Raw genomic sequence first — 56,018 nt, 5'->3', positions numbered from 1 at the left:
CACCAACACCGCGCCCAGCCGCCCGGCCCTCTCCCTGCCGGGCGCCCACCACGGCCTGATCGGCCTGCGCCAGCGAGCCGAACTCCTCGGCGGAACGGTCACGTCCAGGCACCTGCGGGACGGGGGCTACGAACTGCGACTGGAGCTCCCGATGGACGGGACACCATGAGCGGCCCGGGGCCGGCCGGCGGCACGCACCACCGGGACGATCCCGAGTACGCCCGCGAACGAACCCGAACCCGGCCCGGGGCACCCGGTCATGCGCTACGCAACACTGACGGACTGACCCCGCACTCCGCTCCGCCCCGTCAAGCGGAACGTTTCATCCAGTCGATCGAATCGCTCCGGCCACCCCGAGCGATCCGAACGGTCCGAACGGTCCGAACGGTCCGTCCTGTCCACCCACTCCGCCCTGTCTCCCCGATCCGTCCGCAGCGCGAGAACGCCCGCCCGCAGTGCCGTCACGATGAGATGCGTACGGTTCTTCGCGCACAGCTTCTCCCGGAGGCTGCGCATATGGGATGCCACCGTGCGGGGTGAGATCGACAGCCGCCGGGACATGTCCGCGTCCGACATACCGTGGGCCGCCAGAAGAAGGATCTCCAGTTCCCGGGCGCTGAGTCGGCCGGAGCTGTCCACTGCCATGGGTGCCTGCCTTGTTCGGAGGGGGTCGGGGACCCGTGTGTCGTCCAGGTGGTGCGGCTGTGACTCTTCCGTGACACCCGGGACCCGGCCATCGACCATTCGACCGATACCCGGCAGTAGTCATCGGCCGATCGGCCCCGGTCCTTCCGCGCGCGGCGGACCTTTGGCCGGGAACGCGCCAACCGCCCGATTCGGTAAGGCTGTTCGTGCCGACGTTCGTGCGGTCGTTCGTGCCGCCGTTCGTTCGACCGGCTTCCGCGGACTGCCGGACCGGCCACGTGATCCATGGCATGCTCGGCCGCGTGAGCAGCGCCCCCACACGCGTGATGATCGCCGACGACCAGGATCTGGTCCGCGCCGGCTTCCGTCTCATCCTCGACGCCCAGGAGGGCATCGAGGTGGTCGGAGAGGCCGCCGACGGGCTCGCGTGCGTCGAGCTGGCGCGCGCGTTGCGGCCGGATGTGTGCCTGGTGGACGTCCGTATGCCGAAGCTGGACGGGCTGGAGGTGACCCGGCTGCTGTCCGGCCCCGGGGCGACGCATCCGACCCAGGTCGTGGTGGTCACCAGTTTCGACCAGGACGACTACCTCAACATCGCGCTGCGCAACGGCGCTTGCGGCTTCCTCCTGAAGGACGCCGCGCCCGCGTTGCTGATCGAGGCGGTGCGGGCGGCGGCGCGCGGGGACGCGCTGGTGTCGCCCGGGGTGACGGTCCGGCTGCTGAAGCAGCTGGAGGAGCGGGCGTCGGTCCCGGCGGACGGCACGGGTGTGCCCGAATCGGCGCTCAGCGCACGGGAGTTGGATGTGGCCCGGCTGGTCGCGGTGGGCCGCACCAATCAGGAGATCAGCGACGAGCTGTGTCTGTCCCTGTCCACCGTGAAGACGCACCTGGGCCATATCCACCACAAGCTGGGGGTGCGCAACCGTGTCGAGGTGGCGGCGTGGGCGTGGGCCAACGGAGCGGTACGGAGCGGGCGTTGACGGAGATTCCGTGAACACCGCGTAGTCGATCTGTGTCGCTGCCCACAGATCGATCCACCGCCCGCCAGTGAAGCATGTCCATGCCTAGCCTGGGCTGCCATGACAACCTCGTCACTCGCGGCACTCTCGGCACGAGCGACCGAGCCGCATCTCGGCCCCCCTCGGTTACCCGCGCGGCAGCTGAGCCACCGCGCCCTGTACCCGGCGCTGGGCGTGCTGTGGCTGCTCGACATGGCCATCATCGGGTCCCAGCAGCGCGGCCCCGTGGACTGGCTGCCCCTGTTCACCGGCCCCGTCGCCCTGGCCCTGGTGCTCGTGCCGGAGCCGAGGCTGAGCACCGAGTGGCGTACGGGTTTCTGCGCGGCCGTCTCGACGTCGGTGACGCTGGGCACCTCCCTGATGGGGTGGGCCATGCCCGAGTGGGGGCTGCTGGAGACGGCGTGCATGCTGGTCCTGCTCGCCCGCACCTGCCGCGACGTCACCCGGCCCGGCGTAGCCCTCGCCCTCGCGGCCGCGATGGGCGCCAGCATCATCGACGAGCCCCTGCGCACCGGGGGTACGGGCATCACCCTCACCTACCCCTTCCTGCTGACGTTCGCGGTCGGCGGGGCCGTCGGTGCGGGCTGCTATCTGCGCACCCTGGACGCCCGGCGCCGTCGTACGATCGCCTCCGTCCGGCTCGCCGAGCGCATCCAACTCGCCCGGGAACTGCACGACTTCGTCGCCCACCATGTGACGGGCATCATCGCGCAGGCCCACGCCGCCGGGGTGATCCACGAGAGCGCGCCCCAGCAGATCGGCCCCATCCTGGGCAACATCGCCGAGGCGGGGCAGCGGACCATGGACTCGATGCGCCGGCTGATCCGGGTGCTGCGCGAGGACGGCGAGCAGACCTCCATCGAGCGCCCCGAGGAGCCGTACGCCGAACTCACCAAGCTGGTCTCGGCGTTCGGCGACCAGGGGGACGGTTCGACCGCCCAGCTGGAGATCACCGGAGCGGCCCGGCGGAGCGTTCTGTTGCCCGAGGTGGGCTCGGCGGTCCATCGCGTGGTGCAGGAGGCGCTGACCAACGTACGGCGGCACGCTCCGGGCACCCAGGCGACGGTGCGCGTCCATCGCACCCGGGACGACCTGCTCCGGGTCGACGTGTACAACACCGGGCCCGAGCGGCGGGTCTCCCGCCCCACGGGTGGCCGCGGCGGCTATGGCCTGATCGGGCTGCGCGAGCGGGCGGAGGCGGTCGGCGGCTCCCTGGCGGCGGGCCCCGACGACGACGGTGGCTGGTGGCTCATCGCCCATTTCCCGGTCGTCGCGCGAGCCGCGCTCCAGAGCACCGAGGAATCCGCCGACGCGGGCCCGGCGTCCCGTCGGCCGTCCGGCCGTCACGCCAAGCCGAACGCGCATACGGAGCCGGAGCCGGACATGAGTTGGGACGCGGGTTAGGACGCGGGCCGGGGCGACCCGGGGGCGTGAATTAGGCAATTCTGCGAATCGCGCCGGACCGCCCCACCCTCTAATCTCGGAGAGCCAAAGGCGCCGGGACGGCCTTCTCACGTCCCGCAGAGCGGTGAATCGGCCCGGACCGGGCCCTTCCGAGGGCCCGTTCCACCGCTTTCCCGTCCAGCTTTCCCGTCCGCCGCGTTCCCGTTCCACCGCTTTACCGTCTCACCGCTTTACCGTCCGCCGCGTTCCCGTTGCTCCGCCATCCCGTCCGCAGCTTTCCCGTCCGCAGCTTCCCGTCCGCCACGTCGCCGTCCGACGGACCGGTCCCCATCGCCGAGGAGGCGCAGGAGAGTATGAGTACGGCCGTAGTGGTGGGCAGTGGTCCGAACGGTCTCGCGGCCGCCGTGTTCCTCGCCCGCGAAGGCGTCGAGGTCACCGTCCTGGAGGCCGCCGACAGCATCGGCGGCGGCACCCGCACCAGCGAACTGACCCCGGGCCTCCTGCACGACCACTGTTCCGCCACGCATCCCATGGCCGTCGGCTCGCCGTTCCTGCGGGGTCTCGACCTCGCCCGCCACGGTCTCACCTGGTGCCTGCCGGACATCGACTGCGTGCATCCGCTGGACTCCGGGGAGGCCGGGGTCCTGCACCGGTCGGTGGCGGAGACCGCCGACGGGCTCGGTGGGGAGGACGGCCGCAGATGGCGGCGGGTGTTCGGGCCGCTCGCGGAGGGCTACGACGCGCTCGCCGAGGACCTCATGCGGCCCCTCGCGCATCTCCCGCGCCATCCCCTGCGGCTGGCCGCCTTCGGCCCGCAGGCCCTGCTGCCCACCGCCGCGGTGGCCCGGCTGTGGCGGTCGGAGAGCGCCCGGGCGCTCTTCGCCGGGGTGGCCGCGCACGCGTTCCGCCCGTTCGACCGGCCGGCGAGCGCCGCGGTCGGCCTGACGATCATCGCCGCCGGTCACCGGCACGGCTGGCCGGTGGCCGCGGGCGGTTCCCGGGCGATCGCCGACGCGCTCGCGGCCCAGCTCACGGAGTTCGGCGGCCGGATCGAGACCGGTGCACGGGTGCGTTCCCGTGCCGATCTGCCCCCGGCCGACCTGGTCCTGTTCGACCTCGCGCCCCGCGCGGTCGCCGACATCCTGGGCGACCTGCTGCCCGGGCGGGTGGCCCGCGCCTATCGCCGCTACCGTCACGGCCCCGGCGCCTTCAAGGTCGACTTCGCCGTCCAGGACGGAGTGCCCTGGGCGAACGAGGCGGCGCGCCGGGCCGGCACCGTCCATCTCGGCGGGACCTACGCGGAGGTCGCCGCCACCGAGCGGGCGATCCACACCGGGCGTATGCCGGAACGGCCGTTCGTCCTCGTCGGACAGCAGTACCTGGCCGACCCACGGCGGTCGAAGGGCGACGTCCACCCGGTCTGGACGTACGCGCACGTCCCGCACGGCTACGACGGCGACGCCACGGAGGCGGTCGTCGCGCAGATCGAACGGTTCGCCCCCGGATTCCGCGAACGGATCCTGGACATGGCCGTCCGCCCGCCGGCCGGCTTCGAGGAGTACAACCCGAACTACGTGGGCGGTGACATCGTCGCCGGGGCGAACACCGCCTTCCAGCTCGTCATGCGCCCCCGCGCCGCGCTCGACCCCTACAGCACCGGCGTGCCGGGCATGTACATCTGCTCGGCGGCCACGCCACCGGGAGCCGGCGCCCACGGCATGTGCGGGGCGAACGCCGCCGCCTCGGCACTGCGCGGACTTCGCCGATAATCCCCTTCCCGAAAAGGCCCGGACCGTGCGGTTCGGGCCTTTTCCGTGCCGCCCGCACCCTGTGAAACCCACCACTCTCGAATTCGGCAATTTTCTGGATGTGAGGGCCCTGCGGCCGCCCGTAGTGTTCTTTCTCGAAGGGCACGGAAAAAGGTTCTCCGAAGCCCTCGGAACGAAAGGGAAAAGCGAATGAGCAGCATTGCGAAGGCGATGGACCGCATGGACCTCCCCGTGGAGGGTGTCATCCTCGCGTCCGCTCGTCCGACCCTCGGTACCCCGCGCATCGGCCGGATCGCGAACGCCAACAACGCGTTCAACGCGCTGGGCGGACTGGCGGACCTGGCCCAGGCGGCGGGCGGTGTCGCCCAGGTGGTCGGCGCCGCAAGCGCGGTGGAGGCCAACCAGGCCGCCGCGGACGCCAACCAGGCCGTCGCGAACGCCGCGAACGCCCAGGCCGCGGCCGCCGGCGGCGTCTGATCCACTCCGGACGGCCTGGCTCCCCGCGGCTGTCCGTAGCTGATCGACGCAGCACATGAAAACTGCCGGGCCAGAGGTGTGTTCTGGCCCGGCAGTGTGTCTTGAGGCAAATAAATCGCAACCAGAGGCTACCACGAAAGAGGGGCCCGTGAAATTCAGCGGAAAAATTCCTTCCGTCATTCCGGAAAGGATCACCTCTGCGGTGTTCGGACCGGCTCCGGTCGCCAGGGATCGCGCCATCGGCATGTCCGAGCGACTGGCCGCCGTGTCCAGCCTGCAGTCCTCCCTGGAGTACCTGACCCAGCGCAAGGACATCGAGAAGGGCGGCATGAACGACTGGGAGGTCGCCCGGCAGTACCTGGCCGGCGCCGGTCCCCTGACGCGCCGTCTGGTCGACGGCGTCAGCGGGGTGCGGACCACGACCGCCCTGCACATCGCCCGCTCCGCCGTGGCTCTCGGCATGCTGCTGCCCGGCGACTCCCGCTGGCGGGGCGCGGGCAACGTCTTCCTCGGCGCGTCGTCCGCCGTGCTCTCCCCACGCCACCACTACGGCGGCGACGGCTCCGACCAGGTCGCCACCCTGGTGCAACTGGCCACCGGCGCGGCCCGGTTGGCGCCCTCACCGGCGGCCAAGGACGCACTGCTGTGGTACGCCGCCCTCCAGGCAAACATGGCGTACGCGGTGTCCGGCTGGGTCAAGCTCTTCGGCAGGCCCTGGCGCGACGCCACCGCGCTCGGCGGTGTGATGCGCACCCGTACGTACGGGCACGAGGGCATGTTCCGGTGGACGCGGGAGCACCCGAGGACCGCCAAGGTGCTGACGCACAGCGTGCTGGCACTGGAGTGTCTCTTCCCGCTCGCGTACGCCAAGGGCGGCAGACTGACCCGCTCCATGATCACGAGCGCGGCGGCGTTCCACGTGGCCAACGGCTACTTCATGGGCCTCGGCAGGTTCGTGACCGCCTTCCCCGCGTTCCACCCCCTGGTCGCCTACACCAGCGCCCCCCGGTCCCACGCCGCCGTCGCCGGCCGCGACGACCGTGCCCTGACGGCCGCCGTCGCCGCGCTCGCCGCCGGTACCGCCGCCGCCGGCGTCACCGCCGTACGACGCCGACTGCGCACCACCGAGGGCTGGCACACCTCCCGCACCCTGACCACACGGCACGGGAACCGGCTCCAGTACGAGGAGTACGCGCCCGGCGACCCCGGACAGCCCGTCGTCGTGCTGGCGAGCGGACTGCTGTCGACCAGCGAGCACTACGCCTGGATCGCCGAACGCCTCTGCTACGAGACCCGGTACGGGGTCGTCGCCTACGCCCGCGCCGGATACGCCGGCAGCCGGCGCCGGGCCACCACCGCCTTCCGGCTGTCGGAGTCCGTCCACGACCTCGTCGACCTCGTGAACGGCGCCGTCGCCCCGCACCGCAGGGTGATCCTCGTCGGCCACTCCATCGGCGGCGAACTGGCCCGCCGTGCGGCCCGCCATCTCGGCGACCGTCTCCAGGGCATCGTCTACCTCGACTCCTCCCACCCCGGCCAGTTCAGCGGCGGCCTGGGCGCGGTCGAGAAGGGCCTGGCCGGCAATCTCACCTCGGTCGGCCGGGCGCTGCGGCTGGGCACCGGCATGCTCCTCACCCGCCCGGCATGGATCAGTGAACTGCCGTACGCCTACCGGAAGAAGGTCTTCGCGCAGTACACGGACGCCCGCATGTGGGAGGCCGCGCGCCGCGAATGGAAGGCCGTACGGGCCGACTTCGCGTCCTTCACCGGCGCGCTCGCCCGGATCGAGGGCGTGCCCGCGCTGGTGGTCTCCGCCCAGCGGACCGTGGACCGCAACCCCGAACAGCTGCTGCTCCACCGGGAGCTGGCCGAGGCCCATGTCGGCGCGCGCACCGAGAGCGTCGTCATCGAGGGCGCCACCCACGAGAGCATGCTGATCACCAGCCGTTACGCGCACCAGGTGACGGACCGGATCGTCGCGTTCTTCGACGCCCCCGACACCCCCGGCGGCCGTGACCGCCACTCCCCCGCGCCTCCCACGGCCTCCGCGTCCCCGGTGTCCCACGCATCGTCCGCGCCGTCCGCGTCCCGATCCGCCCGCCCCGTCTCCCGGAAGGAGGCCGCCCGATGACCTCCCGCCTCACCCGTCTCTCCCTGCCGCGGCTGCGGCTGAAGAACGCGCTCACCGGTGAGGGCGCCCCCTGGCGGATCGCCGGAGCCGCCGTGCTCCTGCTGACGCTCGCCGGCCAGCACCCGCACCACGACTTCGGCCGCGTCCGGAGCCGGGACCACTTCTCCCTGCTGCCGAACTGGCGGTTCTTCGCCCCGCTCCCGGCCATGTTCGACTACCACTTCCTGTACCGCACCGTGGCCGCCGACGGCACCGCCTCGACCTGGCGCGACTCCAGCGGCATCGAGGACCGCAAGCCCCTGCACCTGGTCTGGTTCCCGACCCGCCGTGCCGACAAGTCCGTCTTCGACGCGTGCCAGGAGATCCTGCCCCGCCTCGAACAGGGCTTCGCTGCCGCCGCCCACACCCCCGGCTACCGCCTGATCACCGAGCACGTCCGCACCCGTATCGCGGCCGAGGACACCCCGACCGACGACGTCAGGGGCTTCCAGTTCGCCCTGGCCTCCGGCACCGGCTACGACCTGCGTCAGGGCCCCCAACTCATGTTCGTCTCCCCGTTCGTACCGCTCGACCCGCACGCGCCGAGCACCCCGCTCACACCGTCCGAACCGTCCGAACGCTCCGAACCGTCCGAGCGGGCCACCCCGTCCGCCTCCGCCAAGACCGAAGTGAGGGCCTGACCATGAGCCTCGACAACCCCTTCTTCCTCAGCGGCCTCGCGCTCGTCGGGTTCGGCTTCATCAGGGCGGCCCTGCTGTACGTCCAGGTCGTACGCGAGCGCAAGCAGGACGGGAGTGACACCGAATGAAGCCCGCCGGCACGCGGCCCCCGACCAGGCCGCGGGCCGTGCACCGGGCGGTTCCGCAGCTCCATCTCCATCTGCTGTGGGGCAAGGGCGCCAAACCGTGGCAGGCGCTCGGCCGGCACCGGGGACTGATCGTGCTGGGCATCCTGCTGGGCCTGGTGGGCGCAGCGACCTCGCTGGCCCAGCCCGCGATCATCGGCGAACTGGTCGCCGCCGTGGAGGAACGACGGCCGATCACCGGCCCCATCCTGATCGGCGCGGCCCTCTTCATCGCCGACGCCGTCTTCGGCGCCCTGCACTCGTACGTGATCGGGCTGGCCGGGGAGAACATCGTCTACGACATCCGCAGCAATCTCGCCGCCCGGCTGCTGCGCTCCCGGTTCCGGGCGTACAGCGGCTGGAAGCAGGGCGATGTGTTCGCCCGGATGGTCAGCGACACGCTCCTCGCCCGCACCACGATGACGCACGCCATCGACAGCATCATCCAGAACGGTTTCCTGGTCGTCGGCGGTATCGCGCTGATGGCATGGGTCGACGAGGTGCTGCTCCTCGCCACGGTGGGCTGTCTCGGCATCACCAGCGTCATCTCGCTCTGGCTGGCCCGCGCGGTACGGAAGGTGTCGATCACCAACCAGACCGACACCGGCAACTTCGGCTCCGCGCTGATGCGGGTGCTGGGCGCGATGCCGACCGTGAAGGCGTCCCGGGCCGAGGGCCGGGAGGCGGAGGGCATCGCGGACATCGCGAAACAGGCCCGCAAGTCCGGGATCAAGGTGACGGTGCTGTCGTCGCTCCTCGACCCCACCATGAGCATCGGCACCCAGCTCGCCCTGACCGTCGTCATCGCCCTGGGCGCGGCCCGCACCGCGACCGGCGAGATGACCGCCGCCGACCTGACGGCGTTCATCCTCTACCTGTTCTATCTGGTGGCCCCGCTGCTGACGCTGTTCACGTCCATCGCGCAGTTCCAGGTCGGCCGGGCGTCGATCGACCGTCTGGCGGAGCTGGGCAGGATCGAGGTGGAGGGCGACCGGCGGACGGAGCCCCGGACCGAGCGCAAGCGCGGCAGCCGCGCCCCCGGGGGCGGTTACGGCAGCGGTCTCGCCTTCGACAAGGTGACCTTCGCCTACCCGGGCAGCGACAAGGTCGTCCTCGACGACGTCTCCTTCAAGGTCCCCGCCACCGGTCTCACCGCCGTCGTCGGCCCGTCCGGCGCCGGCAAGAGCACCGTCTTCCAGCTCATCGAGCGGCTCTTCGACCCGGTGTCCGGGGCGATCCGTATCGACGGCACGGACATCACCGACCTGCCGCTGAACCAACTCCGGTCCGTCGTCGGGTACGTCGACCAGGACCACACCCTGCTGCGCGGCACCGTCCGGGAGAACCTCACCTACAGCGCGCCGGACGCCGGTGACAAGGACATCGCCGAGGCGCTGCGCATGGCCAACCTGACCGAGGTGATCGCCGCGCTGCCGCTCGGCCTCGACACCGAACTCGGTGACCGGGGCGCCGGTCTGTCGGGCGGTCAGCGGCAACGCCTCGCCATCGCCCGTACATTGCTGCAGGCGCCCCGGTTCCTGCTGCTGGACGAGGCCACCGCCAACCTCGACACCGAGTCGGAGAACGCGCTGCGCGACAGCATCGCCATGATCTCCGACTTCTGCGCGGTCATCGCCATCGCCCACCGGCTGTCCACCGTCACCGAGGCCCAGCAGATCGTCGTACTCGACCGGGGCGAGGTGCACGCCGTCGGCACCCACGACGAACTCCACCGGCACAGCGACCTCTACCGCCGGCTCGCCCGGCTCCAGGCGCTCAGCGACGTGGCGTCCTGACCCAAGAACCCCACAGGAGAACAGAGTTCGGGAGAACAGACCCACCGACAGGAGAACCTGATGAACGACTTCCTGCTGATCCCTTTCGTGGTGGCCCTCGGCATCGTCGGCTTCCTGATCACCACCCGGGCCGTCAGCACCCCCGCCGTCATCGGCGCCGCGCTCGTGGTGCTGCTCGGCGCCTGCTCACAGGCCAGAAGGAACGCCCATCCGAGGACCACCCCACCCAAGAAACGGAGCCAACACCGATGAACACACCCACGAAGTCCGCCCCGTCCGCCCCGTCCGTCCCTCCCACCCCTCCCACCCCTCCCACCCCTCCCACCACGAGCGAGATCATCGACGACATCGGCTACGGCCGGCAGTTCGACGACTGGTACCACCGCCTCTTCCCCGACGACGCGTCCGTCACCGCCGAGGTCGAACGCCTGGTCTCGCTCCACCCCGACCCGGCCTCGGGCACCGTCGAGTTCGGCGTCGGCAACGGACGGATCGCGCTCCCGCTGTCGCGCCGCGTCGGCCGGATCACCGGCGTCGACTCCTCCCCCGAGATGCTCGGCCTGCTGCGCCGGAACCTGACCGACGACACCCCCGTCGAGCCCGTACACGCCGACATCCGCACCTACACCGCCGACCGCACCGTGGGGCTCGTCTACGCCATCTGCGCCACCCTGTCGATGCTCCTGACCCCCGAGGAGCAGCGGCAGGCCGTACAGCGCGCCGCCGACCTGCTGACTCCCGGCGGCCGGCTCGTCGTGGAGACCCACAACAAGCCGGCCGTCCTCGCCCTGCACGAAGGCCGCGCCCGCGCCACGTACTTCACGCCCTACCCGGAGCCCGGCACCGGCCTGCAGAGCCACTCCCTCCTCCTGCCCGAGGGGTCGCTGTGGCACCTCTCCCACGTCTGGTACGAGTCCGACGGCACGACCCGCGTCGGCACCGAGGTCTCCCGCCTGACCACCCCGGAGGAGCTCGACACCTACGCCCGCACCGCCGGCCTCCACCCCGAACACCGCTTCGGCGACTGGCCCACCGACACGCCCCCGTACGCCCCGACCTCCCCCCTGGCCATCTGCACGTACGTCAAGCCTTGAGGCCCGGGGACAGTGAGGGGGCCGGGCCGGGACATCTCCCCGGCCCGGCCCCCTCACCACTTCTCCCGCCTCGCCTCCGGCCCGGCGTCGCCTGTGTCACAGAGCGATCAGACCCGCGGCTGTCTCCTTGAACCCACAGGCATCGACATAGAACGACCGCAGCCGCTCCTCGAAGTCGACGTGAAGCCATTCACACCGCGCGGCACGGGCTTCGCGGGCCGCGGTGGCGACCAACTCCGCGCCGACACCCCGCGTCCGGCGATGCCGTGCGACCACCGTGTCCAGGACGAACGCATGGACTCCCCCGTCCCAGGCGACGTTCACGAAGCCGATCAGAGCGCCGTCCTCCCACGCGCACACCCAGCCGAGGCTGTGCCGCTCCAGCCGTGCCCGCCACTCGGTCCGGCCGACCGGGTGGCCGAAGCCGTCGGCGTGCAGCGCGTTGAGAGAGGCGTTGTCGAAGTCGCCCCGCCACTCGTACTCGATCGTCACGCCTCGATCGTAGTGACCACCGCCGAATGATCACTGACGGATTGAAAACCCATCACCAGGCCATGCCCATGGTCATGGCCATATTGCCCCCGAGGAGCCCGTCCAGGACTTCGAGGCCGAGCGGCCCGGAGGCGCCCGCCCCGGTGCCGTGCGTCTCGTCCAGGGAGCAACAGAGTTGAACGCGTTCAAAAAGAAGAGCTACCCTGATGCCGAGCGGAGCCGAGGGGGTTCGATGAAGGTAGTGCTGCCCGGAGGAACCGGACAGGTGGGCGTGATTCTCGACCGTGCGCTGACAGCGGCCGGCCATGAGGTCACCGTGCTCACCCGGCGCCCCACGCGGGCGCACGACATCGGCTGGGACGGGGCCACGCTCGGACGTTGGGCCTCGGCGATCGACGGCTGCGATGTCGTGATCAACCTGGCCGGGCGCAGCGTCTCCTGCCGTTACACCCCGGAGAACATGCGGGCCATGATGGACTCCCGGGTGGATTCGGCCCGGGTGGTCGGCGAGGCGATCGCCGCCGCCGCACGGCCGCCGCGCGTCTGGCTGCAGATGAGTACGGCGACGATCTACGCCCACGGCTTCGACACGGCACATGACGAGAAGACCGGGGTGATCGGCGGCTCGGAGGCCGGGGTGCCGGACTACTGGGCGTACAGCGTCGAGATCGCGAAGAACTGGGAGCGGGCACAGGCCGAGGCCCCGACTCCCGCGACCCGCAAGGTGGCGTTGCGGACGGCGATGGTCATGAGCCCGGACCGGGGCGGTGTGTTCGACATACTGTCGCGGCTGACACGACTCGGGCTCGGCGGTCCGGTGGCCGGCGGCACGCAGTACGTCTCCTGGATCGGCGACGAGGACTTCGTACGAGCGGTCGACTTCCTGATCGCCCGGGACGACATCGAGGGGCCGGTGAACCTCGCCTCGCCCAGCCCCGTTCCGCACCGCGACTTCATGCGGTCGCTGCGCAAAGCCTGGGGCGTCCCGGTGGGGCTTCCGGCGACACGCTGGATGGCCGAGCTGGGGGCCTTCGCACTGCGCTCGGACACGGAACTGCTCTTCAAGAGCCGCCGAGTGATCCCGGGCAGGCTGCGCGCGGCCGGATTCGACTTCGCCCATCCCGACTGGGAACGCACCGCCGCCTCCCTCGTCCAGCGGGCCAAGCCGGTTCGTACGGCATCGGGCCGGACCCGTGAATCGAGCAGCCGCACCGCGTAGCCGACCTCTCGCCAGGAAGCGAAGCGGTTCCGGCTCGGCAACAACCGATCGCCGTACGGCTAACGGCAATCGCCGTACGGCTCACGGCTCACGGCTCACGGCACCTTCGTCTCCAGGACATTCACCCGGGGCAGGGAACGGTGCCGGTGGTGCGCGTCGGCCACCTCCGCCAACGAGGGGCGCCCCACCGCGCGATAGGCCATCACAAGGAGTTCGTTGGCGAGTGCTTCGCGGGCCGGGTCACCACCCGACGCCCAGTGCAGGTCCCGGCCCAGGACCAGCGCTTCCGCCGGATCGCCCGCCGCGCACCGGCGCCGGGCCTCCCGCACGCCCGCGTCCAGCGCGTCGCTGTCCTCGAACAGGTCATACATGTACGTCGCGAACTTGTACTCGTCGGCCCGGCCATGGGCAGGACGGTCCAGCGCCGTCTCCCCCACCGCCAGGGCGCCCGCACCGTCCAGCGTGGTCAGCCGGCCGGGGTCCACGGGCGGGACGACCGCGTCGTAGGCCATGGAGTAGGCGATGCCCACCTCGGGCCGGCCCCCGGTCTCCACCCCGGTCAGTGCCTCGCGCAGCAGGCCCAGGCGGGACTTGCGCGCGGACACCTCCTCGTCCTGCACATCGTCGTCCAGGTCGCGCCAGTGGCGTTCGAGGATCGCGCGCAGCGCCTCCAGCGGTGTCGCCGCGGTCGTGTCGATCCCGTCGCCGTCGTTGTTGTAGTAGGAGGCGACTCCACGGCAGGTGCGGCCGTCGTCGAACCACAGACCGTGGTGGAGACCGTCGGAACCGGCGTGCATGAAGGTCAGGAACTCGGGCGGGTCGCGGTAGTAACGGCCGTGCACCCGTACGTCGATGCCGTCACGCGGCCGCAGACCGGCGTCGGCGAAGAGGTCCATGATGCCGGCCGGGGACACGTCGAGCTCCCGGAGGGCTTGCTGTTCCACGGGGCCGAGGGACTCCAGGAAGTCCGAGAACCGGAAGATCGAATCAGGCAGTTCGAATCCCCAGTCCCGAAGGAACCGCTCCTCGACACGGGCCCGGCCTGCCGAGTTCCCGCTCTTCTTCCCGACCATCCGAAGTCCCCCAGTTCCTCTGCGTACGGCGCGACGGCGCGACGCCGACCTTCCACGACGCCGCTCTTCCGCGACGACGATCTTCCGCGACATCACGATGCCGCACCCACGCCCGTACTTCCAACTGCGGCCCCCTCCCCCGGCGCCAGGCCCATGAAGCCTCAACACGACCTGCCGCTGACCGGCTCGTCCGTTCGGTGCCGGGAACGGACCGAGGGCTGGACGCCGGTGTTCTTCCAGCCGGAGAGGCGAACGAGGTATGGGGCCCCGCGCCGGCCGAAGCTCGGCGGTGCGGGACCCCGCCCACGCCACCGGTACCCAGCGGGTACCTAGCCGTCGATGTCGAGCGCTGTTCCGTACAACCGGTCCACCTTCAACCGGATGACCACTCGGCGCTCGGCGACCATCTGCTCCAGGAACGCGGCTTCGTCCTCGGGCTCGGCGGCCCGCGAGAGGATGCCGAGCAGTTCCCGCCCCACCGCGTCACCGGGGACCGTCGTGATCTCGGAGACCTCGGCCTCGCCTTCGGCGACAGCGAACGACCACACATCGCCGCCCTGCACATGCAGCGCCGCACGCGGGTTGCGCCCCAGATGGCCGACCTTGATCCGGTCGGCGATCGTCGAGAACCGCACGATGCGGGCGTCGGCGTCCCAGCTGTACAGCATGGTGGTCAGGTGCGGGTGGCCACTGCGCTTGACGGTGGCGAGCGTACCGAACTGCTGCCGGCCGAGCAGGTCGGAGAGGGCTGCGTCCGACAGGGGGCGAGGAGCGGGTCCTTGAGTCATGACGTGATCAACGCCCTTGGCCGCCCAGCAATTTCATGGGGCGTGGTCCGGGCCACCGTGGTTTCAGAGAGGCGCGTTCGCGAGGGAGGGCCGCTCAGGCCGCACGTGCCCTGATCGACGATGTAGACGTGGAAGGGGCTGACCAGAGTCTCCGAACGCCTAGGCGCTTTCGCCACAACAGCTCGCCCTGCGCTCGACGAAGCGACGCTCCCCGTGAACGCCGACGATGCCTGAACCCGATGTCCGAACACACCGTGGGCAAGGCTCTCGTGGTGATCCTGTAGGTGTGCAGGTCATGGATATGAGGCGGGCGAGTCGGCTCACGTGAGGAGTTCCGCGAGCAGGGCCATCTCGGAGGGTGGGTCGATCACCGGCTGGATGAGGAGTTCGTCGACGCCGGCCTGTTCCAGGGTGGTGATGCGGGCGAGGAGGTCGTCGCGGGTGCCGACCAGGGCCAGGGCGTTCATCAGCGAGGGCAGAACCAGGTCCCGGTCCTGTGGTGCGATGCGTCCGAGGTAGTTGGCGTAGAGCTTGGTGTGCCGGTCCGGCGCGGTGGCGGTGGTACCTCGCCGGTCGAGGAGCCGCCGCACCGCCTCGCGTTCCTCGGAACCGAGTTGGTCCACGAGGGCGGATGTGTCGGCGGCCGTGTCGGCGGCGAAGGCCAGCAGCGACAGGACGAGGTGACCCGTCGCGTCCCGGGCCGCGTCGCCGTGGGGGTCCTCGTCCTCGTCGAGCAGGTGGAGCGAGGTGACCACATACGAGTCTGCCCGGCGGCCCGTGTGGGAGTCGGGGTCGCGGGGTGTGCCCTGGTCGGCGTTGCGGCGGGTGTCGTGCAGCGCGCGCCAGGCGGTGGGGTCCAGCAGGCCGAAGGAGATGAGGCCGGTGCCGCGACGGCCGGCGATGGCGGCGGCCTTCGGTCCTAGCAGCGCGGCCACGACGAACTCGACCGGGTCGGCGGTGTTCACGTGCGCCCCGGTGTGCAGGAACCGGATGTCGCGGACCCGGTCACCTTCCCGGTACTCGGTCGGACGTCCGGCACACAGGTCCTGCAGTGCGGCGGTGAAGTCCTCCAGCCTGGCCGCCGTGGTCGGCCGCATGCCCAGGGTGCGCCGGGCGGTGTTCCCGCTGCCGACGCCGCAGATGATCCGGCCCGGTGCCAGCGCGTTGAGGCTGACGAGCCCGCTCGCGGCGGCCGGGGCCGAGCGCAGCGCCGGTGAGGTCACCCCGATGCCGAGCCTGATCCGGCTGGTGGCCTTCACACACAGGCTCAGCGCGACGAAGGGGTCGCCATGGACCATTGGGCTGTCGTTGACCCAGAAACTGTGCAGGCCCAACTCCTCGGCCCGCACGGCGAGATCCTCCACACCGGGTTGCGCGGCGACAACGACACCTGCACGCATCAGAACCTCCGAGGTGCGAGGTCGAATCGGACCCGCTCAGCATCGCAGGTCCCGGCGCAGGTCCGTGGACGCCGATGACCTTCCCAAGTCGCCTGCCTGCAACGGAGCTTCGACGTACCTTCGCTGTGCCTTCGATGTGCCATCAATGTGCCTTCGATGCGCCTTCGGTCTGCCATGTCGTGTCTCGTGAATGCCCTGCCGCCGCACCGGATGGCGGGCCTGGTCCCCTGCCGGAGGGCTGCCGGCCCGGTTGCGCAACCAGACACCCCACAGGCGTGGCCCCGCAGAGGGATTCTGCGGGGCCACGCCGACTGAGCCGACATACGTCCTTTTGGACGAGGTGGTCTTGGTGTCTAGGGGCGGCCCAAATTGCCGCGGAGCCGAGCGGTCAGGACGCGCAGGTCAATGGCGATCTCCCTGGTTGCCTGCACGGGCTGCCACCCGGTCATACGCGTAGTCGCGGCTCTTCCTGAGGAGCCGCCCGATGCTCTCGCCCCTCGGACGCGAGCGACTCCCCCGCGCGGCCCTCCAGTTCCCGCTGTCTGGCAGTCAGGGCCCTCGCCAGCATCTTCGCCCGGTAGGGGTTCGACGTATCGAGGGCCTTCGCCACCTGCACGGCTTCGTCCAACAGGGCCAAGCGTCGCTCAGGCAACTCCCGCACCAGGGGCGACGCGCTTGCCTCCACCAGGACGTACGCCAGCTTCGACCCGTACGTCTCCGGTTCGACCTGTGTCAGAAGGCGGTAGATCCACAGCCCCTCGGCACCGCGCACCACCCGCCGGTTGGCACTCAGCAGCCTGACCCTCGCCAGCACGACCATGTCCTGATCCATCGATCCCCTTCGTCACGCCACCCCCCGGCCCGTGCATGTCACACGGTGAGACAGCACGGCGACCGCGCCGACAGCCGAGAACGGCTGCCGACACGTTGGCCGGGGAGTGGATGACGACGAGTCTGGCGCGCGGTACCAACAGCCACAAGAACAAACGGACGTGCTCTGCGTCCTACCGCGAACCGCCTCCGAACAGGCATGATGGACCTGACACTCACTCAAGGCCCGTCTGTCGCGCACTCGCATGACGCGACTACGGCATCGTGAAGGCGTGCAGCATTCACCATTCGCCCCGTCTGGCCGCCTGATCAGTCACACCGGCACCGGACAGTGACGAGTGCGGACCCGGATCCACCTGAGGCGGTCCGCCCTCAGGTTGAACAGTCGTCCCGTCTCCAGCCTTCATCACTAGCGGCTGCGGCAGCGGCAGCGGCAGCGGCAGCGGCAGCGGCAGCGGCAGCGGCAGCGGCAGTTCGACGGTGAAGTGCTCGCTCATCGGCCGTGGGCGTCCTTGATCACGACGAGGTCGACGCCTCGTCCCGGATCAGGCGTCGGTCGGTGCGGGGGGCGCTTCGCTCATCTCCGTGAGCCCTGTCCGATGGCCCTGCGGCAGGTGTTGTGCGAACTCTCAGTCGGCGCCACCAAGGCTGCGGATCATCCGGCTCCAGGGGGGCGTCCGGCAGCGCCGAGAAGACGTCGGCCTTCGCGTGCCAGCTGCGGAACACGCCACGGAACATCGGGTGGGGCTCGTGCGGTCGGGGGCCCCTCAAAGAAGCCACTGCGCTCTCCTTCACTTGTTCCGTTACCGCTAACGTTACCGTTAACGGGATTCTTGCTCAGACAAGCAGATCCCGTCAACGCCCGCCGCCGGACGGCTCACGATCCGCCGATGGCGTTCTGGCGCCGCCTTGCTCTCGTGGCGGTGCCGAGCTGGTGATGGCGCGGCAGGCGGGTGAACCTGATTGACGAACCTGATTGACTTGGGCACCGGGCGACACAGGGACAGAAGTGAGTGGGCAGCGTGGCCGGACAGCGGGAAACGGAAGACCAGCGGGCGCGGGGTACGAAAACCGTCAAGCGTGTCACGCTCCGCGACGTTGCCCAGGCGGCAGGCGTGTCCCATCAGACCGTCTCCCGGGCGATCAACGGCAAGGGCGAGATCGACCCGGGGACTCAGCAACGCGTACTCGATGTCGCGAGGCAGTTGCGGTACCGGCCCAGCCGGTTCGGCCGGGGGCTGGTCCGCCCGGACGTCGTATCCGTCGGGCTCATCGTCCCCGACGTGGTCAACCCCTTCTTCCCGGAGTTCGTGGCAGGAGTGATCGCGGCCGCGGACGAACGCGACTGGCAGGTGCTCGTGGCCAGCACCGAGAACGATCGGTCCCGGGAGCTGACGCTGGTCCGCTCGCTCGGCCAACAGGTTGACGCCCTTGTCGGCTACATCAGCCACCCCGACGCACAGCTGGAGCCGTACGTGGGCGCCGTGCCGCTGGTTCTGGTCGATCGCGGGCTGGACTCGTCGAACCACGCGTTGGTCCACATCGACACCGCGGCCGGAATCCGGGCCGGGGTGCAGCACCTCATCGACCGGGGTCACCGCCGGATCGGCATGATCGACTGCGAGTGCTTGAGCGCCCCGATGGTCCGGCGCCGCACCTTCCTCGAAGTCGCCGGCGAACATGCGCTGCCCGTCGACGAGGGCTGGATCGTCATGGCTGAGCAGTCCCCCGCCGGGGGCGCCGCCGCGTTCGAGGAGCTGTACACCGCGCGCCCAGACCTCACCGCCGTGGTCGCCTTCAACGACCTGGTCGCGATCGGCGCGCTCCGGGGCGCCCGCCGGCTCGGCGTCCACGTACCGGACGACTGCGCACTGGTCGGCTACGACGGGCTGAGCGTCGTCGATCTGGTCGACCCGCCCCTGACCACCCTCCACCTCGACAAGCGACGGCTGGGCGAACTGGCCATCCACCAAGTCGACAAACTCCTGGCGGGCGAACTGCCACCCCCTATCGTCCTGACGCCAAGCCTGAATGTCCGTGGCACGACGTGACCCACCTTGACCTCGATCCGTCAGCGGGGTTCGGTCGCTGAGCGGCTCGGCGGTCCGCCCGTCCCGTAATGCTGATGCGAGCCAGCGACGGCGGGCGTGTTTCGTGAAACGGGCCGGCAGGTGCTAGAGGCGAAAGCGCAATGGTGCCGGGCTCGGCGTCGACCACGGAGGTGAGACAGGAGAGCGATCGCCGCTTCGACCTGCCGGGGTGCCGCGCGAGGCCGGAGATCAACCCGGCGGAGGGGCGCACGCCGGCGCGTTCAGACCCGGCCCAGAGCCGGCCCAGACCCGGCGGATGCGCAGGACCCGACGGCCACCGCCGCCACCGCGACGCCGGTGATGATGAGGGGCTCGCGTGCCATGAGGTTGCTCCTGGTGGAGAGAGGTGGGTCGCGGCACCCAACCTCTCCCGTCGTCAGGAGCACGCGCCTCGGCCGATCGGCCGGGCTTCCAGTCCCGCCGGACTCACTCCCTCAGCCATAGGGCCGGGGGCCGGGCCCTATTCGCCTCGAATTCGCCCCGGATGCGCACCCAAGGGGCTGCCTGACTTGTGAGGTCGTACCTGACCTGCGGAAATACGGAAGGGCAGACGAGCCGCAGCGTGCCGTCACCCAGTCCGGGTAGGGGGAGCTCCGGGGCCGTGACGGTGCCGATCTCGCGACGGCACTCGAGCACCGTACGCCCCGGTCTTGGCAGACCCGTAGATACCAGGTGAGGGGCGCAGGTGCCCGGTCCGCGAGGTCCTCTGCCGGTGCCCGCCTGCGCCCGACCCGGATCCAGCCGCCTTCCTCCTCAGGATCCCGGCCGACAATCCGGCAGCTTCGCCGTCACCTCGTTCGTCACTTCTCCTGGAGCACGGAGAGGACGTTCCCGGCGGGGTCGGTGAACCACGCGATCGCCGCAGGGCCGGCGTCGCCGACCCGGACGATGCCCTTCTCGTCGTGGTCGAACTCGGGATACCGCTCAAGGTTCACGCCGCGCCGTTCCAGTTCGTCGACGGCGGACTCGATGTCGTCCACGGGGAAGTTGAGAAGCGTGAACGTCGCGGGGGTGTGCGTCTCCTTCGGGTAGACGAAGACACGCGCGCCGCCGCCAAGTGTGATGATCAGCGTCTGCATGTCTCCCTGCCCGGTCTCCTCCACTCGCAGCCCGAGAGTCTGCCCGTAGAACCTGCGGGCCTCGCCGAGGTCGTCGACCGCGAAACCACTGAACGCCGGTACCTGTCCGAACATGCCGTGTATCTCCTTCACGCGTGAGCCGTCCCGATTGACCTCAGGGCACACCACGCACACCCGGGCCGACGGCACGCCACACGGACGACGCCCGGATGGTCGCGCACCCTTCACCCACGGGGACGCGGCATCCGGGGGACCTCGGAAATGTGCGGACTCGCCTCCCCGGCGCCGGGGGCTCAACCCGCGCGAACCGTAGACGAAGCCGAGGGTGCCCTTCGTCAACAGGAAGGAGCAGGACCAAGCGAATCGATCCAGGACGCGAAGTCCGCAGACACGACTTCGAAGTCCGCAGGATCCAGATCGCCCAGACCGGAGGAGAACACGGCGGAGTCCGGGTCACCGGCACGCAGGAGGAATCCGCGGCCACCGCTGTCATCGCCTACGAGGAGGAAACCTGGTGCATACTGCGCGACTTCGTAAGCAGCGTTGCGTTCGCCGATGTCCTTGGCCGAGTACACCGCGACACCGGACTCGGTGAGAAGGCCGTCCCTCACGCTCCACAGTGCCACCAGCGAAGCGGGAAGGTTGATCTCTGTCTCGGCCCGCGCCCGCATCACATCGGCCGGCGTCGCCGCCGACCGCCTCGCAACCGACCCCGCCACCCTGCACCCCTCCGAACAGACTCCGGCCGCCCCGACGAACAGCGGCACAGGCACCCCCACCAGGACCGCACCCAAGCAAACCACTACCACCGCCAGGCGCCGAAGCCCCGAGCGGTACCCACCCTTCACCTGGATCCCGAAGTACAGGAAGTGACGCGTGGGCAGCATGTAGCGCATCCAGATGCCTTTGCCATACTCCAGTGCCTTGTCCTCGCTGGACTTGTCGAGGTACGCGGCAAGGTCGGCACGTCGTCGTACCTCCCCAGCGACTCGGCCATTGGTGGGCGCGTCCACATCGTCAGCCCGGACGGGGGCCGCACCAACGGCGCCGACACGCAAGACCCCACGAGTCCAAGCGCATTGACGGACTGATACTCAGCGAATCCGCACTGCGCATAACCGGAATTGCGCACGACTCCTACCGGGCCCATGCTGGAGACAGAGCGAATGTGACGGAAAGCGACGCACGGCCCGGAGGCTGCGTCTTCCAGGCAGGAGCGCTGCGGTGCAGGCCGTCTGGCCCACCCATTGCCGGCCTGCCGGCCTCCAACGCCCTGAGCGATTCAAGGCCGTTCAGACGGCGCTGATGGCAGCCGAAGCGTTCTGTGGCTCTCGGTGAGCTCGGGAGTACCCGTTGACGAGGCCACGGCCCGCGCGTTCGCCGAGGCATGTGAAAGGAGGGAGCGCTATGCCTGCGTTGGCGCCCTTCCCAGGAGCGGCATTCTTCCACAAGGGACGACGCAGTCCCGTGATCAACGCTATGGGTAAACGCCTGGTGGCGGAAGGGTGCGGGAAGTACCGGAAGGGCCCAGGTCCCGAATGGACCGACGCCGATCAACAGTCCTACGCCGCCTGGCAGCGCAAGCTCAAATTCCAGGGCGCCGATGCCAACGGCATTCCAGGCAAGACTTCCTGGGACCGGCTCCGCGTCCCGACGGCGGCGGCGCCCCCTGCTTCTGGTGCCCGCGCCGCATCCCCCGTACCGGGACATGGCGTCACCACCCCCTACCGGAAGAAAGGGCCTGATTGGATCCTGGGTTACCACACTGGTGCGGACTACGCCGCTCCCAAGGGCAAGTCGTGCGTCGCGGTGCGCAACGGTTCCATTGTCCGCAGCGGGACTGACGGCAGTTTCGGCCGCTTCCTCGTGCTGCGCGTCGGCGGATTCGACTTCTGGTACTGCCACCTCTCCGACCGCACGGTGACCGGGGGTTCCGTGCGAGCCGGCCAGAAGATCGGAGAAGTCGGCTCCACCGGAAAGTCCACCGGCCCTCATCTGCACTTCGAAAAGCGCCCGGCTGGTGGCGGCTTCGGTTCCGACGTGCCCCCCAACTGGTAGTCGGCAACTGGTTGTCGGCGGACAGGCCGTCAACGTTCCCGCATACGAACAGGGACAGCTGTGTTGCGGGGTGCGGCCGTTCCCGGCGCACGATGACGCAACAATAATTGTCATCGAATTCGGCAAAATCTTCTCCCGGCACCCGGATCGAGAATGTCGCCCGATCAACAAATCGGAGGCGTCGAGAAATGAGAATGAGCCTGACCGAGCTGCGTGCCCTCGCCGCAGAGGCGGGGTTCACCGGCAATGACATCAAAATCGCGGCAGCCGTGGCCATGGCAGAGTCCAAGGGCGACACGGGCGCCGTCGGCGACCAGCATCTGGTCGACAACAAGTGGGGGCCGTCCATCGGTCTCTTCCAGATTCGCTCCCTCAGGCACCCGGGGCAGTTCTCCCCACCGGACACGCTGAGGATCGAGGGAAAGCTCAAGAACCCGCTCTACAACGCCAAGACGGCGAAGGCCATCAAGCACGCACACAACTGGAAGCAATGGTCCACGTTCGTGAACGGGGCCTACAAGCAGTACATGGATGGCGGGCCCACCGGCCCGACCCGCTTCGAGCCGTTTCCTGGTGCGTCGTTCTTCCACACCGGTCGTAAATCACCGATCGTCGCCGCGATGCACCATCGGCTCGTCGCCGAAGACTGCAACCGGTACCAGTCGAGTGCCAACGCCGACACATGGGGACCGGGCGATGTGAAGTCCTTTGCTGCCTGGCAGCGGAAGCTCGGCTTCGCAGGTGACGACGCCGACGGCATCCCCGGCAAGACCAGTTGGGACAAGCTGCGGGTCCCCAACGTCTGAAACACCTCTGGCCGGAAAGGACGGCGTCATGCCCGAGAAGAACTTCGACGCAAAGGACCTGAAGGCGGCTCTCGCGAGAACAGACATCAGCGATGGACCCGGAACCGACAACCTCGACGACCTTCCCGAGAGCGACTTCGTCGCCTTCGCCGAGGAGGGCGTCGAGAACGACACGGAGGACTCCAAGTGACCGCCACCATCGCCTACGACCGGAACGTCTCGAACCTCATCGACGAGCTGAGTGCGACGGGCCACGTCACCCACAAGTCCTACAGGAAGACGTCGGTCACGCTGCACCACAACGCCGGCCGGTTCTCGCATCGCGGTCTGCTCGACGTCTGGAGGACGCGTCCGGCCTCGGCCCACTTCGACGTGGACGCCGCAGGTGAGGTCGCGCAGTACGTCAAGGTGAACGAGTACGCCTGGGCGGTCGACAACGTGACCGGCAACCAGCGCTCGATCAGCATCGAAATGGCGAACGCGACGCTCGCGCCCGGCTGGAAGGTCGGCGAGGCCACCTGGAGGAGTGCCGCACGTCTCGCCGGCTGGAACTTCGCCAAGGTGATCGGCGAACGCCCCAGCAAGAACAACCTCTTCTACCACCACCGCTGGTCCTCGACCGTCTGCGCCGGCCCGCACATGGACGACATCTACGACAAGGTCCTCGTGGCGGCTCAGGCGGCGTACGACCATTTCAAGAATTCCCACCCCGACCCCCGGCCGGACACCGAGCCGTTCCCTGGTGCGTCGTTCTTCCACACCGGACGGAAATCGCCGATCGTCGCCGCGATGCACCATCGGCTCGTCGCCGAAGACTGCAACCGGTACCAGTCGAGTGCCAACGCCGACACATGGGGACCGGGCGATGAGAGGTCCTACGCCGCCTGGCAGCGGAAGCTCGGCTTCGCGGGTGACGACGCGAACGGCATCCCCGGCAAGACCAGCTGGGACAAGCTGCGGGTCCCCAACGTCTGACCGTCCTCGCCGGACGCGCGCGGCCACCGGGTCCCATGCGCGACACAGCCGCACGGTTCACCTTCTCCGCCATGTCACCGTGACCGACATGCACTCCGCGATCGTCCGCGCCGCGAAGCCGGTGACCGCCGAACGCGCCCGACGACTGCGGTAATGAGTGAGTGATGCTTGCTGCGGCGTTGACGCCTGCAGTAGGCCCGCCACGACCTGCACGACCTGCGTCGGCCCCGCCCTCACCGTGTCCGAGGCCAAGAGCACGTCAGGGTGCGGCTCACAGAACCGACATCGCCGCCAGCCCAGGGCCCTTCGCGCCGGAGGGCCTGATCCATGCCCCCGGTGGACAACGGACAGACCATGGCCTTGTCCATGACTCGGCTCCGATGACGCAACCGGCAGGGAACCTCGGGCACCCTGGCACGCTCACTAGCGCCCATGGGCGTGACCTTCGCTGCCGCAAGGTCGATACTTCCAGCAGACGCGACGCCGCCGAACTGTGCCCGACCGCTCCAGATGTCTGACGCCCCGTCATCAAAGTCAGCATTGGGTCAGCATCAGTCCGTCGGAGCCCGACTGCGACCGCCACGAACCGTCAAGGTCGACAACTGAACGAACCTGTGATGACCTGCAAAGGCGTCGGCCGGAGGCCGGTTCATCGTCTCATCAGGAGGTACCCATGAGGATGCTGATCAACGTCGCGGAGAGCGTCGTCGCGGACGCGTTGCGGGGTATGGCGGCCGCGCATCCCGAGTTGACCGTGGACGTGGAGAACCGGGTGGTGGTGCGGCGGGACGCGCCGGTGGCCGGGAAGGTGGGGCTGGTCTCCGGGGGTGGCTCGGGGCACGAGCCGTTGCACGGTGGGTTCGTGGGGCCCGGGATGCTGTCGGCGGCCTGTCCCGGTGAGGTGTTCACGTCGCCCGTGCCGGACCAGATGGTGCGGGCCGCGGCGGCCGTGGACAGCGGGGCCGGGGTGCTGTTCATCGTGAAGAACTACACCGGCGACGTGCTCAACTTCGACATGGCGGCCGAACTCGCCGAGGACGAGGGCGTCCGGATCGCCAAGGTGCTCGTCAACGACGACGTGGCCGTCACCGACAGTCTGTACACCGCCGGGCGGCGCGGCACGGGCGCGACCCTGTTCGTGGAGAAGATCGCGGGCGCCGCCGCCGAGGAGGGGCAGCCGCTGGAGCGGGTGGAGGCGCTGGCCCGGCAGGTCAATGAGAACTCCCGCAGTTTCGGGGTGGCCCTCAGCGCCTGCTCCACCCCGGCCAAGGGCAGCCCCACCTTCGATCTCCCCGCCGGAGAGCTGGAGTTGGGCGTCGGCATCCACGGCGAGCCGGGGCGGGAGCGGCGCGCGATGATGACTTCGCGCGAGATCGCCGACTTCTCCGTGAACGCCATCCTCGACGACATGAGCCCCCGCAACCCGGTACTGCTCCTGGTCAACGGCATGGGCGCCACACCCCTGCTGGAGCTGTACGGCTTCAACGCGGAGGTGCAGCGCGTACTGACCGAACGCGGGGTCGTCGTGGCCCGCACCCTCGTAGGCAACTACGTCACCTCGCTCGACATGGCCGGCGCCTCGGTGACGCTGTGTCAGGTCGACGAGGAGCTGCTGCGGCTGTACGACGCGCCGGTGCGGACAGCGGGACTGCGCTGGGGTGTGTGAGGGAGGGGTGAGGGCAGCGCCGCCGTGTACGACCGCATACGGCCGCGTGCGGCCGGATACGACCACGCCCGGTACGGCGGGTTTCGCGGCACCCACTCCCCTGACCGTCAGTCAATTCACGTACCACGCAAGGAGATTCCGTGCTCGACGCCGACTTCTTCCGTCGTTGGATGACGGCTACCGCGGCCTCGGTGGAGCGTGAGGCCGAGCGGCTCACGGCGCTCGACTCGCCGATCGGGGACGCCGACCACGGCAGCAATCTGCGCCGCGGGTTCACCGCCGTGACGGCCGTGCTGGAGAAGGAGGCGCCGGACACGCCCGGCGCCGTCCTCGTGCTCGCCGGGCGGCAGCTGATCTCGACCGTCGGCGGCGCGTCCGGTCCGCTGTACGGCACCCTGCTGCGCCGGACCGGCAAGGCGCTCGGCGACGCCGCCGAGGTCAGCGCGGCCGAGCTCACGGACGCGCTGCGCGCCGGGGTCGATGCCGTCATGGCGCTCGGCGGGGCGGCTCCCGGCGACAAGACCATGATCGACGCGCTGGTTCCGGCGGTCGACGCGCTCGCCGAGTCGTTCGCCGCCGCGCGGTCCGCCGCCGAGGAGGGCGCCCTGGCGACCACGCCGTTGCAGGCCCGCAAGGGTCGGGCCAGCTACCTCGGCGAGCGGAGCATCGGGCACCAGGACCCCGGCGCCACGTCCGCCGCGCTGCTGATCGCGGCCCTCGCCGCCACCGCCGGGAGCGCGGAGGCCGCCGATGCCTGACGGACAGCCGTTGTCAGACGGACAACCGGCGTCTGAAGGGCAGGCGATGTCTGACGGGCAGTCGGTCGGCATCGTGCTGGTGTCGCACAGTGCCGCCGTCGCCGTCTCGGTGGCCGAGTTGGCGAAGGGGCTCGCCGGGGTGGGGGACAGCGTTGCCGTCGCCCCGGCCGGCGGTACCGAGGACGGCGGGCTGGGCACCAGCGCCGAGCTGATCGCGGCGGCGGCCGTCTCCGTGGACCGGGGCGCCGGCGTCGCCGTCCTCACCGATCTCGGCAGTGCGGTCCTCACCGTGAAGGCCCTCCTCGCCGAGGGCGACGAACTCCCCGCCGGCACCCGTCTGGTCGACGCGCCGTTCGTCGAGGGCGCCGTCGCCGCGGTCGTCACGGCCTCGACGGGTGCGGACCTCGCGGCGGTGGCGGCCGCGGCGGCGGAGGCGTACACGTATCGGAAGGAGTGATCCTCCGGGGAACGCAACACACCTTTCCGGGGCCGTCTGTCGTCTGATCGCGCGACAGGCGGCCCGTGGCCTTGGAACGCGAGGTCAGTTCGCCGCGCCGCCCCGCATGGCCGCGCCCCTGGGCATCGGCACCCCTTCCACCCACCTCCGCGCCAGCTCCTCCCCCTGTTCCACCGCCGCCTCGTGGTCCTCGATCGGGGTCACCTTGGAGTCCTCGAAGACGATGTAGGTGACGCCGGAGGCGACACCGCCGTTACGTGGGTCGGGGCGGATGCCGAGGGCCTCGGCCGTGGCGTACGAGGCCTCGCCGATGATGTTCTTGGGGCCGGTGTCGCCGACGACGGCGTACTCGACCCGGTCCCCGTGGACGACGGCGGCGACCGAACCGCCCTTGATGCCGTGGACCCGGTAGTCCCACGTACGGCTCGCGACGGGGACGACGATGAACGGCAGGGTCTCGGAGCTGAGATACCGGCCGTCGGACTGCAGGAAGGACGTCGCGGGCTGGAACCAGGGGTCGGTGTCGCGGTTGCAGCGCGGGCCCGGCCTGCCGTCGCAGTCGATGTCCATGTCGGCCTTCCAGAACACCGCGCCGTCGACACCGCAGACGGGGATGACAGCGGGGGTTCCGGCGTCGCTCCTGTAGAGCCCCTCGGACACCCGGACGCAGCCGCGCGCCTTGGCCAGCAGGGCGGCGGCCGTCACATCTCCCTCGCGTTGTACGGGCCGCTGCGGGTGGGCCAGCGCGGGCAGGGCGACGGGGGCCAGCAGGGCGGCGCCGACGGCGGCCAGCATCAACGAGCGGACACGCACGATGAGGAACCCTCTCCAGGGGGGACATGACGGACACTCACCCCAAGCTGGTGCGCGTCGGAGAGGTCGGCCACCGGGAGGGGGCCGGACGGACCACGCGCCCTTCGCACAAGCGCGCGACCGAGGGCCCGGGCCCGACTCGGCCCCGGCCGCTCGCGCGGAGCGACCTGCCGGCACCCGCCCACTCTTCGCCCACCCTCACCCGCCCCTTGATGTGACCGCGTCAGTCATGCCATACATGGAGATAGGTACAGACCAATCCCGCCATGGCTCGACGATCGAGGGGGCAGGATCGTGCGACGTGTTCCCGTGCCGACACCGGTGCCGGTGTCGATGCTCTGCGGCTCCCTGCTTCTCATGTCCGCCTGCGCGATGGACGAGAGCCCCGGCCGCCGACCACCGCCTGCCCCACCCGGTGTCACCGCCACCGCGGGCAGCGCCACCAGCGTGCACGTCATGTGGAACCTGGCGTCCGGTGAGCCGGAGATCGCCGGGTACGAGGTGTACCGGGGCCGTACGAAGGTGAAGGACGTGCCCGGCGGCGCGCACATGGTGGACATCACCCGGCTCCGGCCGTCCACCACCTACGTGTTCACGGTCCGGGCCCGCGGCACCGCCGGGGACCTCGGGCCGCCCAGCGCGGAGGTCCGGGCGACGACACCGGCCGCCGGGGCGGCGGACCGCCGGGCTCCGACCCGACCGGGGCGCCTCGCCGGAAAGGCGGTCGGGGGCAAGGCGGCGCAGTTGTCCTGGGGGCCGTCGACGGACGACCGGGACGTGGCGTCGTACGACATCCTGCAGGGCGACTCGAAGATCCACAGCGTGGGCGGGGAACAGACGGCGGCCGTGGTCACGGGGCTGCGGCCCGGCACCGAGTACTCCTTCACCGTGCGGGCGCGGGACGCGGCGGACAACGTCTCGCCCGTGAGCCGGGCCGTACGGCTCACCACCGCGCCGGGCGAGGACGACGGGCGGGGCACCGAGCCCACCGGGTTCCGCGCCGGCACCCGCCGGACCGACGGGGCGTACTCCATCGAGCTGTCCTGGCTGCCGCCTCGGGTCGACGGTGTGATCACGGAGTACGAGATCCAGCTCGACGGACGGCGGGCGACCACGCTCGTCTGGGGCGGGACCCCGCCCCGCGACCGGGCCACCTACAGCTTCTACGTGGGCCGGGAGCCCGGGGTGGCGTACCGGGTGCGGATCCGCGCCAAGCTCCCGGACGGCACCTGGGGCGGGTTCTCGGCGGAACGGACGGTGACCACCGGCAGGTGAGCGGTGGCGGGCGAGCGGTGGCGGGCGAGCGGTGGCGGGCGAGCGGTGGCGGGCGACCACCGGCGAGTCAGCCGGCGGCAGTCGGCGGCGGCCACCCACGAGCGTCCCCCGCACGGCGGTATCCGTCACCTGCCCGGGCGTCGTCCGCATGCGAACCGGGCGAAGGGCACGTTGGCTCACCCTGAGGCAGCACGGGTCTCCCGATCCTCGGCGGCGCACGGGACGTGCCGCCACCGTGCCGCTGGAGGGCAGACCATGCGTACGTCTCAGCTACTCCTCCGCTCCGGCCTGACGGTGGCCGCCGCCGCGCTGCCGATCGCCCTGACCGCGCCGTCGGCCGTCGCCGCCCCCACCGGGATCTCGGTGAGCACCACCGGATCCTCGGTCACCGTCACCACGAGGGATTGCCCGACCAGCACCAACGGCACGTTCGGCACCGCCTCGCTGCTCTCCAGTGGGCAGGCGAACTTCTCCCAGGGGCGTCAGGCGACCCTCACCGGCACGAGCACCACCCAGGCCGCCTCCTGGGCGAACGTGGGCCCGGGTACATACACCGTGATCGCGGTGTGCAAGGACGGGACCACGGCCGGCACCCAGTCCGTCATCGTCACCGCCGCCACCCCGACCATCTCCACGACGGCCTCGCCCGCACGGGGCGTCATGGGCGGTGTCGGCGGAGCCACCCGGGAGTACGGGACCGTCACCCTCGTGGGCGGCGGGGCGCTGGTGGCCATGGGCACGGGGGCGGCCGTCTGGTACCTGCGGCGCCGCGCGAAGCCGCACCGTCTGTGAGCCCCGGGTGAGCGGTCGCCCCGATACGCGGACGGCCGCCCACTCGTAGTGCCCCGTGCCACCCGTTCCCCGTTGCCTACTGGTTCCCCGCGTCCCCTCCCTCTCCCACTCCCTCTTCACCGACACCGCCACCGCCACCGCCACCGGGGTGTCCTGGCAGCGTCTCGAACTCCGCCAGGGCGTTCGTCAGCCACTGGGTCCAGAACGTCTGCAGATCGATGCCCGCCCGCAGGATCAGATGCTGGAGCCGGTCCTGGGTCGTGTCCCGACCCGGCCCGAAGTCCCGCTTCTCGATCTCCTCGTACTCCGCCAACTGCCGCTGATGCAGGGCGAGATGGCGCCGCAGATCGTCTTCGAGACCGGTCGTGCCGACCACGGCGGCGGCGCGCAGCCGGACGAAGAGCGCGTCGCGCCAGGGCTTGGGGTCCTGGGGTGCGGAGGTCCAGCGGGCCAGTTCCTCGCGGCCGGCCGGCAGGACCTCGTAGCTCTTCTTCTGGCCCCGGGCGGGCCGTTCGGAGGGCAGGGCCCGGATATGGCCCTCGCCCTCCAGTTTCCCCAGCTCGCGATAGATCTGCTGGTGGGTCGCCGACCAGAAGTAGCCGATCGACCTGTCGAACCGCCGGGTCAGCTCGAGGCCGGACGACGGCTTTTCGAGCAGGGCGGTGAGGATCGCGTGCGGGAGTGACATGGGCTCATCCTAGGAAGCCCGGGGAGCGGGACGGCCTCACGCCCGCATCGGCGCTCACACCTCCTACAGCGCCGCCGCCAGCTCAGTCCCCTGCTTGATCGCCCGCTTGGCGTCCAGTTCGGCCGCCACGTCGGCGCCGCCGATGAGGTGCGCGGAGCGCCCGGCGGCGACCAGGGCGTCGTACAGGTCGCGGCGCGGGTCCTGGCCGGTGCAGAGGACGACCGTGTCGACCTCCAGCACCTGGCGGACGCCGTCGACGGTGACATGCAGCCCGGCGTCGTCGATCAGGTCGTACTGGACACCGGGGACCATGGTGACGCCTCGGTGCTTCAGCTCGGTGCGGTGGATCCAGCCGGTGGTCTTGCCGAGTCCGGCGCCGACCTTGGTGGTCTTGCGCTGGAGGAGGTGGACCGAGCGCGGCGGGGCCGGACGCTCGGGGGCGGCGAGGCCGCCGGGGGCTCGGTAGTCCATGTCGACGCCCCACTGCCGGAAGTACGCGGCCGGGTCCTCGCTCGTCTTCTCGCCGCCGTCGGTCAGGAACTCGGCCACGTCGAAGCCGATGCCGCCCGCGCCGAGGATCGCGACGCGGTCGCCGACGGGGGCGCCGTCACGGAGCACGTCCAGGTAGCCGAGGACCTTGGGGTGGTCGACGCCGGGGAGTTCGGGGGTGCGCGGGGTGACGCCGGTGGCGACGACGACCTCGTCGTACTCCGTCAGGTCGTCGGCGGCGACGCGTGTGTCCAGGCGTACGTCGACGCCGTGTGCGTCGAGTTGGGTGCGGAAGTAGCGCAGGGTCTCGTCGAACTCCTGCTTGCCGGGGACCTTGCGGGCCACGTTGAGCTGGCCGCCGATCTCGCTCGCGGCGTCGAACAGGGTGACCTCGTGGCCGCGTTCGGCCGTGCTCACCGCACAGGCGAGTCCCGCCGGGCCGGCGCCGACGACCGCGACGCGCTTGCGCCGCCGGGTCGGGGAGAGGACGAGTTCCGTCTCGTGGCAGGCGCGCGGGTTGACCAGGCAGGAGGTGATCTTGCCGCTGAAGGTGTGGTCGAGGCAGGCCTGGTTGCAGCCGATGCAGGTGTTGATGGCGTCGGAGCGGCCCTCGCGGGCCTTGTTGACGAAGTCCGGGTCGGCGAGCATCGGGCGGGCCATGGACACCATGTCGGCGTGACCGTCGGCGAGCAACTCCTCAGCCAGCTCGGGGGTGTTGATGCGGTTGGTCGTGACGAGCGGCACCGAGACCGCGCCCATGAGCTTCTTGGTCACCCAGGTGTACGCGCCGCGCGGCACCGAGGTCGCGATGGTGGGGATACGGGCCTCGTGCCAGCCGATGCCGGTGTTGATGATGGTCGCCCCGGCCTCCTCGACGGCCTTCGCCAGCGTGACCACCTCGTCGAAGCTGGAGCCGCCGGGGACGAGGTCGAGCATCGACAGCCGGTAGACGACGATGAAGTCCTCGCCGACCGCCTCGCGGACCCGGCGCACGATCTCGACGGGGAAGCGCGTGCGGTTCTCGTACGAGCCGCCCCAGCGGTCGTCGCGGTGATTGGTCCCGGCGGCGATGAACTCGTTGATCAGATAGCCCTCGGAGCCCATGATCTCGACGCCGTCGTACCCGGCCCGCCGGGCGAGGCGGGCGGCGTTCGCGTAGTCGTCGACGGTCTGCTCGACCTCGGCGTCGGTGAGCGCGTGCGGGACGAACGGGCTGATCGGGGCCTGGAGGGCGCTGGGGGCCACGAGGTCGCGGTGGTAGGCGTACCGGCCGAAGTGCAGGATCTGCATCGCGATCCGGCCGCCCTCGCGGTGTACGGCCTCGGTGATCTCGCGGTGCTTCTCGGCCTCGGCGTCGGTGGTGAGCTTGGCGCCGCCCTCGTACGGGCGGCCGGCCTCGTTGGGCGCGATGCCGCCGGTGACGATGAGGCCCACTCCCCCGCGCGCCCGGGCCGCGTAGAACTCCGCCATGCGCTCGAAGCCGCGCTCGGCCTCCTCCAGGCCCACGTGCATGGAGCCCATGAGCACGCGGTTGGGGAGCGTGGTGAAGCCCAGGTCGAGCGGGCTCAGCAGGTGCGGGTAGCGGGTCGTACGGCTCATGGGGCCCTCCGTGCGTGGCGTCGTCATGAAGGTTGTAGACGACGCCACGCCGTTTATGCAACTAGTTGCATAATGGGTGAGGGCAAGGCCACACCGGGGAGGCCGGCGCCTCAGGGTCTGGTGCCGAGCACCACGTGGGCGTACATCTCCTCCGAGACGGCCGTGCGTGCGATGAGGCCGGAGCGGCGGAAGGTGTCGAGGGCGAGCGGTGTCTGGCGTTCGCTCGTCTCGACGAGCAGACAGCCGCCCGGGGCGAGCCACTCGGGGGCCTCGGCGGCGACCCTGCGCAGGACGTCGAGGCCGTCCGTGCCGCCGTCCAGGGCGACGAGGGGTTCGTGGTCGCGGGCCTCGCTCGGCAGGAGCGGGACCTCGCCGGTCGGGACGTACGGGACGTTCGCGGCGAGGATGTCGACACGGCCCCGCAGGTGGGTGGGCAGTGCCGCGAAGAGGTCGCCCTCGTGGGCGTGGCCGCCGTGCGGCGCGAGGTTGCGGCGGGCGCAGCGGACCGCCGCCGGGTCGATGTCGGCGGCGTGCAGTTCGGCTCCGTCGAGCGACGCGGCCAGGGCGGCGCCCACCGCGCCGGAGCCGCAGCACAGGTCGACGACGACCGAGGCACCGGGGACGGTGGCGAGGGCCTGTTCGACGAGGAACTCGGTGCGGCGGCGGGGGACGAACACACCGGGTTCCACGGTGATGCGCAGGCCCGCGAACTCGGCCCAGCCGAGGACGAGTTCCAGGGGCAGGCCCGCGACGCGCCGGTCCACCATGGCGGCGGCCTCGTCCGGGGTACGTGCGGTGGTGAGGATCAACTCCGCCTCGTCCTCGGCGAAGACGCAACCGGCGGCGCGAAGTGCCGTGACGACAGAGGGGGTGGTGAGAAGTGGCATGACAGCCGAGAGCCTTTCGGTGGGCCGAAGAGCGCTCCCGCGGTGGCCTATCGGCGATGCACCGCGCCGCGTTGAGGTGAGAGCACCCGACCTGACACAGCGGTAATGGGTCTCACCTCCTCGGTCCACGTGCTGACTGGCCCGGTCACCCTACCCCATGGTCACGACAGGATTTCAAGGGCACGAGCGGCTCCGCGAGGGCGCGTCGAACCCACGGTTCCGCCGCCTCCGCGGCCTCCGGCACGCCGCGCGCCACGGGCCGCGACGTGCACGGCGGAGGCTCGCGGCGCGGCCGCGAGGCACACGGCGCGGGCCGCCCCGGCACACCCACCGGCCGCACGGCGGGCCGCCCCGGCAGGCCTGCCCGGTGTACGGCGTCGGTGGCGGTGCCGGTGGCGGTGTCGGTGTCGGCACATGGCGTCGGTGCCGCCCGGCTCGGCACGCCGGGCAGGCCGCTCGCCGGTCAGCACCCGGCCGCCGGTCGACACCCGGTCGCCGCACCCCCACTACACCCCCACCCGCTCCTCCCCCGCCTCGACCAGCGGCACCCTGGCCGCCATGAAGCGGGTGGTGCGGCGGAGGCGGAAGCCGAGGGATTCGTAGAGGCGGATGGCGGTCGTGTTGGTCGCGGAGGTGTGGAGGAAGGGGGTTTCGCCGCGTTCGCGGATGCCGTGGGCGACGGCGTGGATGAGGCGGGTGGCGAGGCCCGCGCCCCGGAAGGCCGGGTCGGTGCAGACCGCGCTGATCTCGGTCCAGCCCGGCGGGTGCAGCCGTTCACCGGCCATGGCGATGAGGACGCCGTCCCGGCGGATGCCGAGGTAGGTGCCGAGTTCGATGGTGCGGGGCAGGAAGGGGCCGGGCCGGGTGCGCTCCACGAGGTCGAGCATCTCGGGTACGTCGGCGGGGCCCAGCCGTACGGCCTCGGCGTCCGGGGCGGCGGCGACCCCGTCGTCGACGAGCTGGACGCCTTCCAGGTCGAATGTCACCTCCCAGCCCGCCGGGAAGCCCCCGTCGTAGGCCGGGACCGGGACCTCGGCGCCGGGGCCGGCCAGCACCGCGAGGTCGGCCCAGTCGTCCGCGTCGGGTTCGTCGGGGAGGCCCAGCCACGGCGACACGTCGAGCGGGTAGCGCAGCACCCGGCCGCGCCGCTCGGCGAAGTGGGCGTGCGGCCCGGTGAGGGAGGCGAGGGCGGGGTTGTCGAGGACGTGCGGCACGGTGCCCGCGTCCCTGCTGCCGCTCGCGTACTCGGACATGCGCTCTCCGCTCTGCTCTGATCTGCTCTGATCTGCTGCCATCTGGTCGTCGCCGACGAGTCCGCCGGCGACGGCTGAAGGCGGCAAGGAAGATCGCCGAGCCCCTATTCCCGGGCCGCCGAAGTGTTCATACGGCCGCAATGATCACCGCCCGGCCCCGGGGCCGAAGCACCCTCCACAGGCACGTACGGTTGTATGACCAGCTGTACGACTCGACATTCACCGCATTCACCGCATCCACCGCCGTCACGTGGGACCCCATGAACGTCACCCGAGGCTTCACCGGACGCCCCCGCGTCCACCATCCCGGTCTGCCGCCCGGCCAGTACGACGCCGGCGACGACTGGCCCGTCCTGTCGGCCGAGGTCACCCCCGACCTCACGCCCGCCGACTGGACGTTCCGGATCGACGGCCTGGTGGCGGAGCCGCGCTCCTGGGACTGGGACGAGGCGCACGCGCTGCCCGCGTCGGCGTACGAGGGCGACATCCACTGTGTGACGAGCTGGTCGAAGTTCGGGGTGCGGTTCGGCGGCGTCTCGCTGGACGCGTTCCTGGACGTGGTCCGGCCCGACGCGTCCGCCACGCACGCGGTCGCGTACGCGCACAGCGGCTACACCACGAACCTCCCGCTCGCCGACCTCACCGGCGGGCGCGCCTGGATCGCCTGGGAGTACGACGGCAAGCCGCTGCCCGCCGAGCACGGCGGTCCGGCGCGGCTGCTGGTGCCGCACCTGTACTTCTGGAAGAGCGCCAAGTGGATCGCGGGCCTGCGGCTCCTCGACCACGACGAGCCCGGCTTCTGGGAGCAGAACGGCTATCACGCGCGGGGCAACCCGTGGGAGGAGCAGCGGTACTCCGGTGACTGAGGCAGCGACGAGCGCGGCGTTCACGCCGCCCACGCGGTTCGCCGTGCCCGGCCGTATCGCCGTGAGCAACCGGGCGGCGGCGCTCTGGCAGACGGCGACGCTGACGGAGATCCGGCGGGAGACGCCGACCGTGGCCACGTTCCGGTTCGCGGTGCCCGGGTGGGCGGGGCATCTGCCGGGGCAGCATCTGATGCTGCGGCTGACCGCCGGGGACGGCTACACGGCGCAGCGGCACTACTCGCTGGCGTCCCCACCGGACGACACCGGGCACATCGAGCTGACCCTGGACCATGTCGAGGGCGGCGAGGTCTCCGGGTGGTTCCACGGTGAGGCCCGGCCCGGCGACGCGGTCGAGGTGCGCGGCCCGCTCAGCGGCTTCTTCGCCTGGCCCGGGGACCGGCCCGCGCTGCTGATCGGCGCCGGTTCCGGTGTCGTGCCGCTGATGTCGATGCTCCGCCACCACCGGGCGCGCGGCCTCGACGTACCGCTGCGGCTGCTGGTGTCCGCGCGGGGGCCCGAGGAGCTGATCTACGCGGCGGAGTACGGCGCGGAGACCACGGTCGTGTTCACGCGGCGGGCGCCCGAGGGGGTGCCGGTGGGGCGGCTGTCGGCGGCGCGGGTGGCGCCGCTGCTGGCCGAGCGGCCGCCCGGTGGATGGGAGGCCTATGTGTGCGGCTCCAACGCGTTCGCCGAGCACGCCTCGCGGCTGCTGGTCGAGGCCGGGCAGCCGGTGGACCGCATCCGTATCGAGCGCTTCGGCTGATCCCCCCGGATCGGGTGGCTGATCCCGCCGGGCGGGACATCGCCCGCGCGCTTCCATGATTTCTGGCGCAAACCATGCCATCACGGCGTCTTTCGGGTACACCGGAAGTGCGGACCAGTCCTAACCGGGGTTCTCGTACATGAGGGCCGTGCCGGTGAGGGAGGGCGAGATGCGAGGCCAGGTGTTCGGGTGGCGTTGGCGCCCCAATCCACTGCGCCGGCGCTCGGACGTCGTCGAGGCGTGGACGGTGCTGTGCGTCGTGCTGCTGCTCGTCCTCGGCGCCCCGGCGGCCGGGCTCGCGGTGGGACTGTGGGCCCACGAGGGTGCGCGGGCGAGCGCCGCGGCCGAGCGGGCCGCGCTCGACCGGGTCAGTGCCGTGATCGTCGAGAAGGCCCCGGACTCCGTGCCCTCGGCGCACGGCGACAGGCAGCCCACGTACTGGGTGCCGGCCCGCTGGACCGAGCCCGACGGCGGCTCCCGTACCGGTGAGGCCCGGGTGCCGGCGGGCACGGAGCGCGGCGACCGCGCCGACGTCTGGCTGGACGAGGCGGGCCGCAGTGTCCGGCCGCCGCCGACCGACACGGCCGTCTGGCAGCACGCGCTGTCCATGGGGACCTGCGCCGCCGGCGGGGTGGTCGGCATCGTGCTGCTCGGACATGTCGTCGTCCGCCGAACAGCCACCCGGCATCGGCTGGCCGAATGGGAACGGGAGTGGGCGCGGACGGGTCCCGACTGGGGACACCGCTGGGCGTGACGACGGAAGACAGAACAAGAACAATGCTCAGCTAAAAGCTGTGCACCGCACGTCGGCCAATCGCAGAACGTCCACAATATTCATCCCGCCGACGCAGTTGATACTTCAATTGCGTTGCTGCCATACTCCGCATTCTCCCCCACAGGCATAAGGCAGCGAAGAGGGTGCATTGTGTCCAACCACACGGCGCGGTACGACAGTTCCGCCCCGTATCCCCCCGCATCGGCCCCGCCGTCCCGGGCCGGACGACAACCCGTGCACGCACACCCTGAATTCCGGTCGATAAGCGCCGCCTATCGCAGATTCGGCATATGGGCGACCACGTTGTCCGTCGGTGGATTCCTGTCGTACGTCCTTCTGTCGAGTTTCGTACCAGGAGTAATGAATCAACGATTGATCGGACATCTGACGCTGGGACTGGCCCTCGGTCTGGCGCAGTTCGCCGTCATGGGTGTGACCGCGTTCCTGTACGTACGGCACATGCGCGCGCACATCGACCCGGTCGTCCGCCGGCTCCGTTCCCAGCTGGAGGACGAGACCGAGCAGCGCCGGGTGCGGGCCGGACGGCGGTCCCGCGCATGGTGACCTTCTCCGCGAGTGTGGCCGACGCGTTCAGTCTGCGGCTGACGTTCGTGCTGTTCCTGTCCGTCGTCGTGATCACCCTGTTCACCGCGTTGCTGACGGCACCGCAGCGGGACGAGATCGGCGAGTTCTACCTCGGCAACCGTGACATGTCGCCGCTGCGCAACGGCCTCGCCATGTGCGGCGACTACCTCTCGGCCGCGACCCTGCTCGGCAGCACCGGCCTCGTCGCCCTGACCGGGTACGACGGACTGCTCTACCTCGGCGGCACCGTCGTCGCCTGGATGATGGTGCTGCTGCTCATCGCCGAACCCCTGCGCAACGCGGGCAAGTTCACCCTCGGCGACGCCCTGGCCCGGCGGTTCCCGCTGCACCACCGGCCCGTCCGGCTGGCCCTCGCCATCTGCACGCTCTCCGTGTGCACCCTCTATCTGGTGGCCCAACTGGTCGGCAGCATCGCGCTCATGACCCAGTTCGTGGGCGAACCCGGGCCCACCACACGGACGATGGTCGTGATCATCATCGGCTCGATCGTCACGATCTACGCGGCGATCGGCGGTATGCCGGGCGCCACCTTCATCCAGGTGGTCAAGGCCGTGATGCTCGTCGCCGGGGTCACGGTGGTCGCCGTCCTGGTGTTGAACCGCTTCGACTGGAACATCGACGGACTCCTGGCCTCCGCGACCGCCGGCAGTGGGCTGGGCAGCGAGTACCTCCAGCCGGGTCTGCGGTACGGGGCGGGCCCCATCAGCAAGATCGACTTCTTCAGTCTGCAACTGGCCATCGTGCTCGGACTGGCCGCGCTCCCCCATGTGATGATGCGGATGTTCGCACCGCGCAGGACCCGGGTGCTGCGCGCCTCGGTGGTGTGGGCCGTGGGTCTGGTCGGGTTCGTGTGTCTGATGGCGGGCGTGCTGGGCCTCGGGGCCACCGCCCTGGTGGGTCGGGACACCATCTCGGACATCGACCACAAGGGCGACGCGGCCGTCCTGCTGCTCGCCCATGAACTCGGCGGCGAGGTCCTGACGGCGATCGTCTCGGCCCTGGCCTTCGTCACCCTGCTCGCCGTCGCCGCCGGTCTCATGCTGGCCGCGGCCTCGTCCGTGGCCCACGACCTCTTCGGCGAGGTGCTCCGCAAGGGCCGGGCCAAGGAGACACAGGAGCTGGGCGTCGCCCGGATCGCCGCGGTGATCCTGGGCGTCCTCAGCATGATGTTCGCCCTTCTCGCCTGGGGCACCAACACCGCCACCCTGGCGTTCCTGGCCTTCGCGATCGCCGCGTCCGCCATCCTGCCGACCATCGTCTACAGCCTGTTCTGGCGCGGGTTCGCCGCCCGCGGCGCCCTGCTCAGCCTGTACGGCGGCCTGGCCACGTCCGTCCTGCTGGTGCTGTTCTCCCCGGTCGTCTCCTCCACCCCCGACTCGGTCTATCCGAACGCCGACTTCGCCTGGTTCCCGCTGCAGAACCCGGGCATCGTCTCGATCCCGGCGGGCTTCCTGCTGGGCTGGCTCGGCTCCCGTCTCGGCCCCCGGCAGGAGGAGACCGTGTACGAGGACTTCGAGGTCCGGGCCCTGGTCGGGGTCGACCAGAGGTGAGCCCCGGGACCGGCCGAAGGTGAGCCGTGGGGCGTCGCGGGCCCGGAAAAGACCCTTGGCGGGCCCGCGACGCCCCACGTACGGTGTGATCATCCGCACCCCCGCACTCACAAGGTGGTCCTTCATGGCCCTGTTCGACCTGCCGTTGGACGAGCTCCGTGGTTATCGAAGCGCTTCGACGGAGCCCGAGGACTTCGACGCCTTCTGGGCGACGACGCTCCAGGAGACCCGCGCGCACGACCTCGACGCCCGTTTCGAGCCGGTCGAGACCCCTCTGACGACGGTCGAGGTGTATGACGTCACCTACGCCGGGTTCGGCGGCCACCCGGTCAAGGGCTGGCTGGTCCTCCCGGCCGGTGCGGCCGAACCGCTGCCCACCGTCGTGGAGTTCATCGGCTACGGCGGCGGCCGGGGCCTGGCCCACACCCACCTCCTGTGGGCGTCGGCGGGCTACGCGCACTTCGTCATGGACACCCGGGGCCAGGGCAGCGCCTGGGGCGGAGGCGGCGACACCCCCGACCCGGTGGCCGGCGCCCCCGCCTTCCCCGGCTTCATGACCCGGGGCATCGACGCCCCCGAGAACTACTACTACCGCCGGGTCTACACCGACGCCGTACGCGCGGTGGAGGCCGCCCGCGCACATCCGCGGACCGACGCCGCCCGCACGGCCGTCGTCGGCTCCAGCCAGGGCGGCGGTATCTCCATCGCCGTCGGCGGACTCGTCCCCGACCTGGTCGCGGTCGCGCCGGACGTGCCGTTCCTGTGCGACTTCCCGCGCTCCACGACCCTCACCGACCGCGATCCGTACCGCGAGATCGGCAAGTACCTCAAGACCCACCGCGGCCGCACCGAACAGGTCGGGCGCACCCTCGCCTACTTCGACGCCGTGCACTTCGCCCCGCGTGGCCGGGCCGCCGCCCTGTTCTCGGCGGCGCTGGAGGACCAGACCTGCCCGCCGTCCACGGTCTTCGCGGCCTTCAACGCCTGGGCCGGGGCCGACAAGGACATCGAGGTCTACGACTTCAACGACCACGAGGGCGGCGGCCCCTTCCAGGAGGCGGTCAAGCTGCGCTGGCTCGCCGCGCGGCTCTGAGGGGGCGGGACAGCATGGACACGGCCGAGGCCGCGCGGCGGTTCGTGGCGGTGTGGCGGGAGGCGTGGGCCGCCCATGACGTCGACGCGCTCCTGGAGCTGTACGCGCGGGACTGTGTGCACCGCTCGATGCCCTTCCGGGAGCCGCACCGGGGCCGGGACGAGCTGGCCGCGTATCTGCGCTGGTCGTTCACCGACGAGCGGGTGGACGATGTGCGCTTCTCGGAGCCGGTGATCGGCCAGGACGGTGTCGCCGTCGCCGAGTTCCGGGTGCTGTCCGAGGCCGACGAGGAGCCGCAGACCCTCGCCGGCTGTGTCTTCGTACGGTTCGACGCGGCCGGACTGGCCGTGGAGACCCGGGACTACTGGCACCTCGTCCCGGCCCGCACGGAGCCCGCCCCGCCGATGTTCCTGCTCGGGGCACCGAGCCCGTAGGGGCGGTGGGCGGGATTCCGCCGCACGGCTTCCCTCCTGTCCGACCAGTCGGTACGTTCGGGGAGGCCGGGCGGCCCTCGCCCCGGCGAACGGCGGCGGACCACGGAGGGTTCATGTCCCAGACTCAGGTGCGGGGTCACTGCGAGGCGCGGTTCGAGGCCGTGCGGCGCGCGTTCGAGGAGAACTTCGGCGAGCGTGACGAGCTGGGGGCGGCGGTCACCGTGACGCTGGGCGGGGAGACCGTGGTGGACCTGTGGGGCGGCTGGGCCGACGCGGCGCGCACCCGCCCCTGGGAGCGGGACACCGTGGTCAACGTGTGGTCCACGACCAAGGGCCCGACCGCGCTGTGCGCGCACATTCTCGCCGACCGGGGCCTGCTCGACCTGGACGCCCCGGTGGCCGCGTACTGGCCGGAGTTCGCGGCGGCCGGCAAGGAGGGCGTGCTCGTCCGGCATCTGCTGTCGCACCGGGCGGGGCTCGCCGGACCGCGTGAACCGCTGTCGTTCGAACAGCTCCTCGACTGGGAGCTGACCGTCAAGCGGCTGGCGGCCCAGGAGCCGTGGTGGGAGCCGGGCACACAGTCCGGATACCACGCGATGACGTTCGGGTTCCTCGTCGGCGAGGTGGTCAGGCGGGTGTCGGGGCTGCTGCCGGGCGCGTTCCTGGCTCGCGAGGTCACCGGACCGCTCGGCATCGACTTCACGATCGGGCTGCCGGAGGCGGAGGCCTCGCGGGTGGCCGAGCTGGTGCATCCGCCGGCCGCGACCACCAGTGAACAGGCCGCGATCTTCGCCCAGTTGACGCCCACCGCGCTCGCCGCGCTCGCCAACCCGCTGGTCGGCGCCGCCGAGGCCAACACCCCCGCGTGGCGGGCCGCCGAGGTCCCGGCCGCCAACGGCCACGGCACCGCGCGGGCGGTCGCCGCGCTGTACGGGATCCTCGCGCTGCGCGGCTCCTGGGGCGGGCGCGAGGTGCTGTCGCCGGAGGCGGCCGAGCGGGTCCGCGAGGGGCAGGGCGCCTGCCGTGACCTGGTGCTCGGCGCCGGGTTCGGCCGGGACACGGAGATCGGGCTCGGGCTGTGGTTGAGCGGCCCGCACGGCTCGTACGGGCCCGACCCGAGGGCCTTCGGCCACGACGGCTACGGCGGCTCCTGCGGGCTCGCCGACCCGGAGGCGGGCGTCTCCCTCGGCTATGTCATGAACCGGATGGGCCCGCACATCGCCGACGACCCGCGCAAGACGGCTCTCGTCGAGGCCGTGTACAGCGCGCTCTGACCCACCCTTCTGGCACGGAGAGTCGGCGACAGTGCACTCTCAGTCGACTCCCGCGCCGCATCCGGTGCCAGTATCGCCTTCACAGCGAACAGCGGTCCTTCGGTTTCCGACCGAAGGGAACAGCGGTCCTTCGATGCCGATTTCTCGACTTCGTCAGGAGCTGACACACGCATGCGCAGACATCACCGTCCTCTGGTCCTCGGAGCAGCCGTCACGGTCGGCGTGCTCACGGCCACGGTCATCCCGTCGGCCGCCGCCCCCTCGGCCGAGCGGACGACACCGAAGCCCACCGTCGTCCTCGTGCACGGCGCGTTCGCGGACGCGTCCGGCTGGTCCGGGGTCGTCGCACGGCTGAAGAAGGCGGGCTATCCGGTCGTCGCCCCGGCCAACCCGCTGCGGGGCCTGCAGTCGGACGCCCGGTACATCTCCGCGCTCCTCGGCACGATCGACGGCCCGAAGATCGTCGTCGGGCACTCGTACGGCGGCGCCGTCATCACCGAGGCCGCCGCGTCCGTGCCCGATGTGAAGGCGCTGGTGTACGTGGCGGCCTTCATGCCCGACAAGGGCGAGCTGCTGAGCGAACTGGCGGACCGCTTCCCGGGGTCCGAGCTCCTCCCGGCGCTGGAGGGGCTGCCGGACGGGGCCGGCCACCATGACGTGGCGATCAAGCCCGACAAGTTCCACGACGTGTTCGCGGGCGACCTGCCGCGGTCCACGACCTCGGTGCTGGCGGTGTCCCAACGCCCGGTCAGTCTCGCGGCGTTCGACTCCACGGCCCAGGTGGCGGCGTGGCGGACGATCCCGTCGTGGTTCATGGTCGCCAAGAAGGACAAGACGATCTCCCCCGCGCTGGAGCGGTTCCAGGCGGAGCGGGCGGGCTCGCACACCGTCGAGGTCAACTCCTCGCACGTGGTGATGATGTCCCACCCGGACAAGGTGGCCTCGCTGATCAAGTCGGCGGCGGACAAGACCCGTTGACCGGTGCCGTCGGGTCCGGGCCGGCTCCTTCCGGGCCCGGCGGCCGTCCGGCCGGACGGGTCATCCCTTGCGGGTGGCCACCACCATCCGGCAGCGGGGGCTGCCGTCCGACCGCCGACCGAACTCGGGCAGCGCGAACAACTCCACGTCGAACCCGGCGCGTTCCAGCTCCCGCCGTACGAGGCCGAGCCGGAACGGCCGGTAGTACATGACGAACGGCGGCCGCCAGAGCGCGTTGCGCACCCGCATCGCCGCGTCGAAGCCCAGGGCCGCCCAGTACCAGGGGGAGTTCGGCGGGGCGGGCGCCGGCAGCGGGAACGCGAACCGTCCGCCCGGCCGCAGTACGGAGTGCACCTCGTCGAACAGCCCCGGCAACTCCTCCGGCAGGAAATGCCCGAACGCCCCGAAGCTGACGGCCAGGTCGAAGACGGGGGCGAAGGGAAGAGCGAGGGCGTCACCGCGTACCCAGGAGACCCGGGGGTCGGCGGGGGCGGAGACGGCCGGACCCGGGCCGCCCGTGTCGGCGTCGCCGGAAACACCGCCCGAGCCCGTGGAGCGGGTGGTGTGGGTGGAGCGGGTGGTGCCGGAGCCCACCTGCTCCCTGCCCACCGTCAGCATCCCCGCACTGATGTCGACGCCGGTGACGCTGTCCCGGCACAGTTCGCGCAGGACCTCCATGCCCGCCCCGGTGCCGCAGCAGAGGTCGAGGCCGTGCTCGAACGGGCCCATCGTCGACAGGGCCGCCTCGACCGCCTCCAGGACGGAGTCCGGCGTACGGAACGGGGTCTGGTCGAACTTGGGCGCGAGCAGGTCGTAGCCGTGTTCGACGGACGAGAGCGCCTGAACGGCGAGTTCGCGGAGGCTGGGGCCTTGCGGGGAGAACATCACGTCAGCTTAGGCCCTGGGTCGGGGCAGCGGACGGCGTGTGCCCTCGCCTATGGTCCAGGACATGACTTCGTTCCGTCCTGCCCCGACCTGGCTGGCCGACGCCGTCTTCTACCAGATCTATCCGCAGTCCTTCGCCGACTCCGGCGGAGACGGCATCGGCGACTTCGCCGGAATCACCGAGCACCTCGACCATCTGTCCTGGCTGGGCGTCGACACCGTCTGGCTGAACCCCTGCTTCGTCTCGCCGTTCCGCGACGCCGGGTACGACGTCGCCGACTATCTGAACGCGGCCCCGCGCTACGGGTCGAACGACGACCTGGCCAAGCTCGTCGACGAGGCGGGCCGGCGGGGCATCCGGGTCCTGCTGGACCTCGTGGCCGGGCACACGTCCATCGACCACCCGTGGTTCCGGGCCTCCGCGAACGACCCGGACGACCACCGCTACATCTGGACGGCCCAGGGCCGGCCCGAAGGCTTCGTCGCCTCCCCCGGCACCCGCCCGGGCGCGTACCTCCCGAACTTCTTCGACTCCCAGCCCGCCCTCAACTTCGGCTACGCGCGCGAGAATCCGGCCGAGCCATGGCGGCTGCCGGTCGACGCCGACGGCCCGCGCGCCAACCGACACGCCCTGCGTACGGTCATGGACCACTGGCTGGGCCTCGGCCTCGCCGGCTTCCGCGTCGACATGGCCGCCTCGCTCGTCAAGGACGACCCGGGCAAGGCCGAGACCTCCCGCATCTGGACGGAACTGCGGCACTGGCTGGACGGCGCCCATCCGGACGCCGTGCTGCTCGCCGAGTGGGGCGAGCCGGAGGTGTCGATCCCGGCCGGTTTCCACGCCGACTTCTTCCTCCACTTCGGCGGCCCCACCGACGGCCTCGCCCTGCGCTCGCTGTGGAACAACGGCCAGGGCACGGTCCACGAGAACTGGGACCCCCTCGACTGCTTCTTCGACGCGAGCGGCGGGGGCTCTCCGCGCCCCTTCGTCGAGGCCTGGCAGCGGGCGTCCACGGCCGTCGACGGCTCGGGCGCCATCTCCCTGCCCACCGCCAACCACGACTTCTCCCGCCTCAACTGCGGCCCCCGCGCGGCCGATCAGCTGCCCGCCGCCTTCGTCTTCCAGCTGACCTGGCCGACGCTCCCGGCGATCTACTACGGCGACGAGATCGGTATGCGCTACGTGCCGGGCCTGCCCGACAAGGAGGGCAGCGTCCTCGGCCCCCGCTACAACCGCGCGGGCTCCCGCACCCCCATGCAGTGGGACGACTCCGCCAACGCGGGCTTCTCCACCGCCCCCGCCGACCGCCTCTACCTCCCCGTCGACCCCTCCCCCGACCGGCCGACCGTCGCCGCCCAGCGCGCCGACGACACCTCGCTCCTCCACCTCGTCCACCGGCTGATCGCCCTGCGCAGGCGCACCCCCGAGCTGGGCTCCACCGGCTCGGTGGAGGTGCTGCACGCGGGGTATCCGTTCGTGTACGTACGGGGCGGGCGCTACCTGGTGGTCGTCAACCCCCAGCGGCACGAGGCCGGTCACGCGTACGCGCCGTCCGTCCACGGCACGCTGGAGGGGCGGGGCGTGGAGTTCACGGACGGCACGATCACCGCTCAGGGCTTCGGTTACGGGATCTTCGAGCTCTGCGGTTAGCCGTCGGGGCCGGATGCCCGGAGCACGGCTCCGGGCATCCGCTCACGCGGTGCGGACCGCTACGGCGCGGGCTTGCCCGCCACGTTCGGCTCCTCGCCGTACGCGGTGAGGAAACGGTCGCGGAAGGAGTCCATGCGCCAGACCGGAGCGTCGTCGCCGGGCCGCAGCCCGTCGGACCAGCCCCAGTCGTCGATCCGGTCGAGGACCTTCGGGTCGCGGGCCACGACGGTGACGGGTACGTCGTGGCTGGCGCCGTTGCCGCTGACGCTCGCCATCGGCTGGTGGTCGCCGAGGAAGACCAGCACGGTGTTCTCGTCGCCGTACTTCTCCACGTACTGCAGGAGGCTGTGCAGCGAGTACTGGACGGACTTGCCGTACTCCTCCTTGACCTTGACGGGGTCGGTGAACACGTCCGCCGGGTCCTTGCCCGCCTTCTCGATGCCCTTGTAGACCGAGCCGTCGCCGACCTCGTCCCAGTCGATCATCTCCGGCAGCGGCGCCCAGGGCTGGTGGCTGGAGGTCAGGATGATCTCCGACATCAGCGGCTTGTCACCCTTCTTGGCGGCCTCCAGGCGCTCGAACGCGGTGAGGGCGTACTGGTCGGGCATGGTCGACCAGCTGAACTTCGGCCCCTGGTAGCCGACATCGCGGGAGTCGTAGACCTTGTCGAAGCCGTAGAAGTCGCCTTCCGGCCAGTTGTACTGCACGCCGGGCACGACGCCGACCGTCCGCCAGGCGCCGGTCTTGTCGAAGGCCCCGGGCAGGGTGAGGCGTTCGCCGGCGGTGACCGTGCGGTAGCGGCTCTGGTTGTCGATCCACAGGCCGGTCAGGAACGTGGAGTGGCCGAGCCAACTGCTGCCGCCGTACGTCGCGGAGGTCAGCCAGCCGCTCTTCGCCGCGAACCCGGCCTTGGTCAGCGCCTCGCCCTCCTCGTCGAGGGCCGCGTTCACGCCGGGTGCGATGGCCGGGTCCTCCAGGGCGGCGCGGCCGTAGCTCTCGATGAAGGTGAACATCACGTCCTTGCCGCGCAGCCCCGTCAGCAGTTGGTCGGCGGGCACCTGGGCGAACTTGTCCTTCTTGGCCTCCTTGGCGAACGCGGCCTCGTCCCGGAGGGTCTCCTGGATGCGGCCCCAGCGGTCCTGCACGAAACCGATGGTGTTCCTGGAGGCGACCGCGGTGTTCCCCAGGGGCGTCAGGCCGAGCGCCGCGCAGGTGATCCACACGGTGCCGGCGATGATCGTGCCCTTGGTCGCCCGGTCCCGGTCGCGGGCCAGGAGGTTGACGAGCCGTACGACCGCCAGGGCCATGACGACGAACAGCAGCAGCACGAGGACCACGAGGCCGATCACGGCGACCCGGGCGCCCGTGGCTCCGAGCGTGTCCTTGACGTACGACTCGGCGTCGTCCAGCAGGCCCCAGTCGAGGACCACGTTGAAGCCGCGGCCGAGGAATTGGTTGAAGCCGAGGTCCAGCGCCTTCACGACCACCAGCGCGGCCAGGCCCACCCCGATGACGACCGCGGCGACCAGCCTCGGCCGACGGGGCAGCACCATCAGCAGGGCGGCGGCGAGGATCGGCTCCACCGGTATCCGCAGGAACTGCCGCGGCACGAAGTACTCGGGCTGGCCCGGCATCAGCAGCGCGAAGAACACCAGGGCGGCGGCCAGCGCGGTGACACCCCACGACACGCTCCGCGCGGCGACGGGGTACCTCGCCCGGAACGCCGCCGGGTACTTCCGCCACCGGGCGAGCCGCCCGACGCCGACGGCGCCGCCGGTCTTCGCCGGTTCGTCGTCACCGCTCTTCCCGGGTTCGTCGTCCTCGCCGGCCTTCTCCGGTTCCTCCTCGGCCGGACCTTCCGACGCCGACGGGTCCGATGCCGCCGGGTCCTGCGCCGACGGCTTTCTCGTCGCGTCCGTCGCGTCCTTCTCGGCCGTCCCGTCCGTCTTGTCGGTGTCATCCGTGTCGGGTGATGGGCTGGAGCGCGTGAAGAGCGACACGCGACGTTCCTTCCGTACGAAGACCGCTGGTCGTGCCCCCATCTGTACGGGGGACCGGCGACATCAGTTCAAAGACCAGGGGTAAGCCATCGGTAAGGAACTCCCCAACGGCCGGCCACCGGTGGTGGTATACTCTCCTTGGCACGTGTGTATCGCCCGCTCTCGGGCGCCCGTGCCGCTCTCTCTCGGATCCAGATCCTGCGTCCTGAGATCTCTCTCGCTGAACCGCTCGTCGACTCCCGACGGCCGTCAGCTTCCCCGCACCACCCGCGACGCACGGGCCGCCTCTCACCCGCGGCCGTGAACGGCTCAGCCGTACCCCGGGTGTGTTCCTCCCCCTCCCTTTGCTTCCCCCTTGCTCCTCACGTCCTCGAAAGGACCCCCATCCATGACCACCACCACACTCGAACGCACTTCCACCGATCAGCAGCCTCCGTCCCGGGTCGCCGGCGTCCTGGAGACCACACAGGGCGGGCAGGGTCATCTGCGCCCCGAGCGCGGTCTGCCCACCCCTTCCGACCCACAGGTCCCCGCCGCGCTGATCCGCCGGTACGGCCTGCGCAAGGGCGACACCGTCGAGGGCCTACGCGACGGCCGGCGCGGCCTCACCGAGGTCGAGCGGATCAACGGCCGGACGCCCCAAGAGCTGCGCGGCCGACCGCACTTCCACGACCTCACCCCGCTGCACCCGCGCGAGCGGCTGCGGCTCGAACACCAGGCGAGCGGTCTGACGGGCCGTCTGTTCGACCTCGTGGCACCCGTCGGCAAGGGGCAGCGCGGGCTGATCGTGGCCCCGCCCAAGACCGGCAAGACGGTGCTGCTCCAGCAGGTGGCCGCCGCGATCGCCGCCAACCACCCCGAAGCCCGACTGATGGTGGTGCTGCTCGACGAACGGCCCGAGGAGGTCACCGACATGCGGCGCTCCGTGCGCGGCGAGGTGTACGCCTCCACGTTCGACCGGTCCCCCAAGCAGCACATCGCGCTCGCCGAACTCGTCGTGGAGCGCGCCAAGCGCCTCGTCGAACAGGGCGAGGACGTGGTGATCCTGCTGGACTCCCTGACCCGGCTGTGCCGGGCCCACAACAACGCGGCCGCCGCCGGTGGCCGCACCCTCAGCGGCGGGGTCGACGCCGCCGCGCTCCAGGGCCCCAAGCGGCTCTTCGGCGCCGCCCGGCTGACCGAGGAGGCCGGTTCCCTCACGATTTTGGCCACCGCCCTGGTGGAGACCGGGTCCCGTGCCGACGACTTCTTCTTCGAGGAGCTCAAGGGCACCGGCAACCTGGAGCTGCGCCTCGACCGCACCCTCGCCGACCGGCGTGTCTTCCCCGCCGTCGACATCACCCCGTCCGGCACCCGCCGCGAGGAACTCCTGCTGACGCCGGGCGAGTTGGCGGCCGTACGAGGGCTGCGGCGGGCCCTGCGGTCGCGCGAGGGGCAGGCGAACCTCGAAACGATCCTGGAGCGGCTGCGCGCCACACCGGACAACGCGACCTTCCTGCGGCAGGTGCAGCCCACCCTGCCGGCGGCATGACAGGAGGCACGCGGTGCGGCATCCGGTGAGGCATCCGGGTGCTCGATCCGCCCTCTCGGCCCTGGCATCCCGGTCCACGGCGCGACCGTTCCTACGTTTGCGATATGACCATCGGATCCTCATCCCGTGTCCTTCGTGGCCTTCGCGTCCCCCGTGTCGCTCGTGTCGCTCGTGTCGCCGTCTGCTGCACCGTCGTCTGTGCGCTCGGGGGCCTGGCCGTCGCGACGCGCCCGGAAAGCGGCGGTGTCCGGGTGGAGGAGGGCCCGCAGGACGCCAAGGCCCCGCACGAGCCGCCGTCGCTGTACCGGCCGGCGACGCAGGTGCGACCGCGGGCCGGGGCGCCCGACGTGCCGCAGGACCTCTCGGCGGTGTCGTGGCTGGTGGCCGACGCCGACAGCGGTGAGGTGCTCGCCGCGCACGACGCGCACCGCAAGCTGCCGCCGGCCAGCACCCTCAAGACCCTGTTCGCGCTGACCGTGCTGCCGGGGCTCCCGGCGGGCCTGAGGCACACCGTGCGGCGCGAGGAACTGGCGGGCATCGGCGCCGGAAGCAGCCTGGTCGGCATCAAGGAGGACCGCGCCTACAGCGTCGCCGACCTGTGGCGCGGGGTCTTCCTCAGCTCGGGCAACGACGCCGTACGCGTCCTGGCCTCCCTCAACGGCGGCTGGAAGGCCACCACCGAGCAGATGCAGGCCAAGGCCCGCGCCCTCGGCGCCCGGGACACCCGTGTCGTCTCGCCCGACGGCTACGACGCGCCCGGCCAGGTGTCGTCCGCGTACGACCTGGCGGTGTTCGGGCGCGCCGGGCTGCGCAACGCGGAGTTCGCGGGGTACTGCGCCACGGCCACCGCGAAGTTCCCGGCGGGCGACTGGTCGTACGGCATCCAGAACACCAACCGGCTGCTCACCGGCGCCGGTGTCGAACGCTATCCGGGGCTGATCGGCGTCAAGAACGGCTACACCAGCAACGCGGGCAACACCCTGATCGCCGCCGCGAAGCGCGACGGGCGCACCCTCGTCGTGACGGTGATGCGCCCGGAGTCCGGCGGCGGCTACGCGGTGTACGAGGAGGCGCGCTCCCTGCTCGACTGGGGTTTCCGTGCCGCCGGGCGCGTCGAGGCCGTGGGCTCGCTGCTGCCGCCGCGCCCGGCGGCGGGGCCTCAGGCCGGCCCCGGGTCGCCGCCCGTCCGGGAGGAGACGGACGAGGTCACCGCCCCCGACTGGCCCGTGGCGGGCGCGATCACGGGCGCGGCCGGGGTCGGTGCGGGGGCCGTGGCACTGGCACTGCGGCTCAGGAACGGCCGGCCCACCCGTGGCTGACCGACCGGCAGCCACAGCAGCAGACCCAGCGTGATCCACACGTAGGTGTTGCTGCCGACGAAACCGCCGATGCCGGGCGCGCCGTCGAACCACAGCCAGACGACACTGCTGCACAGCAGCACGTACAACGTCGCCGCGAGCGGCAGCAGCCGCCTGTGTCTGAGCAGGACGGCGAACGCGGGCAGCAGCCAGACCAGATGGTGCACCCAGGTGATCGGGCTGACCAGACACGCGGTCAGCCCGGTGAACGCGAACGCGGCCGTCCAGTCCTCGGTGCGCGTCGCCGTACGGACCCGCCACGCCCAGACGCACAGCACGGCCAGCACGAGCAACGCCCAGACGGCGCGGCTCGGTTCGTGGGGTGCGACGAGCCGGGCCAGGACGCCCTGGAGCGACTGGTTGGAGACGTAGTCGAGGCGGCCGATGCGGCTGGTGTCCCACAGGGCCTCGGTCCAGTAGAAGCGCGAGGCGCCCGGGGCGATCCAGGCCGCCGCCGCGGTGGCGGACGCGACGACGGCCGTCGCGAGCGCGGCGGCCCGCCACCGCCGGGCGAGCAGCAGCATCCCGATGAAGATGGCGGGCGTCAGTTTGACCGCCGCCGCCAGGCCGATGCCCACGCCCGCCCAGCGGCCCCGGCCGGTGGCCAGCAGCCAGGCGTCGGCGAGCACCAGGGCGAGCAGCAGCAGGTTCACCTGGCCGAAGCTGAAGGTGTCCCGCAGGGGTTCGAACAGGGCGAGCAGGCACAGGGCGAGGGAGGTGCCGAACCAGCCGTAGCGGCGCAGGAGCGGCCCGGCCAGGATGTACAGGACGGCGGCGAGCGCCGCCAGGTTGAGTCCGAGGCACAGCACGATCGCGGTGCGCAGTCCGACCAGCGACATCGGCAGCATGGCGACGGCCGCGAACGGCGGATAGGTGAATCCGTAGGTGGTGCCCGGCACCAGATAGTCGTAGAGACGGCCGTCGTGGTGGACCCAGGAGTCGATCGCGCCGTGGTAGACGCGCAGGTCGAACCAGTCGCGCAGCAGCGGGACGGTCGCGGTGAACACGGTGACGGCGGCGGCCAGGCCGAGGACGAGCAGGACGCGGGCGCGGTCGGTGCGCGGCGGGAACCACCTCTGGCGGGGTTCGCTCATGCCGTGCGCTCCAGGACCGGTGCCCGGGAGGCCTGTTCGGCCTGCCACAGCACGACCACCGCGAGCACTCCCCCGCACACCGCGAGGACGATCTGTTCGGTGTCGGCCGGGTAGCCGCTCGGCAGGACGGCGAGCGCGAGCACCGCGCTGGCGGCGGCGACCCGGCGCTGTACGAAGGTGTCCCGCGCGGCGGCGGCGATGAGGAACAGACCCCACAGGGCGTACCAGGGACGGATCGCGGGGCCGAGCGCGGCGATGACTGCCAGGCTGAGGCCGAGCGCGTACACGGGGCCGGGTCTCAGCCGGAGCCATATGAACAGGACGACGGCGAGGGTCAGCAGGAGTCCGGCCGCGCGCCAGGCCGGGAGCGCGAGGGGGGCCAGGTCGCTGCCGAGGTCGTGGAGGAGGGTGCCGGTGGCGCGGCCGAGGACGCTCGTGGGCGACCAGTTCTGTGGGGACACGGGGGTGCGCAGGGCGGCGATCCAGCCGTATCCGGTGCCGGCCAGGGCGGTGACGGCCGCCGTGGTGGCCGTCGCGACGGCCAGGGTCGCCGCGCCCGTCCGGATCCATCCGGTACGGCCGCGCATCACGACCACCGCCAGCAGACCGAGCGCGGCGGGTGCCTTGACCAGGGCGGCGAGGGTGACGAGGACGACGCCGATGAGGTACCAGCGACCCCGCGCGAGCACCAGTCCGACGCCCAGCAGGCCCAGCATCACCGCGTCGTTGTGGGCGCCGGCCACCAGGTGCAGGAGCACGAGCGGGTTGAGGGCGCCGAGCCAGAGGGCGACGGCGGGGTCGGCTCCGCTGTGCCGGGCGAGGCGAGGCAGCGCCACGGCCATCAGGGCGACGCCGAGCAGGGCGATCAGCCGCATCCCGATGAGTCCGGCCGGTATCCGCCCCTCCGTCAGACCGGAGAGCCCGGAGGCCATGGCGAGGAAGACCGGGCCGTACGGTGTCGCCGTGTGCCGCCACATCGGGGCCACCTCGTCGGCGAGCGGGCCGCCGAGCCGGGCGGGCCCGTGGAGGTAGACGTCCATGTGCGCGTCGACCATGGCGCCCTGCGCGAGGTAGCTGTAGACGTCCCGGCTGAACAGCGGTGGTGCGAGGAGCAGGGGCGCCGCCCAGACCGCCAGCACGAGCAACAGGGCGCGGGGGGTCGGGGGTTCGGGGCCGCGTATCACCTTTCCCAGCAGCGCCCATGCGGCTATCAGCAGGACGACGCCGAAGTAGACACCGACCAGCCCCAGCGCACCGCGCCCCGAGGTCGGCGACAGCAGCTCCTGGACCGGCAGGGCACCGGCGGTTTCACCTCCCAGGGCGAGAAAGGCGGATCCGGCCAGGCCGAGCGCCTGGCAGCGGCGTAGGTCGACGGGGAAAGCGATGGCCAACACTCGGTCAGGGTGTCAACGCCGGGTGGCGCGGAGGCGACGCGGCGCCCACCTGACGGGTACCAGGACGTGACCATGAGCGAACCCGCCGCCCCGGTCTCGGGGCGGCGGGTTCGCGCTGTCACGCCGGGGAGCCGGTCAGCATGCGGACGCCGTGTCGATCCGAATGCCGGTCAGCGTGATGCCCTCACCGAAGCCGTGCGTCTCGTTCGGCGGGACGCAGGTGTAGTGGAGCGTCGGCGAGCCGTCGACGACATAGCGGAGGTAGGCCCGGTCGTCGTTGCGGGTGTTGTGTACGTAGTCGGCGCCTCGGCTGCGGGGGCCGAGGTCCTGGTAGTCGGCCGTCACGTCCTGGTAGGCGGCCGTGGGGCGGGAGCTGTCCCAGTCGGACTGGGTGAGGTAGAAGCAGACACGGGGATAGACGCATCCCTTGTGGGAGTCGGCCGACGCGGTGGGGGCCGTGGCCAGTGTGGTGGCGGCGACGGCGACCACGGTCATGGCGAGGGCAGCGAGCCTCTTGTGCATGTGTGTGCCACACAATCCTGGGAGTGAACTTCCTTCGCCATGGTGGCACTTGTCCCTGTATCGCCGCACAAATACCGAACAAGTCAGAAAATAGACACCCCTGTCAGGGTCGTGAACCGGTCCAGTGCCGCCACTCCCGCCACCGAGTTGCCCTGCTCGTCCAGCGCCGGACTCCACACACAGAGCGTGCACCGGCCGGGCACGACCGCGATGATGCCGCCGCCGACCCCGCTCTTGCCGGGCAGGCCCACGCGGTAGGCGAACTCGCCCGCCGCGTCGTACGTACCGCAGGTGAGCATCACCGCGTTGACCTGTTTCGCCTGGCTCCGGGTCAGCAGCCGGGTGCCGTCGGCGCGGAGGCCGTGGCGGGCGAGGAACGTGGTGGCGCGGGCGAGGTCGGCGCAGGACGCGGTGAGGGAGCACTGCCGGAAGTACTGGTCGAGGAGGACCGGTACCGGGTTGTCGATGTTGCCGTAGGACGCCATGAAATGGGCGAGGGCGGCATTCCGGTCGCCGTGAGCGGACTCCGAGGCGGCGACCTGCGCGTCGAAGTCCAGGTCCGGGTTGCCGCTCTCCGAACGGAGGAAGGACAGCAGCTCCCCGGCCGCGTCGCCGCTACGGCTGTGCAGACGGTCGGTGACGACGAGGGCGCCCGCGTTGATGAACGGGTTGCGCGGGATGCCGTTCTCGTACTCCAGCTGCACCAGCGAGTTGAAGGGGTTGCCCGAGGGCTCGCGGCCCACGTGCTCCCACAGGATCTCGCCCTCGCGGGCCAGGTCGAGGGCGAGGGTGAAGACCTTGGTGATGGACTGCGTGGAGAACGGCTCCCGCCAGTCCCCCACGCCGTACACCGTGCCGTCCAGCTCCGCGACGGCCATACCGAAGCTGCGCGGGTCGCGGGCCGCGAGCGCCGGGATGTAGTCGGCGGGCCGGCCCCGGACCGGGGTCCGCTCGATCTCCTCGGCGATGCGCTCCAGGACGGGCCGGAAGGTGGAAGCCATCAGGCCGGCGGTGCGCCGCTGCCCGCGAGCACCTCGGGCCGCAGCAGTTCCCGGAGCCGTTCGGCGGGCAACAGGCCCTTCTCCTGCACGAGTTCGGCGACGCCCCGGCCGGTGGCGAGGGCCTCCTTGGCGATGTCGGTGGCCGCCGTGTAGCCGATGTGCGGGTTGAGGGCGGTGACCAGGCCGATGGAGTTCTCCACGCTCGCGCGCAGCGCCTCGGTGTTGGCGGTGATGCCGTCGACGCACCGCTCGGCCAGCGTCAGGCAGGCGGCCCGCAGATGGGTGATCGACTCCGACAGGGAGTGCAGGATGATCGGCTCGAAGGCATTGAGCTGGAGCTGTCCGGCCTCGGCCGCCATGGTGATGGTGACGTCGTTGCCGATGACCTCGAAGGCGACCTGGTTGACGACCTCGGGGATCACCGGGTTGACCTTGCCGGGCATGATGCTCGAACCGGCCTGCACCGGCGGCAGGTTGATCTCGTTCAGGCCCGCGCGCGGCCCGGAGGAGAGCAGCCGCAGGTCGTTGCAGCTCTTGGAGAGCTTGACGGCGACGCGCTTGAGGACGCCCGACATCTGCACGAACGCGCCGCAGTCCTGGGTGGCCTCGACCAGGTTGGCGGCCGTGACCAGCGGCAGTCCGGTGATCTCGGCGAGGTGGCGGCGGGCCGACTCGGCGTATCCGGCGGGGGCGTTGAGGCCGGTGCCGATGGCCGTGGCGCCGAGGTTGATCTCGTGGATCAGCTCGACGGCCTCACCGAGGCGGCTGCGGTCCTCGTCGATCATGACGGCGAACGCGGAGAACTCCTGGCCGAGCGTCATGGGCACCGCGTCCTGCAACTGCGTGCGGCCCATCTTGAGCACCTCGCGGAACTCCACCGCCTTGCGGGCGAAGGAGTCCTGCAGCACGGCCATCGCCTTGAGCAGTCCCTGCACCGCGAAGACCGTCGCGATCTTGACGGCGGTCGGGTAGACGTCGTTCGTCGACTGCCCGAGGTTCACGTCCTCGTTCGGGTGCAGGTACTCGTACTGGCCCTTGGCGTGGCCCAGCAGCTCCAGCGCCCGGTTGGCGACGACCTCGTTGGCGTTCATGTTGGTGGAGGTGCCGGCGCCGCCCTGGACGACGTCCACGACGAACTGGTCGTGCAGCTTGCCGTCGCGGATCTCCCGGCAGGCCTCGATGATCGCGGCGGCCTTCTCGGGGGCGAGCAGACCGAGTTCCTCGTTGGCGCGGGCGGCGGCCTCCTTGACGGCGGCCAGGGCGTCGATCAGGTGGGGGTAGGCCGATATCGGGGTGCCTGTGATGGGGAAGTTCTCCGTGGCGCGCAGGGTGTGGACGCCCCAGTACGCGTCGGCGGGGACGTCACGGTCTCCGAGCAGATCGTGTTCGCGGCGGGTGGCTGCGGCGGCGGTCATGGTGGTGTGAGCCTTCTTTCGTGACGTGCGGGTGGGTGGGTGAGCGGGTCGTTGGGTGGGTTGTCGGGTGCGGGTGCGTGGGGGCTGGTCGCGCAGTTCCCCGCGGCCCTGAAAAAGCAGGGGCTGCGCCCCGTGCTTTTTCAACGGCCCGCAGGGGCCGT

54 protein-coding genes and 2 pseudogenes (1 of these 56 running past the window's edge) are annotated in these 56,018 nt (G+C 71.1%); 35 read left to right on the top strand and 21 right to left on the bottom strand.

Annotated elements, in window-relative coordinates:
* Positions 1–169 carry the 3' portion of a sensor histidine kinase gene (locus tag ABT147_RS35090; RefSeq protein WP_351413832.1) on the top strand. 959 nt of this gene lie to the left of the window's left edge, so only the last 169 of its 1,128 coding nucleotides appear in the window; its start codon lies off the left edge, out of view; its stop codon occupies positions 167–169.
* A gap of 95 nt (positions 170–264) precedes the next feature.
* On the opposite strand, the gene ABT147_RS35085 is transcribed toward ABT147_RS35090, so the two are convergent.
* Positions 265–645, bottom strand: coding sequence for a response regulator transcription factor (locus tag ABT147_RS35085; RefSeq protein ID WP_351413829.1), 381 nt, complete (start codon positions 643–645; stop codon positions 265–267).
* A 290-nt stretch (positions 646–935) separates the two neighbouring features.
* Here ABT147_RS35085 and ABT147_RS35080 point away from each other — a divergent pair, with 290 nt between their 5' ends.
* The 10 genes from ABT147_RS35080 (at position 936) to ABT147_RS35035 (ending at position 11,179) form a co-directional block, all read left to right on the top strand.
* Positions 936–1,625, top strand: a complete 690-nt coding sequence (locus ABT147_RS35080) for a response regulator (protein WP_351413827.1) — start codon at positions 936–938, stop codon at positions 1,623–1,625.
* A 99-nt stretch (positions 1,626–1,724) separates the two neighbouring features.
* Positions 1,725–3,068 carry a sensor histidine kinase gene (locus tag ABT147_RS35075; protein WP_351413825.1) on the top strand — a complete coding sequence of 448 codons (1,344 nt, stop codon included), beginning with the start codon at positions 1,725–1,727 and terminating at the stop codon, positions 3,066–3,068.
* A gap of 353 nt (positions 3,069–3,421) precedes the next feature.
* Positions 3,422–4,837 carry a phytoene desaturase family protein gene (locus ABT147_RS35070; protein WP_351413822.1) on the top strand — a complete coding sequence of 472 codons (1,416 nt, stop codon included), beginning with the start codon at positions 3,422–3,424 and terminating at the stop codon, positions 4,835–4,837.
* A gap of 189 nt (positions 4,838–5,026) precedes the next feature.
* Positions 5,027–5,314, top strand: a complete 288-nt coding sequence (locus ABT147_RS35065; RefSeq protein ID WP_351413819.1) for a hypothetical protein — start codon at positions 5,027–5,029, stop codon at positions 5,312–5,314.
* Between the two features lie 244 nt (positions 5,315–5,558).
* Positions 5,559–7,445 (top strand): alpha/beta fold hydrolase, encoded by a 1,887-nt coding sequence (locus tag ABT147_RS35060; protein ID WP_351413817.1) that lies wholly within the window; start codon positions 5,559–5,561, stop codon positions 7,443–7,445.
* Positions 7,442–8,125 (top strand): hypothetical protein, encoded by a 684-nt coding sequence (locus tag ABT147_RS35055; protein ID WP_351413815.1) that lies wholly within the window; start codon positions 7,442–7,444, stop codon positions 8,123–8,125. Before ABT147_RS35060 ends, ABT147_RS35055 begins: the two co-directional genes overlap by 4 nt.
* Before the next feature lie 2 nt (positions 8,126–8,127).
* Positions 8,128–8,253 (top strand): hypothetical protein, encoded by a 126-nt coding sequence (locus ABT147_RS35050; RefSeq protein ID WP_351413813.1) that lies wholly within the window; start codon positions 8,128–8,130, stop codon positions 8,251–8,253.
* On the top strand, positions 8,250–10,085 hold the full coding sequence (locus tag ABT147_RS35045; RefSeq protein WP_351413811.1) for an ABC transporter ATP-binding protein: 1,836 nt from the start codon (positions 8,250–8,252) through the stop codon (positions 10,083–10,085). The genes ABT147_RS35050 and ABT147_RS35045 overlap by 4 nt, the downstream gene beginning before the upstream one ends.
* Positions 10,086–10,145: 60 nt before the next feature.
* Complete coding sequence (locus ABT147_RS35040) at positions 10,146–10,337, top strand: hypothetical protein (RefSeq protein WP_351413809.1); 192 nt, start codon at positions 10,146–10,148, stop codon at positions 10,335–10,337.
* Positions 10,334–11,179, top strand: coding sequence for a class I SAM-dependent methyltransferase (locus ABT147_RS35035; RefSeq protein ID WP_351413807.1), 846 nt, complete (start codon positions 10,334–10,336; stop codon positions 11,177–11,179). The genes ABT147_RS35040 and ABT147_RS35035 overlap by 4 nt, the downstream gene beginning before the upstream one ends.
* A gap of 96 nt (positions 11,180–11,275) precedes the next feature.
* Here the strand turns inward: ABT147_RS35035 and ABT147_RS35030 are convergent, their stop codons facing one another.
* Positions 11,276–11,671: a GNAT family N-acetyltransferase gene (locus tag ABT147_RS35030; protein WP_351413805.1), complete on the bottom strand. Its 396-nt coding sequence runs from the start codon at positions 11,669–11,671 to the stop codon at positions 11,276–11,278.
* 232 nt (positions 11,672–11,903) lie between these two features.
* On the opposite strand from ABT147_RS35030, the gene ABT147_RS35025 reads away from it, so the two are divergent.
* Complete coding sequence (locus tag ABT147_RS35025; RefSeq protein WP_351413803.1) at positions 11,904–12,890, top strand: TIGR01777 family oxidoreductase; 987 nt, start codon at positions 11,904–11,906, stop codon at positions 12,888–12,890.
* 95 nt (positions 12,891–12,985) lie between these two features.
* Here ABT147_RS35025 and ABT147_RS35020 read toward each other — a convergent pair whose 3' ends face one another.
* The 5 genes from ABT147_RS35020 to ABT147_RS35000 all read right to left on the bottom strand — a co-directional run bounded on the left by ABT147_RS35020 (position 12,986) and on the right by ABT147_RS35000 (position 17,479).
* Positions 12,986–13,963, bottom strand: coding sequence for an ADP-ribosylation family protein (locus ABT147_RS35020; protein ID WP_351413800.1), 978 nt, complete (start codon positions 13,961–13,963; stop codon positions 12,986–12,988).
* A 329-nt stretch (positions 13,964–14,292) separates the two neighbouring features.
* Positions 14,293–14,751, bottom strand: a complete 459-nt coding sequence (locus ABT147_RS35015) for a PPOX class F420-dependent oxidoreductase (protein ID WP_351413798.1) — start codon at positions 14,749–14,751, stop codon at positions 14,293–14,295.
* 320 nt (positions 14,752–15,071) lie between these two features.
* Complete coding sequence (locus tag ABT147_RS35010; RefSeq protein ID WP_351413796.1) at positions 15,072–16,151, bottom strand: LLM class flavin-dependent oxidoreductase; 1,080 nt, start codon at positions 16,149–16,151, stop codon at positions 15,072–15,074.
* 445 nt (positions 16,152–16,596) lie between these two features.
* Positions 16,597–16,983 (bottom strand): hypothetical protein, encoded by a 387-nt coding sequence (locus ABT147_RS35005; RefSeq protein WP_351413794.1) that lies wholly within the window; start codon positions 16,981–16,983, stop codon positions 16,597–16,599.
* A 280-nt stretch (positions 16,984–17,263) separates the two neighbouring features.
* Positions 17,264–17,479 (bottom strand): hypothetical protein, encoded by a 216-nt coding sequence (locus tag ABT147_RS35000; RefSeq protein WP_351413792.1) that lies wholly within the window; start codon positions 17,477–17,479, stop codon positions 17,264–17,266.
* Positions 17,480–17,995: 516 nt separating this feature from the next.
* Between ABT147_RS35000 and ABT147_RS34995 the strand changes: the two genes are divergently transcribed.
* Positions 17,996–19,033, top strand: a complete 1,038-nt coding sequence (locus ABT147_RS34995; RefSeq protein WP_351413789.1) for a LacI family DNA-binding transcriptional regulator — start codon at positions 17,996–17,998, stop codon at positions 19,031–19,033.
* Positions 19,034–19,872: 839 nt separating this feature from the next.
* On the opposite strand, the gene ABT147_RS34990 is transcribed toward ABT147_RS34995, so the two are convergent.
* Both ABT147_RS34990 and ABT147_RS34985 read right to left on the bottom strand, forming a co-directional pair.
* Positions 19,873–20,265, bottom strand: a complete 393-nt coding sequence (locus ABT147_RS34990) for a VOC family protein (protein WP_351413787.1) — start codon at positions 20,263–20,265, stop codon at positions 19,873–19,875.
* Between the two features lie 221 nt (positions 20,266–20,486).
* On the bottom strand, positions 20,487–21,164 hold the full coding sequence (locus ABT147_RS34985) for a hypothetical protein (protein ID WP_351413784.1): 678 nt from the start codon (positions 21,162–21,164) through the stop codon (positions 20,487–20,489).
* Positions 21,165–21,561: 397 nt separating this feature from the next.
* Between ABT147_RS34985 and ABT147_RS34980 the strand changes: the two are divergent.
* From ABT147_RS34980 to ABT147_RS34945, 8 genes and pseudogenes are all read left to right on the top strand, one after another.
* Positions 21,562–21,804, top strand: a pseudogene (locus tag ABT147_RS34980) (peptidoglycan-binding protein); the annotation flags it as partial.
* 96 nt (positions 21,805–21,900) lie between these two features.
* Positions 21,901–22,209 carry a M23 family metallopeptidase gene (locus ABT147_RS34975; protein WP_351413887.1) on the top strand — a complete coding sequence of 103 codons (309 nt, stop codon included), beginning with the start codon at positions 21,901–21,903 and terminating at the stop codon, positions 22,207–22,209.
* Positions 22,210–22,403: 194 nt separating this feature from the next.
* A complete protein-coding gene (locus ABT147_RS34970) occupies positions 22,404–23,015 on the top strand; it encodes a peptidoglycan-binding protein (protein ID WP_351413782.1) in 612 nt (203 codons plus the stop codon).
* Positions 23,016–23,043: 28 nt separating this feature from the next.
* Positions 23,044–23,205: a hypothetical protein gene (locus tag ABT147_RS34965; RefSeq protein ID WP_351413779.1), complete on the top strand. Its 162-nt coding sequence runs from the start codon at positions 23,044–23,046 to the stop codon at positions 23,203–23,205.
* Positions 23,202–23,990: a peptidoglycan-binding protein gene (locus tag ABT147_RS34960; RefSeq protein WP_351413777.1), complete on the top strand. Its 789-nt coding sequence runs from the start codon at positions 23,202–23,204 to the stop codon at positions 23,988–23,990. Before ABT147_RS34965 ends, ABT147_RS34960 begins: the two co-directional genes overlap by 4 nt.
* 673 nt (positions 23,991–24,663) lie before the next feature.
* On the top strand, positions 24,664–25,656 hold the full coding sequence (gene dhaK / locus ABT147_RS34955) for a dihydroxyacetone kinase subunit DhaK (protein ID WP_351413775.1): 993 nt from the start codon (positions 24,664–24,666) through the stop codon (positions 25,654–25,656).
* A 140-nt stretch (positions 25,657–25,796) separates the two neighbouring features.
* Positions 25,797–26,414, top strand: coding sequence for a dihydroxyacetone kinase subunit DhaL (gene dhaL / locus ABT147_RS34950; RefSeq protein ID WP_351413772.1), 618 nt, complete (start codon positions 25,797–25,799; stop codon positions 26,412–26,414).
* Between the two features lie 46 nt (positions 26,415–26,460).
* On the top strand, positions 26,461–26,871 hold the full coding sequence (locus ABT147_RS34945) for a PTS-dependent dihydroxyacetone kinase phosphotransferase subunit DhaM (protein WP_351413770.1): 411 nt from the start codon (positions 26,461–26,463) through the stop codon (positions 26,869–26,871).
* Positions 26,872–26,955: 84 nt separating this feature from the next.
* On the opposite strand, the gene ABT147_RS34940 is transcribed toward ABT147_RS34945, so the two are convergent.
* Positions 26,956–27,684: a glycoside hydrolase family 75 protein gene (locus tag ABT147_RS34940; RefSeq protein WP_351413768.1), complete on the bottom strand. Its 729-nt coding sequence runs from the start codon at positions 27,682–27,684 to the stop codon at positions 26,956–26,958.
* Positions 27,685–27,978: 294 nt separating this feature from the next.
* On the opposite strand from ABT147_RS34940, the gene ABT147_RS34935 reads away from it, so the two are divergent.
* Positions 27,979–28,959, top strand: a complete 981-nt coding sequence (locus ABT147_RS34935) for a fibronectin type III domain-containing protein (RefSeq protein ID WP_502983212.1) — start codon at positions 27,979–27,981, stop codon at positions 28,957–28,959.
* A 255-nt stretch (positions 28,960–29,214) separates the two neighbouring features.
* On the top strand, positions 29,215–29,751 hold the full coding sequence (locus ABT147_RS34930) for a hypothetical protein (RefSeq protein ID WP_351413766.1): 537 nt from the start codon (positions 29,215–29,217) through the stop codon (positions 29,749–29,751).
* 76 nt (positions 29,752–29,827) lie between these two features.
* On the opposite strand, the gene ABT147_RS34925 is transcribed toward ABT147_RS34930, so the two are convergent.
* The 4 genes from ABT147_RS34925 to ABT147_RS34910 all read right to left on the bottom strand — a co-directional run bounded on the left by ABT147_RS34925 (position 29,828) and on the right by ABT147_RS34910 (position 34,667).
* Positions 29,828–30,439, bottom strand: a complete 612-nt coding sequence (locus ABT147_RS34925) for a PadR family transcriptional regulator (RefSeq protein ID WP_351413763.1) — start codon at positions 30,437–30,439, stop codon at positions 29,828–29,830.
* Positions 30,440–30,502: 63 nt separating this feature from the next.
* Positions 30,503–32,527, bottom strand: coding sequence for an oxidoreductase (locus ABT147_RS34920; RefSeq protein WP_351413761.1), 2,025 nt, complete (start codon positions 32,525–32,527; stop codon positions 30,503–30,505).
* A 110-nt stretch (positions 32,528–32,637) separates the two neighbouring features.
* Positions 32,638–33,414 (bottom strand): putative protein N(5)-glutamine methyltransferase, encoded by a 777-nt coding sequence (locus ABT147_RS34915; protein ID WP_351413759.1) that lies wholly within the window; start codon positions 33,412–33,414, stop codon positions 32,638–32,640.
* Between the two features lie 506 nt (positions 33,415–33,920).
* Complete coding sequence (locus ABT147_RS34910) at positions 33,921–34,667, bottom strand: GNAT family N-acetyltransferase (protein WP_351413757.1); 747 nt, start codon at positions 34,665–34,667, stop codon at positions 33,921–33,923.
* A 260-nt stretch (positions 34,668–34,927) separates the two neighbouring features.
* Between ABT147_RS34910 and ABT147_RS34905 the strand changes: the two genes are divergently transcribed.
* From ABT147_RS34905 to ABT147_RS34865, 9 genes are all read left to right on the top strand, one after another.
* Entirely contained in the window at positions 34,928–35,533 is a 606-nt protein-coding gene (locus ABT147_RS34905; protein ID WP_351413755.1) for a sulfite oxidase-like oxidoreductase, read from the top strand.
* Positions 35,526–36,296 (top strand): ferredoxin reductase, encoded by a 771-nt coding sequence (locus ABT147_RS34900; protein WP_351413753.1) that lies wholly within the window; start codon positions 35,526–35,528, stop codon positions 36,294–36,296. Before ABT147_RS34905 ends, ABT147_RS34900 begins: the two co-directional genes overlap by 8 nt.
* Positions 36,297–36,465: 169 nt before the next feature.
* The gene (locus ABT147_RS34895) at positions 36,466–37,050 is read left to right on the top strand and encodes an Rv1733c family protein (RefSeq protein WP_351413750.1); all 585 of its coding nucleotides are present in this window, start codon (positions 36,466–36,468) and stop codon (positions 37,048–37,050) included.
* A gap of 171 nt (positions 37,051–37,221) precedes the next feature.
* Complete coding sequence (locus ABT147_RS34890; RefSeq protein ID WP_351413748.1) at positions 37,222–37,635, top strand: DUF485 domain-containing protein; 414 nt, start codon at positions 37,222–37,224, stop codon at positions 37,633–37,635.
* Positions 37,629–39,227: a solute symporter family protein gene (locus ABT147_RS34885; RefSeq protein WP_351413746.1), complete on the top strand. Its 1,599-nt coding sequence runs from the start codon at positions 37,629–37,631 to the stop codon at positions 39,225–39,227. Before ABT147_RS34890 ends, ABT147_RS34885 begins: the two co-directional genes overlap by 7 nt.
* Before the next feature lie 124 nt (positions 39,228–39,351).
* Positions 39,352–40,320: an acetylxylan esterase gene (locus ABT147_RS34880; protein WP_351413743.1), complete on the top strand. Its 969-nt coding sequence runs from the start codon at positions 39,352–39,354 to the stop codon at positions 40,318–40,320.
* Positions 40,321–40,334: 14 nt separating this feature from the next.
* Positions 40,335–40,754, top strand: coding sequence for a nuclear transport factor 2 family protein (locus tag ABT147_RS34875; RefSeq protein ID WP_351413741.1), 420 nt, complete (start codon positions 40,335–40,337; stop codon positions 40,752–40,754).
* Positions 40,755–40,867: 113 nt separating this feature from the next.
* The gene (locus tag ABT147_RS34870; protein ID WP_351413739.1) at positions 40,868–42,028 is read left to right on the top strand and encodes a serine hydrolase domain-containing protein; all 1,161 of its coding nucleotides are present in this window, start codon (positions 40,868–40,870) and stop codon (positions 42,026–42,028) included.
* A 171-nt stretch (positions 42,029–42,199) separates the two neighbouring features.
* Positions 42,200–43,006, top strand: a complete 807-nt coding sequence (locus ABT147_RS34865; RefSeq protein WP_351413737.1) for an alpha/beta fold hydrolase — start codon at positions 42,200–42,202, stop codon at positions 43,004–43,006.
* A 60-nt stretch (positions 43,007–43,066) separates the two neighbouring features.
* Here ABT147_RS34865 and ABT147_RS34860 read toward each other — a convergent pair whose 3' ends face one another.
* Positions 43,067–43,891 carry a class I SAM-dependent methyltransferase gene (locus tag ABT147_RS34860; protein WP_351413734.1) on the bottom strand — a complete coding sequence of 275 codons (825 nt, stop codon included), beginning with the start codon at positions 43,889–43,891 and terminating at the stop codon, positions 43,067–43,069.
* A gap of 64 nt (positions 43,892–43,955) precedes the next feature.
* On the opposite strand from ABT147_RS34860, the gene ABT147_RS34855 reads away from it, so the two are divergent.
* Positions 43,956–45,542 (top strand): alpha-amylase family glycosyl hydrolase, encoded by a 1,587-nt coding sequence (locus ABT147_RS34855; RefSeq protein WP_351413732.1) that lies wholly within the window; start codon positions 43,956–43,958, stop codon positions 45,540–45,542.
* A 59-nt stretch (positions 45,543–45,601) separates the two neighbouring features.
* On the opposite strand, the gene ABT147_RS34850 is transcribed toward ABT147_RS34855, so the two are convergent.
* A complete protein-coding gene (locus tag ABT147_RS34850) occupies positions 45,602–47,542 on the bottom strand; it encodes an alkaline phosphatase family protein (protein ID WP_351413729.1) in 1,941 nt (646 codons plus the stop codon).
* Positions 47,543–47,930: 388 nt separating this feature from the next.
* Here ABT147_RS34850 and rho point away from each other — a divergent pair, with 388 nt between their 5' ends.
* A complete protein-coding gene (gene rho / locus ABT147_RS34845) occupies positions 47,931–49,073 on the top strand; it encodes a transcription termination factor Rho (protein ID WP_351413727.1) in 1,143 nt (380 codons plus the stop codon).
* Between the two features lie 104 nt (positions 49,074–49,177).
* Positions 49,178–50,392: a D-alanyl-D-alanine carboxypeptidase family protein gene (locus ABT147_RS34840; RefSeq protein ID WP_351413725.1), complete on the top strand. Its 1,215-nt coding sequence runs from the start codon at positions 49,178–49,180 to the stop codon at positions 50,390–50,392.
* Between the two features lie 227 nt (positions 50,393–50,619).
* Here ABT147_RS34840 and ABT147_RS34835 read toward each other — a convergent pair.
* The 5 genes and pseudogenes from ABT147_RS34835 to aspA all read right to left on the bottom strand — a co-directional run.
* A pseudogene (locus ABT147_RS34835) lies at positions 50,620–51,525 on the bottom strand (glycosyltransferase 87 family protein); the annotation flags it as partial.
* The gene (gene mptB, locus ABT147_RS34830) at positions 51,522–52,910 is read right to left on the bottom strand and encodes a polyprenol phosphomannose-dependent alpha 1,6 mannosyltransferase MptB (RefSeq protein ID WP_351413881.1); all 1,389 of its coding nucleotides are present in this window, start codon (positions 52,908–52,910) and stop codon (positions 51,522–51,524) included. The gene mptB and the pseudogene ABT147_RS34835, both read right to left, overlap by 4 nt.
* A gap of 144 nt (positions 52,911–53,054) precedes the next feature.
* Positions 53,055–53,441: a hypothetical protein gene (locus ABT147_RS34825; RefSeq protein ID WP_351413723.1), complete on the bottom strand. Its 387-nt coding sequence runs from the start codon at positions 53,439–53,441 to the stop codon at positions 53,055–53,057.
* 83 nt (positions 53,442–53,524) lie between these two features.
* Complete coding sequence (locus tag ABT147_RS34820) at positions 53,525–54,442, bottom strand: glutaminase (RefSeq protein WP_351413720.1); 918 nt, start codon at positions 54,440–54,442, stop codon at positions 53,525–53,527.
* Positions 54,442–55,857, bottom strand: a complete 1,416-nt coding sequence (gene aspA / locus ABT147_RS34815; RefSeq protein ID WP_351413718.1) for an aspartate ammonia-lyase — start codon at positions 55,855–55,857, stop codon at positions 54,442–54,444. The genes ABT147_RS34820 and aspA overlap by 1 nt, the downstream gene beginning before the upstream one ends.
* Between the last annotated feature and the right edge of the window lie 161 nt (positions 55,858–56,018).

This window comes from Streptomyces sp. NPDC001868 (assembly GCF_040297125.1).
Lineage (GTDB): Bacteria > Actinomycetota > Actinomycetes > Streptomycetales > Streptomycetaceae > Streptomyces.
Note: the sequence above shows the minus strand (reverse complement) of the source record. Positions and strands in the feature narration are given on the sequence as shown.

What these genes read in the sequence shown, in the direction of transcription:
- rho (WP_351413727.1), top strand. Translation starts at nt 47,931, where the DNA reads ATGACCACCACCACACTCGAACGCACTTCCACCGATCAGCAGCCTCCG.
- ABT147_RS35000 (WP_351413792.1), bottom strand. Translation starts at nt 17,479, where the DNA reads ATGAGCGAGCACTTCACCGTCGAACTGCCGCTGCCGCTGCCGCTGCCG.
- ABT147_RS35080 (WP_351413827.1), top strand. Translation starts at nt 936, where the DNA reads ATGCTCGGCCGCGTGAGCAGCGCCCCCACACGCGTGATGATCGCCGAC.
- ABT147_RS34905 (WP_351413755.1), top strand. Translation starts at nt 34,928, where the DNA reads ATGAACGTCACCCGAGGCTTCACCGGACGCCCCCGCGTCCACCATCCC.
- ABT147_RS34965 (WP_351413779.1), top strand. Translation starts at nt 23,044, where the DNA reads ATGCCCGAGAAGAACTTCGACGCAAAGGACCTGAAGGCGGCTCTCGCG.
- ABT147_RS35025 (WP_351413803.1), top strand. Translation starts at nt 11,904, where the DNA reads ATGAAGGTAGTGCTGCCCGGAGGAACCGGACAGGTGGGCGTGATTCTC.
- ABT147_RS35055 (WP_351413815.1), top strand. Translation starts at nt 7,442, where the DNA reads ATGACCTCCCGCCTCACCCGTCTCTCCCTGCCGCGGCTGCGGCTGAAG.
- ABT147_RS34820 (WP_351413720.1), bottom strand. Translation starts at nt 54,442, where the DNA reads ATGGCTTCCACCTTCCGGCCCGTCCTGGAGCGCATCGCCGAGGAGATC.
- ABT147_RS35040 (WP_351413809.1), top strand. Translation starts at nt 10,146, where the DNA reads ATGAACGACTTCCTGCTGATCCCTTTCGTGGTGGCCCTCGGCATCGTC.
- ABT147_RS35005 (WP_351413794.1), bottom strand. Translation starts at nt 16,983, where the DNA reads ATGGATCAGGACATGGTCGTGCTGGCGAGGGTCAGGCTGCTGAGTGCC.
- ABT147_RS34870 (WP_351413739.1), top strand. Translation starts at nt 40,868, where the DNA reads ATGTCCCAGACTCAGGTGCGGGGTCACTGCGAGGCGCGGTTCGAGGCC.
- ABT147_RS34990 (WP_351413787.1), bottom strand. Translation starts at nt 20,265, where the DNA reads ATGTTCGGACAGGTACCGGCGTTCAGTGGTTTCGCGGTCGACGACCTC.
- ABT147_RS35050 (WP_351413813.1), top strand. Translation starts at nt 8,128, where the DNA reads ATGAGCCTCGACAACCCCTTCTTCCTCAGCGGCCTCGCGCTCGTCGGG.
- ABT147_RS34970 (WP_351413782.1), top strand. Translation starts at nt 22,404, where the DNA reads ATGAGCCTGACCGAGCTGCGTGCCCTCGCCGCAGAGGCGGGGTTCACC.
- ABT147_RS34840 (WP_351413725.1), top strand. Translation starts at nt 49,178, where the DNA reads ATGACCATCGGATCCTCATCCCGTGTCCTTCGTGGCCTTCGCGTCCCC.
- ABT147_RS34925 (WP_351413763.1), bottom strand. Translation starts at nt 30,439, where the DNA reads ATGTCACTCCCGCACGCGATCCTCACCGCCCTGCTCGAAAAGCCGTCG.
- ABT147_RS34945 (WP_351413770.1), top strand. Translation starts at nt 26,461, where the DNA reads ATGTCTGACGGGCAGTCGGTCGGCATCGTGCTGGTGTCGCACAGTGCC.
- ABT147_RS34930 (WP_351413766.1), top strand. Translation starts at nt 29,215, where the DNA reads ATGCGTACGTCTCAGCTACTCCTCCGCTCCGGCCTGACGGTGGCCGCC.
- dhaK (WP_351413775.1), top strand. Translation starts at nt 24,664, where the DNA reads ATGAGGATGCTGATCAACGTCGCGGAGAGCGTCGTCGCGGACGCGTTG.
- ABT147_RS34825 (WP_351413723.1), bottom strand. Translation starts at nt 53,441, where the DNA reads ATGCACAAGAGGCTCGCTGCCCTCGCCATGACCGTGGTCGCCGTCGCC.
- ABT147_RS35065 (WP_351413819.1), top strand. Translation starts at nt 5,027, where the DNA reads ATGAGCAGCATTGCGAAGGCGATGGACCGCATGGACCTCCCCGTGGAG.
- ABT147_RS34855 (WP_351413732.1), top strand. Translation starts at nt 43,956, where the DNA reads ATGACTTCGTTCCGTCCTGCCCCGACCTGGCTGGCCGACGCCGTCTTC.
- ABT147_RS34880 (WP_351413743.1), top strand. Translation starts at nt 39,352, where the DNA reads ATGGCCCTGTTCGACCTGCCGTTGGACGAGCTCCGTGGTTATCGAAGC.
- ABT147_RS35070 (WP_351413822.1), top strand. Translation starts at nt 3,422, where the DNA reads ATGAGTACGGCCGTAGTGGTGGGCAGTGGTCCGAACGGTCTCGCGGCC.
- ABT147_RS35010 (WP_351413796.1), bottom strand. Translation starts at nt 16,151, where the DNA reads ATGCGTGCAGGTGTCGTTGTCGCCGCGCAACCCGGTGTGGAGGATCTC.
- aspA (WP_351413718.1), bottom strand. Translation starts at nt 55,857, where the DNA reads ATGACCGCCGCCGCAGCCACCCGCCGCGAACACGATCTGCTCGGAGAC.
- ABT147_RS34875 (WP_351413741.1), top strand. Translation starts at nt 40,335, where the DNA reads ATGGACACGGCCGAGGCCGCGCGGCGGTTCGTGGCGGTGTGGCGGGAG.
- ABT147_RS34895 (WP_351413750.1), top strand. Translation starts at nt 36,466, where the DNA reads ATGCGAGGCCAGGTGTTCGGGTGGCGTTGGCGCCCCAATCCACTGCGC.
- ABT147_RS34885 (WP_351413746.1), top strand. Translation starts at nt 37,629, where the DNA reads ATGGTGACCTTCTCCGCGAGTGTGGCCGACGCGTTCAGTCTGCGGCTG.
- ABT147_RS34910 (WP_351413757.1), bottom strand. Translation starts at nt 34,667, where the DNA reads ATGTCCGAGTACGCGAGCGGCAGCAGGGACGCGGGCACCGTGCCGCAC.
- ABT147_RS35075 (WP_351413825.1), top strand. Translation starts at nt 1,725, where the DNA reads ATGACAACCTCGTCACTCGCGGCACTCTCGGCACGAGCGACCGAGCCG.
- ABT147_RS35045 (WP_351413811.1), top strand. Translation starts at nt 8,250, where the DNA reads ATGAAGCCCGCCGGCACGCGGCCCCCGACCAGGCCGCGGGCCGTGCAC.
- ABT147_RS34915 (WP_351413759.1), bottom strand. Translation starts at nt 33,414, where the DNA reads ATGCCACTTCTCACCACCCCCTCTGTCGTCACGGCACTTCGCGCCGCC.
- ABT147_RS35015 (WP_351413798.1), bottom strand. Translation starts at nt 14,751, where the DNA reads ATGACTCAAGGACCCGCTCCTCGCCCCCTGTCGGACGCAGCCCTCTCC.
- ABT147_RS34860 (WP_351413734.1), bottom strand. Translation starts at nt 43,891, where the DNA reads ATGTTCTCCCCGCAAGGCCCCAGCCTCCGCGAACTCGCCGTTCAGGCG.
- ABT147_RS34865 (WP_351413737.1), top strand. Translation starts at nt 42,200, where the DNA reads ATGCGCAGACATCACCGTCCTCTGGTCCTCGGAGCAGCCGTCACGGTC.
- ABT147_RS35020 (WP_351413800.1), bottom strand. Translation starts at nt 13,963, where the DNA reads ATGGTCGGGAAGAAGAGCGGGAACTCGGCAGGCCGGGCCCGTGTCGAG.
- ABT147_RS34920 (WP_351413761.1), bottom strand. Translation starts at nt 32,527, where the DNA reads ATGAGCCGTACGACCCGCTACCCGCACCTGCTGAGCCCGCTCGACCTG.
- ABT147_RS35085 (WP_351413829.1), bottom strand. Translation starts at nt 645, where the DNA reads ATGGCAGTGGACAGCTCCGGCCGACTCAGCGCCCGGGAACTGGAGATC.
- ABT147_RS35060 (WP_351413817.1), top strand. Translation starts at nt 5,559, where the DNA reads ATGTCCGAGCGACTGGCCGCCGTGTCCAGCCTGCAGTCCTCCCTGGAG.
- ABT147_RS35035 (WP_351413807.1), top strand. Translation starts at nt 10,334, where the DNA reads ATGAACACACCCACGAAGTCCGCCCCGTCCGCCCCGTCCGTCCCTCCC.